The organism is Cytobacillus oceanisediminis (genome assembly GCF_003182355.1).
Taxonomy (GTDB): Bacteria; Bacillota; Bacilli; order Bacillales; family Cytobacillaceae; genus Cytobacillus; species Cytobacillus oceanisediminis_A.
This window is the reverse complement of sequence record NZ_QGTW01000017.1, coordinates 1-57,671: the sequence shown is the minus strand read 5'-3', so window position 1 is coordinate 57,671 and position 57,671 is coordinate 1. Positions and strand designations below refer to the sequence as shown.

Sequence of the window (57,671 nt, the reverse complement as noted above, 5' to 3'; positions counted from 1 at the left end):
TGCATACTCAAGGTTCTCGCCCTGCTGAGTGGCAGCAATCAAAATACTATCTGTAGATGTTCCGGTTGCAATCGTCCCTGTTACAGAGTCCTTCACCTGCTGGTCATGCAGAGCCCTTGTCTTTGCCTCGGTTGCAGTCATGATACATTGAATAAAAGCTTCCTCTGTCAGGTTTCCATTAACGAAAACCCATGTATTGATCGTTCCAGGTGTCAGATGATGAGAATGCACTTCACTTTTCGAGGCGTCAACCGCATTGCCGACACCAGCCGTCACAACGATATAGACAGAGAATGTTTCTTCTTCATAAAGCTTGCAGCTAAAATCCTCCACATATACCGCTGTCATCATCCCCACTGTTTCTCCAGGCTCAAAGCCGATCTTTCTCACATATTCAGCCATCTCTGCCCTATGGTCACTGCAATCATAATTCTTGCTGACATGCCTGTTAATAAATATACGATTCCATCCTGATCCAGAGCCTGTTACTCCAGATGACATTGTTCTTAGCGGAATGGGTGAGCGAAGGACAATCAATCCATCCCTTAACTCAAGCCTGTTTGCATCTATTCGTAATGGAGGCTCCTCTCTAACATGAGAGCGTTCTGGTACAAGAACCATCTGCGGGGCTGGAACTCTTGGGTGCGGAAGCTTTTCAATTCTGGTCCTATAAACCTCCCGGATCCGGTCTTCTTTTAATACCTCATTTGGGACATGGTTAATATTGACTTCCCCATTCTCCAATAACAATAGGCGGTCGCAGTACAACCCCGCCAGATTTAAGTCATGGAAAATAGAAATGACTGTCAGCCCACAGTCTTTTGACCATACTGCAAGAAGGTCAAGCAGCTCTTTTTGATAAGACAAGTCGAGATGGTTTGTGGGTTCATCGAGCAATAGTATTTCAGGTTCCTGCGCAAGGGCCTGGGCTAAAAAAACCCTCTGCCTTTCACCGCCGGATAATTGCTGAATGTCATGATCTTGAAACTTGGAGATGCCCGTTTGTTCCATGACACGATTGACCGTAGCTTCATCTTCGTTTGTCCAGTTCTGAAACCAGCCTTTTTGATAGGCATACCTCCCGAGCGAAACCGTTTCCTTTACGGTATAAGAAAAAGCCTGGGAAGAATGCTGTGGGAGAACTGCAATAATTCTTGCCAGTTCTTTCGGTGTGTATTCTGACAAGTTCTTACCTTTTATCAGGATTCCACCCGACTTAATGGGCAAAATTCCGCTGAGCATTTTCAGGATGGTGGTTTTCCCGCTACCATTCGGTCCCAATATCCCGAAAAGCTCCCCTCTTCCAACCTCAAAATTAATATTTTTCACAACCGGTGCAGTGGCATATCCGCCAGTCACTTGTTGAACGCTAAGCATGGTTATCCTCTTCTTTCTGTACGTCTTTTCATTAAAATAATGGCAAACGCGGGTGCACCAATGATGGCGGTAATCACACCTATTGGAAGCTCGGTAGGTGCAATGATTGTACGTGAAACCAAATCGGCAATGATTAGGAAACCAGCTCCCATCAGAATCGAAAGAGGCAATAAATGCCTATGATCGGGCCCCCATAATAGTCGGGTCAGATGAGGAATGACCAGTCCAACAAACCCTATCGTCCCTGAAACAGCGACGGCCGCACCCGTTAATATGGAGCCAGCTATGAGGATCATCATCTTTCTTTTCTGAACATCCACTCCGATATGCTGGGCCTTATCTTCTCCAAAAGACATGGCATTAAGCTCTTTGCTGTTCACCAAAAGAAGTATAGCGCCTATTAAAAAGAAGGGAATGATAATTTTAATATATGCCCAACCCCTCATGGATACACTGCCAAGAAGCCATCCGATAATTTGCCTAAGCTCCTCTCCCGTCAAGGCGATCATAAGGGATATGAACGCACCAAGAAAAGAGCTGAAAATAATTCCTGTCAAAATAATCGTTTCAACTTTCATGGATCTTTCAATATTTCTAGCAAATAACAAAACGGCAAAAATGGTTAAAAAAGAAAAAAGGATACTGAATAAGGGCAGGGTAAACATGCCGGCAAACGGAATAGATAAACCTAAAAACAAAGTTAAAACAGCACCGAGAGAAGCTCCGGAAGATACTCCTATTGTATATGGATCTGCCAGAGGATTTCTTAATAAACCTTGAAAGGCGGCTCCTGCAATTGCAAGAGACGCCCCTACTAAGCCGGCCAGCAATACTCGCGGCAGCCGAATATTCATGATGATATTTGAATGCATAGTGTCTGTATTTTCTAATGAAATAAATGGAAGAATCTCAGCAGCTATCACTTTGATAATCGTCATAGCGGGAACAGATACCGTACCAATTGAAATCCCCATCAGCATAGCAGAGAGTAAAAATGCTGCCGCTAATACATAAGCTAATATTTTATTATTTAAATACATCCGGATATACTGCTTTTGCAAGTTCCTCGACTCCTTCAATAATACGCGGGCCAGAGCGGGTAACCATATCGGAATCTACTTCGATAACTTGCTTATTTTTCACTGCGTTTATATCCTGCCAGCCATCCCTGCTCATTACATTGCCAACAGCATCTTCAGTGTAATAACCATGAGTTGTGATGATCACATCCGGATTTCTTTCAATAATCGCTTCCGGATCCATTTTTGGCCATCCTTCTTCAGTTATGATATTTTTTGCATTTATTGCACTTAACATCTCGTCCATAAATGTATTTGTACCTGCCGTATAGATTTCAGGAGCAGGTGAAACTTCAACGAATACAGATTTACGATTCGCTTCTTTTATGCCTTGAGCTTTTGTTTTAATTTCATCAAGCTTGCTCTTCATGTCCGAAACAAGCTGTTCCGCTTGTTCTTTTTCTCCGGCCGCAGTTCCAACCATTTCAATGGAATCAAAAACCTGATCAAAGCTCTTCGCATCATTTACAACAAGCACTGTCACGCCAGCATCCCTTAATTGCTGAAGACCTGCTTCGGAATTATGTGCACTGGAAGCGTGAGCCAGGACAAGGTCGGGGTTTAAAGAGATAATTTTCTCCACATTAAAATCCATGCCCCCAATCTTTTCTTTCTCTGTGGCTTCCGCCGGGTAGTTATCAAAATCGGAGACTCCTACAACTTCCTCTCCCAGCCCCAATCCAAAAGCAATTTCTGTGTTGCTTGGAATCATGGAAACGATTCTTTCAGGCTTAGATTCAATGACCACTTTATTATCAAGAGCATCCTTTATGGTTACAGGGAATTCAGATTCTTCCTCCCCAGCAGACTGTTCTTCCTTAGCTGAATCATTCTCCTTAGGCTGCTCAGCACTCTCCCCGCATCCAGCCAGCACTCCAGCAGCCAGTATCATAGCCAATAACAACGAATAAAATTTCTTCATCCTTCATTCCTCCAATACTTTTCGACAAAATTCGGTGGTACCAAGAAGAGCGTAAGCACCTTGTTGCAGAAACACAGACTAAAGATGCCACGTCCTGCGGCACGTCTGCATGACCTGCATCCTGCAGGCCTCAAGCTCGTGACAAGCCTCACGGGAAGGTGTTCTTTACCTTTCTGGGAGGCTTGGCTTGTGGCCTCGGGGGGGAGGCGCTGAAGCTGGACATCTGGTACCAACAATATAAAAAAACATCTCCTCGAACGGCAAGGAGATGTTTGTGTGGTCATAATTCAGTTAATTCATAAAGAATTGATGGCCGGACCAAACACCTCCCTATCCTCGTAGGTTTAAGGGTGCTTTAGAATCAGGCAGGTCTCCTGGCTTATGGTCATTGCCGTTCTGCTCCTTCCCATACATATAAGTATAGTGGATTTACAGACAGCTCCCATTTACAGTGGCGGGACCGCGCTGGATTTTCACCAGCTTCCCTATTAAGTCTTCAAAAGAGTATATAACCTATGGTCCTTTACTCCCTTAAAAAAGACACCTGTTCTTTCGTGCATATTGAATTTTTTCTATTTCCGATTATACACCATACAATTAAAAATGTAAGAGAAATTTGCTGAATGCTGTAAAAAAGCAGTATTCTACCGGGAGTAAATCTTCCATTCCCTTGTTTTTTTATCGAAGACAATCTTGGCTTCACAAGGCTCCTTCACGATGGATTCATATTCATCATACATGTCATCCATGTTGGCAAAATCGCCAATAATCCAAATCGGAATTTCAATTCGCACCCGATTCTGGTCAATGTCCTTTATCGACAGGACTGCACCTTCTTTCATTAATGCCTTCAGTGAAAGAAGGACATCTCTTGAAATGGGTGGATACGTCCTTTTCTTTTTAATGCCGAGCAGCGTTTTTTCGACTTTCATTTGCCCCATTTTACCCGGAATCACTTCCCCGAGCATCCGATAAAAGTCATTCAGATCCCGATAATAAGTACGGTTAAACCAGCCGTCATCAATGGCAAGGTACACATACCGATTGCTCAAATAATTGTAAAACGGCGGCTTTAAGTGCTCTTTAACATGGCCAAGGTAAAGAAGCTCAGCGATCGACTGGCCCGGAAGCTCATTTACAGCTTCCTCTTCCTCAAAATCGATCCAGCAAAAATCGCCATAGCTGTATACATCATCTTGCACTAGCCTTCCCAGTTTGTCTCTTGACACGTAATCAAACATCGTATGCATATTGTAATCGCCATGTTCAAAACGGTGCTTAAGCAATAGCAGATTATTAATTGAATCTGAAAGAGTGTGGACAAACTCCGCGAATTCAATTCCATATGTCATAACATACTGATCCTGTTCATTAAGATGGATATAGATGAGATCACGAATAGTATGATTTCTTTTTTTCAATGGCGATACCTCCGAACCGTTAACAAGAGTAGTATATTCAATAAAAAAACAGCTTCTGACTTTGAAACTGTCTGCCTAACATTACGAGTATTTTCTTCTCTTATTGTAGCAAAAATATAAAAAAATATCTTTCCAGATTAGAAAAATATTATTAAATATCCCATTTTATTTCCATATAACCCATTTGCATTATTTCAAAATATAATGAATAAATTAATTATCGGAAAGCAACCTTTTCTTTGCCCCTTTATATTTTATGGAAAAGAAGGAAACTATCACACTCTTTAATTCGTCTAATTAATACCGGGCAATAAAGAAATCACATCGAAACTGCCATTGTAAGGGGCATTTTTCTTTGTTAGGATAAAAATGTAAAAAGGTAAAGAAACCAGGTGTGTATGGATGGACCAGACTAATAGATTTTCAGATCGAATTGATTGGACGTTATGTTTTCTATTGCTGCTATTTTTTCTCATTAGCTGTACCGCTATATACAGCGGGCAATCCTCCGATCAATATGCTGGCAACTTTGTTATAAAACAAATCGTTAACTATGTAATCGGAATTATTATTGTTGCTGCAGTTATGTATTTTGATAGTGAACAAATCAGGAAGCTTACCTGGTTCTTATACGGTTTAGGGATCATTTTATTGCTGGGATTATTTGTTGCACCGGAAAGCATAGCACCTGAGCGCAAAGGGGCAACTCTTTGGTATGTGATTCCCGGGCTAGGCTCCGTTCAGCCCTCCGAGTTTGTAAAAGTTTTTTTGATTATTGCTTTAAGCAAAATCATAACTGACCATAATCAAAAATATTTAAGTAAGACACTTGGTTTAGATTTTCTCCTTCTTATTAAGCTTGGGGCAGCGACATCGCTCCCCTTAGGGTTAATTATTATTGAAGACCTTGGAACAGCCCTGGTTATTGTCGCTATTCTAACAGGAATTATTCTTGTGTCAGGAATATCATGGAAGATACTTGTGCCTATCTATGGTTTTCTGGGAGCTATCGCCGGCACCATTCTCTATCTTGTTATACAGGCACCGGAGATTCTGGAGAAATACCTGGGGGTAGACCCCTACCAGTTTAGCAGGATTTATTCCTGGCTTGATCCTGTAAACCATAAGCAAGGAGCGGGAATGCAACTCTATAACTCTATGATGGCAATCGGGTCAGGCCTGATTTCCGGAAAAGGCTTTACTGACAGGCAGGTGTATGTCCCAGATGCCCACACTGATTTTATTTTCAGTGTCATTGGAGAAGAGTACGGCTTTTTCGGAGCGAGCGTTGTCATCAGCCTATTTTTTCTTCTAATCTATCATTTGACAAAAATAGCCTTGGAAACAACTGACCCATTCAATACCTATATATGTGTCGGTATCATCAGCATGATTACCTTCCACGTTTTCCAGAACATCGGGATGACAATCCAGGTTCTGCCGATCACTGGAATTCCACTTCCATTTATAAGCTATGGGGGCAGTTCGCTAATGGGAAATATGCTGGCAATGGGTCTGATTTTCAGCATGCGATATCACCATAAAACCTATATGTTTTCGACAGATTCAAATTTTCTTGCAAAATAATTACAGCAGAGTATAATAGCATTAATATATGTAGAGTCCATGATGAAGAGAGTAGCAAAAGACCCATTCCTTAAGCGAGACAGGGACGGTGTAAGCCTGTTGGAAATTCTTTTGCGAAGCGCACTTTGGAGATGCAGAGCTGAAAATCGAGTAGGCTTTGCCGGGGGTTAAAGGTCCCGTTAACAATTTTCTTAAAAGAGGTCCACTCAATTAGAATGGACAATCAGAGTGGTACCGCGGGTAATTCAAGCTCGTCTCTATTTTTAGAGACGGGCTTTTTTATTTTAGGGAGGTGTTATTATGTTGAACTTTAAAGAAATATTCACTGCTCAATTGGCATCTGTTGTGGATGGACAGATGTCTGAAGAAGTGATTGCTGCTTTAATCGAAATTCCCAAAAACCCTGAGCATGGCGATCTGGCTTTTCCTTGTTTTACGCTTGCCAAGGCATGCAGGAAATCGCCGGCAGCTATTGCAGTTGACATCGCTAGCCAGATTCGGGCCCCGCTCATTGAAAAAGCGGAAGCAGCTGGCCCTTATATTAATGTCTTTTTTTCAAAAGCAGCTGCCGGCAAAATTATCATGGAAAGAATTCTCAAAGAAGGAAAAGAGTATGGGAAACTTACAATTGGAGCCGGAAAAACAGTGGTGCTCGATTTTTCATCACCAAACATTGCAAAGCCTTTCTCCATGGGGCATTTGCGCTCAACAGTTATTGGAAATGCACTCGGCAATCTTGCTGATAGATGCGGTTATCAAACTGTCAGGATTAATCACTTGGGGGATTGGGGCACCCAGTTTGGCAAGTTAATTACAGCTTATAAAAAATGGGGAAACCAGGATAGAGTAAAAGAAAATCCAATCCGGGAGCTGCTTAGCTTATATATTCGGTTCCATGATGAAGTCGAAGAGAATCCTGGATTGGAAAATGAGGCTCGTTATTGGTTCAAAGAGCTCGAAAATGGCAATGAAGAAGCTGCCAGCCTCTGGGGATGGTTTAGAGAAGAATCATTGAAAGAATTCGAACGCATATATGACATGCTTGGGATCAAATTTGATTCTTATAACGGCGAGGCTTTTTATAATAATAAAATGGAAGCTATTATTGAGGAGCTAAGCGCCAAGAATCTGCTTGTTATGTCCGACGGAGCTGAAGTAGTTCAACTTCCTGATCAGGACCTTCCTCCTTGCCTGATCAAAAAATCGGACGGTGCAACCTTATATGCAACACGTGACCTCGCCGCAGCTTTTTACAGAAAAAAGAAATATCATTTTGATCAGTCCTTATACATCGTCGGACAGGAACAAAGCATCCATTTCCGCCAGGTTAAAAGTGTCATAAAAACGCTGGGCTATGAATGGGCAGACCACATGGTACATGTCCCATTCGGCCTTTATATGAAGGACGGCAAAAAGATGTCCACCCGAAAAGGCCGGGTTATTCTTCTGGAGGAGGTTCTGAATGAAGCGATCCTTCTCGCAAAGCAAAATATTGAGGACAAGAATCCACATTTGGAAAATAAAAAAGACATCGCAGAAGCTGTAGGAATTGGCGCCATTCTTTTCCATGATCTGAAAAATGACCGCATGAATAATATTGAATTTTCACTTGAAGATATGCTGACATTCGAAGGCGAAACCGGCCCTTATCTGCAATACACCAATGCTCGTGCCTATTCCCTGCTGCGCAAGGCTGAAGATGGCCCTTCACCTAGTGGCCTTTCTGATTCACATAGCTGGGAAATTATAAAACTGCTCCATCAATATCCTGACAAGCTTAAGCAAGCATATCAGCATCTTTCCCCATCTGTCCTGGCAAAATATTTAATAGATGTGGCTCAGGCCTTTAACAAATATTACGGACAAGTAAGAATATTAGAGAAAGATACGGACATTAAAGGCAGGCTAGCACTTGTAAAGGCAGTCACGATTGTGCTCTCGGAAGGCATGCAAACACTCGGAATGAGGGTGCCTGAACAAATGTAAAAGGAGAGGCCCGTTATGGTCTCTCCTTTTCTTCTTTAAATCGGGACTTTGCCAGCTTTACTTTAGCTATACTTCTTACTAAAAAACCGCCGACAAATATGGCCATTAAAACTAGACCTGTATAATTCAAGTTCACTAATTTAAGAATGACACTGGCGACCGTTGCCATATAGAGAGCGCCAAGCATATAGGTAATTTCTTCGTTTTCGAAGTAGGCAGTAAGCTTCGCCCCGAATTGAGATCCGACCAGGCCGCCACCAACTAAAGAAATGCCAATCCAATAATCGATGGAAATCGCGGAAGCATACGAGAAAAAACCTGCTGTCACGATTAATAAAATAGCAAATAAGCTGGTGCCAACTGCTTTTTTAGGCAATAATCCCAAAAAGGCAACCGATAAAGGCACCATTATAAAGCCTCCGCCAACCCCCAGTGTGGTTGAAACAAACCCAGCAAAAAAACCGATTAAAATCATCTTTATAATTGAAGGAGACCATCCAGTGTTGTTCTCCGTACCCGATTTAGATTTCTTTCCTTTTTTAAGCATGGTAAGAGCAAAGTAAGACAGCAGGACAATATAGAACATAGGAACTGCCCATTCACCCCATCCTTTTTCTTCCAGGAAGAACACAAAAGGCCGAGCTGCCTGTGTTGCAGCCATTCCGCTCATGCCGAGGATAAGGCCTTGCTTCAGCAAAATATTCTTCATCCTGATATGAGCGGAAATACCGGAGATGGAGGTTCCGATTGAAAAAAGCAAACTCGTTGTAATAGCTTCTATAGGAGAAAATCCAAATAGCATTAAAGTCGGGGTCAAAATAAATCCCCCTCCTACCCCAAAGAAGCCTGAGAGCACACTTATAAGTGCCCCTAGAATAATGAATAAAAGATATTCCATTTGAAATCCTCACTTATGAACGTTTTACTTATTCATTGATACCATATCACTTTACCATACTTATCAGGGTTTATAAGAATAGATCTCCACATTCGTAAACATTTCAGAAGGATAATATCCCACCCTAACAATCCCATTCCAGCATGACGGGCTGACACGAAAAGTGGTATACTTCACATGTGTAATTATGAAAGCTATAAAGGAGAATAAAATAAATGTCTGAAATGATTCATGCAATTGAAGAATGGCTCATGGAGTACGGAGTCTTTGGCTTGTTTTTCGTTTCCTTTGCCGATTCTTCTTTCTTTCCGATCCCACCTGATGTTCTGCTGATTCCAATGGGAATTTCCAACCCTGATAATGTGCTTTGGTACGCTTTTATTACCACAGCCGCTTCTGTATTGGGAGCCATTCTCGGCTGGTTTATCGGAAAAAAACTTGGCCGTCCTGTATTAAGGTACATTATCTCTGAAGAAAGAATCCAAAAGGTTGAAGACTATTTTACAAAGTATGGTGCGATGGCGATTTTAATTTCCGCATTTACCCCTATTCCTTATAAAGTCTTTACGATTTTTGCCGGAATATCAAATATCCGTCTAAGGGTTTTAGTCATTTGGTCCATCATCGGCCGAGGAGCCCGCTTCTTTTTGGAAGCTGCCATCATTATGGTTTTGGGTGCACAGGCAAAGACGTTTATCGAAGAAAACTTTACATTGCTAACGCTCATCGGCGGACTAGTTATCCTTGTTGTTTATGTTATTTACCTTGTTTTAAAAAAAAGAAATAAAACTGTGTAATTTTATCCCGGTTTACAACCGGGATTTTTCTTTTTAAACATTTCCCTATAAAAACATTATTTATAATTATTATAAATAGATATTGATTTTAATTTAATATCTGTTATAATTAGATTACAAGCTATTCAAAGGGGGATTTTTCAATGGAAAAATTATATTCAGCATTAAATGTTCAAATTGCAAACTGGAGTGTTCTTTATACAAAACTGCACCGTTACCATTGGTTTGTAAAAGGGCCATTCTTCTTTACCCTGCATGAAAAATTTGAGGAATTATATAATGAAGCAGCAGAAGTTGTCGATGAAGCAGCTGAACGCCTGCTTGCGATTGGAGGCACGCCGGCAGCTACTCTGAAGGAATACTTAAGTGTAGCTACCCTGGAAGAGTCCCATGGTGAAAAGAAAGCAGAAAACATGGTTGCAAGTTTGGCTGCAGATTATAAACATTTAAAAGAACAATTAATTTCATTAGCCCATGCCGCTGAAGAACACGAAGACCAAGTGACAGCAGATTTTGCAATCGGGCTCATTGAAAAACTTGATGCTCACATTTGGATGCTAAACGCCTACTTAGGAGAATAATTTAATACAGAAAAAGAGTCGGTGAGAAGAATCACTGGCTCTTTCTTTATGTTTGGAAGAGGATGCCTTTATGGTCTTCTCTATGCAATTATTTTTCCCAAACAGCTGCTCTGAGATGTTATGATTGACCTGATTAGTTCATACAACTTAGAAAGGAGTTTCCATAATGGCAAATTTAAAGTATTCTATATTCATTTTTTTAGGCGCATGCAGTTATGGCATCCTGGCATCAATTGTCAAGCTTGGTCTCCAGGCAGGCCATACCGTTCACGAGCTGACAGGCAGCCAATATTTATTTGGGCTCCTTTTGCTAATGCTTTCCTTCCCTTTTATCAATAGAACGAAAGTGTCACTTAAACAAGCAGCCGCTCTGCTAATTACCGGTGCCTCCCTTAGCTTAACGGGAATTCTTTATGGGATGAGCCTTGACCGGAACCCGGCATCCATCGCTGTTGTCCTGTTATTCCAATTCACCTGGATTGGCATTCTTATAGAAGCGCTTTATGAAAAAAAGAAACCAAGCAAAGCAAAAATCATCTCTTCTCTCTTCCTGATTATTGGTACAGTTTTTGCGAGCAACCTTATTGCCGGCGGCTCCCATACCATTAGGGCAGACGGACTAATTTACGGACTCCTATCCGCCGTTACCTTTGCACTGTTTATTTTCGCAAGCGGCAAGGCCGGAAAAGGAATCCCGGGAATTCAGCGCAGCATCTTTATTACGCTTGGAGGCCTTCTTCTAGTTGCAGCTGTTTCCGGGCCTCCTTTAATAAATTCCGACTTACAGCTGCAAGGTTTATGGAAATTCGGGCTGCTGATGGCCTTATTCGGAGCCATTTTCCCCATTATCTTCTTTGCAATTGGCTCTCCCCACATAGATTCGGGGCTGGCCACAATCGTTGGCTCTGCAGAACTTCCAGCCGCTGTTGCTGCTGCCATGCTTCTGCTCGGAGAAAGAATCACGGAAGCACAAACCTTTGGAATTGTCCTTATCCTGATTGGAATCAGCATTCCACAGTTTTCTTTTAAAAAAGTTTCAAAGAACCGTTATAGCACATAAGGAGGGAAAACCCTCTTTTTTCTTGAATACATAAGCCTATGAGGAGGGTTTATTTTGATAGATGCTGTTTATAAAAGAGTCGTTGATTCCGAGGGTGAGCTCCGTTCATTGCTGGGCACTCCCAGCAGAACAGCAGCCAATAAAATCATACATAAGCTGGATTATCATTGCCGGGAGTTTATTGGCAAGTCCCCTATGTTGTTTCTTTCAACTGCTGACAGTACGGGCAAATGTGACACTTCCCCGCGCGGCGATGCCCCTGGATTTGTGCATATTTTGAATGATCATTCTTTTGTAATTCCTGAACGGCCTGGAAATAAAAGGATTGATTCATTGCTTAATATCCTATCTAACCCATATGCCGGCCTGGTTTTTGTTATTCCCGGACTTGAGGAAACACTAAGAATCAATGGCCGTGCGAAAATAATTAGAGATTCGGAGATTTTAGAACAAATGGCAGCCCGAGGCAAGAATCCGATTCTGGGAATAGCTATTGAAGTGGAAGAATGCTATATACACTGCGCAAAAGCATTTAAGCGATCTAAACTTTGGGATCAAGGCGAATGGCTGGATAAAAAAGATTTGCCTATACCCTCACAAATCCTTGCCGACCATGTCAATCTGCCTGATTTGGATAGGGATAAAATAAAAGCTGCCCTTCAGGAAAGCTATGAGAAGAGGCTCTATTAAATTCAATATGGAGCCAGGAGCAGGTTTCGCGGTTATATTTAAATTTTCGTGGATAAAACTGAATTTTCGTGGTTATATTCAATTTTTCGCGGATATCGATTTTCCTGTCAATTAACAAGGGCTTTGGACTCGTCCAAAGCCTCTTTCGCGTGGAAAAACTGATATTGACCGTCTAAATATAACTGCAGCTTGCCACTTGCGGCAATTAGTTAAGTATGTTTTCTCGTTTACACCAAAAGGGATTGGGTATATGAAAGTATGTAAATAGACAATTCTTTAAGGAGTGAACGATATTGGACAATAATCGGTATTGGGGCGGATTTGATTACCTTTTGGCCAAACTGCCTGACTTATTATTAGCACTTTTAGTTTTATTAATTGGATGGGTTATCGCAAAAGCCATTGAAAAGGCAGTTTTAAAAGGACTTCGCAAAACCAGCCTCGATGACAAGGTATTCCCCGATAAAGCAAACAGAAAATATTCATCCGAAAAGATGATCAGTAAGATCATTTATTACCTTCTGCTAGTATTCGTGTTCATCTTATTCTTTAATATTCTTGATTTGGACATTATCGCTACTCCGCTAGTGGGCATGTTCTCCTCGATCATGGCTGCAGTTCCAAGCATTTTAAAAGCAGCCCTTATTCTTTTATTTGCATGGCTTATTGCTTCCGGCCTCAGCTTCTTAATTAGAAAAGGCGGAAAAACGCTAAAAGTTGATGAAAAGTTGGATAGATGGAATTTAACCGACAATCAACAGCAGCCTTCCAATGCAATCGAGAAGGTTGCAAAAGTTGTTTTCTATCTTGTCTTGCTTATTTTCCTGCCAGCTGTATTGGGTGCTTTAAACCTGAATGGCATCGCTGGTCCGTTCACCGGCATGCTGGAAAGTATCCTGGCATTCTTGCCTAAGCTTTTGGCAGCAGCCCTTATTCTATTAGTAGGATGGTTTGTTGCAAAAATTGTCCGCGATATCGTAACGAATTTCCTGCAGGCAATTGGAACTGAGAAATTAACGAAAAAACTTGGCTTAGCTCGTTTATTTGAAGGGACAAGCCTGTCTTCTGTGATTGGTACTGTTGTATTCGTACTGATTTTAATCCCCACAGTTATCGCTGCGTTAGAACGCTTGGATATTGAAGGTATTTCCGGACCAGCCATTGCAATGCTGAATGACGTTCTGACCATGCTGCCGAATATCGCAGTAGCCATTTTCTTTGTGCTGATTGGTGTATGGATCGGAAAATGGGTTCGAAAATTCGTTTCCAATCTTTTAGAGCGAATTGGATTGGATTCTTATTTCTCAGGAATGGGATTGAGCAAATCTGCTGTAACAGGTAGTGGTTTAAGTTTCTCCCAGGTTATCGGCTATATTGCTGAGGTCATTATTGTCCTCTTGTTTGTTGTGCAGGCCCTTAATATTCTTGGTCTTGACTTCTTAGTGACACTTGCAACCGGCGTTATTGCTTACCTGCCTCATGTCATTGCAGCTCTGGTCATTCTTGGAGTCGGCTTATGGCTCGGCAGTCTTGTAAAAAAATTGCTGAGTACAGTGCTGCAAGGACCGCATTATAAGTTCCTGGCAAACGTTGCGAAAGCAGCCATTATCGCCATTTCGATCTTTATGGCGCTTGACCAGCTTGGCCTTGCCGCATCCATTGTCAATGCTGCCTTTATTCTAACGCTTGGAGCACTGGCACTTGCATTCGGCTTATCATTCGGCCTTGGCGGAAAAGATTTTGCTGCCAAGTACCTGCAAAAACTCGATCGGAAAATTGAAGAAACGACCATTAACAAAGATGCAGATACAAAAAGGGTGCTGAAAGAAGCAATGCCTGAAAAGAAAACAGGAACCACTTCATCTGCCCCTACTAATGTAGATAAACCGATAAATCCATCAAGCCCGGATCCGACTAGAAATCCGGCCAACGACCCATTAAATCCGCGTAATAACCGCATGGATGAAAACAATGGGCCAAAGATGCCATAAATAATACCAAATGAAGCACGTCCTTTTGGGCGTGCTTTTTTAATTTTCCTGTTTAAAATAGGCTTGATTCTACTGCCACATTCAATTTTAAAATCCTGTTGATTGGAGTGGAAGGTGCGAAGACTCCTGCGGGAGCAAGGGTCAGGAGAGACTCCGCAGGAGCGAAGCGACGAGGAGGCTCCCCGGGCCGCCCGCGTTCGCTGAGCGCCTGGAACGGAAATCAACAGACCCATTTCAAAGACAACCTAAAAGACTGTAGGCAGCCGTTGTGGCTGCCTACAGTCTGTCCCTTTTTGCCCGGTTTGTTCCAAAGGACTTTTTTACGGGTACAACAGATGGTCCAAGCCTTAAAAATTCAACCAGAAAGAAGTTACTAATATAATTTAAAAGCTGCAAATATATGGGTGGAAGTTGCAAATAAAATGAAAAACTTGCTAATATATTGGCCAAAGTTGCAAATAAACTTCTCTCCAATAAAAAAAGAGCATGAAATCGATGAATTCATGCTCTTTTTTATATAATAACCCTTAAAAGTTGGACTTTCTAGTCTATTTCTTTTAGTTATTCCAACCCTTTTTCAATTTCCTTCACCATTTCGGCTACAGAAACTAATCCGCCGCCTGAAAGGTACCAATAATCAGGATTTAAGTAGACAATATGATCATTTTTATACGCTTTTGTCTTTTTCACCAGTTCATTTTCAATGATTTGTTTGGCAGAGGATTCTCCTTCCACTGCTGCCCCTCTATCGATGACAAATAGATAGTCCGGATCTTTTTCTACAATATATTCTGAAGAAACGCTTTGCCCATGAGTGGAAACTTCAATTTTATCATCGGCAGGCTTAATGCCAAACACATCATGGATAATTCCAAAGCGGGAGGCAGATCCATATGCACTAAGGCTACCTTCATTCGCTAAGATGATTAAACCATTGCTTCCATCTGCAGTTGCTTTCTCTTTTAATGCTGCGATGGACTCTTCAATGCTGGCAAGCTCTTTCTCTGCTTCTTCTTCCTTGCCGAAAACCTCTCCTAATGTCTTGGTGTTTTCTTTAAAAGATTGCATGTATTTAGATGTATCTACACCCATAAAAATAGTAGGTGCAATTTCGCTCAATTCTTCATAAGCTTCCTGCTGTCGTCCTGAAATGATAATCAGTTCAGGTTCAATTTCGCTGATTTTTTCAAAATCAGGTTCTTTCAGGCTTCCAACATTCTCATACTTGCTGTCTTCAAACTTAGAAAGATATTGGGGAATATTCACCTGAGGAACGCCTGTCACTTCAACGCCAAGCTTATCTAATGTATCCAGCACACCAAAATCAAAGACTATTACTTTTTCCGGGTTTACTTTCACCGGTGTTTCTCCCAATTGATGCTCAATTGTGATTTCGTTTGATTCTGTTTTACTGTCCTTATCTGAGCCATTTGCTTCTTGTGATGTTTCTGTACCGCAAGCTGCAGTCACAATAGCCAACACAGCCATTATTAAAAACAATGATAACTTTCTTGCCATGTTTGTTCACCTCATAGAATAATATATTATTTCAAAAATTGCCCGCTCATCTAAGACCTATTTTTGAGGAGGGCCCTTCCTCTAATTGCCCTTTGAAAAGCGACCAATTTTGAGAAACCATTAGTTGAATACCATACAAAACTTTTGGCAGTTAAACTCTTGAATTTGGATATTCATATCATAGACTTCCTTTAACACGGGAGAGGAAATGATTTCATCAGTCGTGCCAGCCTTGACTACCTTGCCATTCTTTAAAGCAACAATATAATCAGAATAAGTGGAAGCAAAATTGATATCATGAATAACAATGATGACGGTTTTTCCCATTTCCTGGGTCAGCCTCCGAAGTACCTTCATAATCTGCACCGAATGCTTCATATCCAGATTATTAAGAGGCTCATCCAGAAGGATATAATCGGTATTTTGGGCAATGACCATGGCGATATAAGCACGCTGCTTTTGGCCGCCGCTCAATTGGTCAAGATATTTGTTTTCAATATCCTTTAACTCCATATAGTCAATGGCTTCATCAACAAATTTCCAATCCTCTTTTGTTAAACGCCCCTGTGAATAAGGAAAGCGCCCAAATGAAACGAGCTCCCTGATTGTCAGCCTGATGCTGATATTATTGGATTGTTTAAGGATTGAAATTTGTTTGGCAAGATCCTTGCTTTTACATTGATCCAGCCTTTTGCCTTCGATTAATATTTCCCCCTCATCAGCAGTGATAAGGCGGCTGATCATCGAAAGAAGAGTACTTTTACCCGCTCCGTTCGGCCCGATAAAAGAGGTGATCTTCCCTTTTGGGATACTAACTGAAACATTTTCAACTACATATTTGCTTCCATATTGTTTTGAGACATTCACAACATCTACCATGTTTTATTCTCCTTTAATAGAAGATAGATAAAATACACGCCGCCCGCAAAGTTAATGATGACACTCAACGTCGTAGAGAAAGTAAACACTCTTTCCACAATCAGCTGGCCGCCGACAAGAGCGATAATGCTAATTAGAATTGAACCCAGAATTAAGTATTTGTGCTGAAACGTTTTCATGAATTCATGTGCGACATTTGCGACAAGGAGGCCAAGGAAAGTGATCGGCCCGACTAAAGCTGTTGCAATCGAAACCAGGATGGCAACGATAATCAATAGCCTTTTTACGACATAATCGTAATCAACGCCCAGATTTACCGCCTGCTCCCTCCCCAGCGAAAGTACGTCGAGATATTTTGAAAAACGGTAAAAATAGGCTCCAGTTAAGGCGATAAGGACCATCGCAATGATTAGAAGGTCTGTATTGACATTGTTGAAGCTGGCAAACATTCGATCCTGCACAATCATGAACTCATTCGGATCAATCAGAACTTCCATGAATGAAGAAATACTTTGAAAAAAGGTTCCAAATATAATCCCTACTAGTAAAAGAAAATAGATATTCTGGCCGCCCTCTTTTTTAAAAAGGATGCGGTACAGCAGGCCTGCGAATAATACCATCAATCCGATCGAGATTAGAAAGTTAATATTTTTATTCATAACCGTTTCATTCATCGAGCCTAGTACGAAGATGAGGAAGGTCTGAATTAGCATGTATAGGGAATCCAGGCCAATTATGCTTGGCGTTAAGATTCGATTATTCGTGATCGTTTGGAAAATCATCGTTGAAAAGGCAATGACTCCGCCCGTTAAAATGATGGCGAGCACCTTTTTCCCTCTTTTAGGAAGTGCATAGTCCCAATTGCTTCCTAAATCTATAAATAAGAAACTCAAAATCAAAATAATTGATACACCTGAAAGGATGCCGATTTTTGCTTGTTTACTCATATGCCTTTCTCCTCATGATCAGATAAAGAAAAATTCCGCTTCCAATCACACCTACTGTTACACCAATCGGAATTTCATACGGATAAATAATTACACGTCCGAAGATGTCACAGATGAGCACGAATATTGCGCCCATCAGCGCTGTATGGGAAAGGCTTTTCTTTAGGTGGTCCCCTTGATAGATGGTCACGATATTAGGAATAATTAAGCCGAGGAACGGGATCATCCCCACCGTTAAAACGACCACCGTAGTGACAAGTGCGACGATAACCAAGCCTATATTTACAACCTGCCTATGGTTAAGCCCCAGGTTCACAGAAAATTCTTCTCCCATTCCCGCAATGGTGAACTTATTGGCATAGAGGTAAGCAACGAGCACAATTGGAATGCTAATATACAGGAGCTCATACCTTCCTTGGATCATCATAGAAAAGTTCCCTTGCAGCCATGAAGACATATTCTGAACCAAATCTTCCTTCAAGGCGAAGAAGGTTGTAATGCTGCCTATGATATTTCCAAACATCAGCCCGACAAGCGGGATGAAGATGGCATCCTTAAACTTGATCCTATCCAGTATTTTCATAAAAATGAAAGTTCCCAGAAGCGCAAAGGCAAAGGCAACCAGCATTTTTACGAATGGGCTTGCTGAAGTAAACAGCATAAGAGAAACCAGAATACCAAGCCGGGCCGAATCCAGTGTACCCGCCGTGGTCGGCGATACAAATTTGTTTCTGGACAGCTGCTGCATAATCAATCCGGCAATACTCATGCTCATCCCCGCAATAATGATACTTATGAGCCGCGGGAATCGGCTGGCTGTTAAAATATGCACCTGGTCTTCATCCATATTAAATAAATCGAGAGGATTTAAATTCTTAACCCCAATAAATAAAGAGGTAAAAGATAAAAGAATAAGGATAATGATTAAATACCTTTTTTTCATGGCAGTTCCTAACACTTTCCTAGATTGAAGTTTATAAAATATGAAACTAATAATCATTCTCACTATTAACCAAAAAAATAATTGATAATGGTTATCATTATCAAATGCACTTTTATAGTGTATAGGAAATTTTTAGCAGTGTCAACGAATCAAGTGAGAAAGATTATCATTGATAAATAAAAAAATAATAGTATTGCTTGTTTAGACAAGTTTTCTGGAGGAAATCTCATTTGAGATTTTCCCTTACCTGGTCCAGAACTCGGAGACATATCTCAAGCTCCTTACTATCGATTGAATCTGATGCATCATCAATCGTCTTTAAAGCAAGTGCTGTTAGAACATTTTCCATATCCCTGCCCTTGTCTGTCAGATAAATAAGATTAATTCTCTTATCAGCCTTATCACTAATCCGGGCAACCAAACCTCTTTTAATCATATTATCAACCAGCCGTGATACACTTGGCTGGTCTCGCTCATTTTTATTAGCAAGCTGATTCTGAGTTTGTCCGTCTTTTTCATAAAGGCGGCTTAAGATTTGCCATTGCTCATACGTCACATCAAAACCGGCATCCCTGAAATTCTTGTTCAGCCGATTGGACATTAAACGTGAGGCGTGGAATAGCTTATAGCCAAGAGAATTATCCAGAAGATACTTTTCCTTTGCCATTATGTTCTCCTCTTCTCTTCAGGAGCTTACACAATTAAGTGTAAATGAAAATACTTGTTGATGCAAGTATATTTCAAATTGTTCATAAATATGACTGATCGCAAGTAACTTCTCCCCTAAACCATTAAAGAACCGTTCCCATCAGAACGATTCTTTAGTCTTTTATCATATAACGGTATATCCGGCTGCCAATAAAGGATAGAACTTCTCTTCCAGCTGCCTGGTTCTTAAGCTGGTCAACAAGCACGGCAGCGTAAACGGTTCTTCCATTGCCGGTAAATATCCCGCAGTCATGTTCAATCCCCGGCAGTTCTCCTGTTTTATTGGCTACCTGTACTTTCTCCTGATCCACAGTGTTTGCCAGTTTGTTTTTATACTGCTGGCCGTCCAATATCCGCCTCGCCAAAGCCTTATTTTCCTCCGATAAAATTGAACGTTCTGCTAAACTCTCTAAGCAAAACGCCATATCTCTGGCAGTAGTAGTATTATCAATGCCCTTTTTCAGAGACTCAAAATCCATCATCTTCCGATTGAGTTCTGTGTTTTTTAATCCGATATTTTTCATATAGCCATTGATTTTCTCTTTCCCTAACAAGTCAATGATGAGATTGGTAGCTGTATTGTCTGACACGATGATCATAAGCGTCATTAAGTCTATTACTTTCATCTTCAGCTCTTTGGACATGGACTGCAATACCCCAGATCCGCCAACCCGGACTGCATTATTAATCTGAACTTCCTTTTCCAGCTGAAGCAGGCCATTCTCAGTTTGAGAAAGCCCCGCAAATAAAATGGGTACCTTAATTAAGCTAGCAGAAGAAAATACCTTACTGCAATTCTCTTCAATAATGCCTTCCTCTGTTTGGATATACGCCCCAACACGGCCTTCACAGCGGTTGGCCAGTTCAAGAATTTCTGCCTTTAATTTTAAAAAATCCATCTTATTTAGTCACCGCTACTTGCGGGCGGTTATTGTCTCCTGTGACTTTTTCATTGTATAAATGGCATGCCACATAATGTTCCTTTTCAATCTCCTGCCATTCGGGCTTCATAGTCGCACATGCTTCCATTGCATATGGGCAGCGCGTTCTGAATACGCATCCGCTTGGAGGATTCATTGGACTTGGAAGCTCTCCTTCCAAAATAATTCTTTCCCTATGGTCCTCGACATCTGGGTCAGGAATGGGAATCGCAGACAGCAATGCCTGGGTATATGGATGAAGAGGGTTTTTATATAAACGATCACTTGTCGTTAATTCAACCAAGTGACCCAAATACATAACGCCAATACGGTCACTAATATGTTTAACCATTGATAAATCATGGGCGATAAACAGATAGGTCAGGCCTTTCTTTTTCTGCAGCCCCTTCAGCAGGTTCACAACCTGGGCTTGGACGGATACATCAAGCGCGGAAATGGGTTCATCGGCGATAATGAATTCCGGATCGAGCGCCAATGCACGTGCAATCCCAATCCTTTGTCTCTGCCCGCCGCTGAATTCATGAGGGTAGCGATTGGCATGGTCCCTATTCAGCCCAACGTCTTCCAACAGCTGGTACACCCGTCCAAGACGTTCCTTTTTATTCGGATATAAGCCATGGACCTCCATAGGCTCTGAGATGATTTCTTGGACTGTAGACCTTGGATTTAAGGACGCATACGGATCCTGGAAAATCATTTGCATCTTCCGGTGAAAGGCGAACCTTTCTTTTTCAGTCATTGTATGGACGTTTCTACCGCCATAAATAACCTCCCCTTCGGTACGATCATATAAACCGATAATCGTACGCCCTGCGGTTGATTTACCGCATCCTGACTCACCTACGATTCCAAATGTTTCGCCTTTCCGGATATGAAAAGAAACATCATCCACCGCTTTTAAGGTTTGTCCCTTACCCATTGAAAAATGCTTTTTTAGATTATTGACCTTTAATAGTGCTTCGTTTGGCATCTTTATTCCCCCATCTCTTGCCAGTAGCGTCTAGCTGCACATAATTCCTTTTCGTATATGGTACCTTTCAGATCGATAATTTCGATCGTTTTGCCGGTATTAGGAGAATGAAGCAATTTTCCTTTACCATAATAGATACCTACGTGATGAAGCTTGCCTTTTCCTTCTTCATATGCAAAAAACAATAAATCACCCGGTTTAAGGGCACCGAGTTCTACCGGCTTCCCTGCTTCAGCCTGGTCATGCGCATCGCGAGGAATGATATACCCATTAGCTTTGCACATGGAATAACTGAATCCGGAACAGTCATAGCCAAAACTGCTCATGCCGCCCCATAAATACGGCAGATTTAAAAATTGTTCTCCTGCTGCAACGATGTCTTTTCCATTCCCTTTCGGAACGCTGTCCATAGATTCATATACACTAACATCTTCAGCCTTTAGAAGGCTTTCTCCCGATGGGGTCTGCACGGTTATCCATTCAGAATCCACTTTTATAACCGGAAGAACGGTTTGGTAGCTTAAAATAAGTTCCCGTTTCTGACCTTCTGAATAAAGCTCTGCTTTTTTCTTTTGCACAACAGCAACCTTGCTGTCATCATGGCCCCAATCTTTTTTTTGTACAAGCTGGGCTTTTGGGATCCACCCTGGATATCCTCTCTCGTCCTTTGAAGAAGATTGGTCTGGTACAATCACGCGGGCCCAATCCCCTTTCTCTTCCAGTACGATTACTTCTTGCCCGTATAAAACCTGTGATTGTACAAGGTTTCCGTCGCAAAGCTCCAATCGGGGCTCATATGTTAGTTTCTCAAGCCATGAATCAAGGTCGACTGGATTGCTGACTGCCTCCCGGTCTATATCCCTTGAGGAATCAAATGCCGTCCACAATGTTGCTACCGGAACAGAAACCAGCCATCTTTGCTGTATTGCCAAAACGAACTCCTCCTTTATATAAGGCGCATGTGCCAATGATAAATAATTACCCTCTGAAAAGGGGCAGTGGTCTGATTACACTACCAGCTTTCTTAATCAAGAAGTCAATTCCTGTTTTCCCTCAATTAAAGAAACGTTCCGGATTCCAAGGCCAGGATCGGATGGCAGCGTAATTTTGCGGCCCGTATACCGAATGCCTCCATCCACTACTTCCTTGGCCATCATCAATGGGGCGTCAAAATCAAAGCGGGTTATATTCTTTTTGCTGGCTGCAAAATGTGCAGCTGCTGTTATACCGATTCGGGTTTCGATCATGCTGCCGACCATGCACTCCATCCCGCAGACCTCTGCAAGCTGATTAATAATCTGCGCCTGGTAGATGCCGCCTGATTTCATCAGCTTAATATTGATTAAGTCCGCGCTTCTCGTTTTAATTACTTCAAAAGCCTGCTTGGGCGTAAAGACACTTTCATCAGCCATTATCGGTGTATCAACCGCATCTGTTACCTGCTTAAGCCCTTCGATATCCCATGCTTTAACAGGCTGCTCGACAAGTTCGATATTTAAATCGAGAGACTCCATTTTGCGGATCGCATAGACTGCTTCTTTTGCCTTCCAGCCCTGGTTGGCGTCAAGCCTGATTTTAATTTTGGAGCCAACCCGATTGCGGATTTCCCGGATTCGCTCGATATCTGTTAAAATATCATCCTTGCCGACCTTTACCTTTAGGACATCAAACCCCTGCTGCACATAAGAAACGGCATCTTCTCCCATTTCCTCCGGTCCATTGACACTCACCGTAAAATCAGTTTCCACTTCATTTTTATGGCCGCCCAGGAACTGGTAAAGCGGCAATTTGCATTGCTGGGACAGACAATCATAGAGCGCCATATCAACTGCAGCCTTGGCACTTGAATTTCCTATTAAGGCTGAATGGATTCCTTGGAAAATATCTTCATAGTTTAGAAGGCTTTTATTTATTAATAATGGCTTTAATACGTGGTGGATCGCTGATTCAATACTTGAAAGGCTGTCACCTGTAATCACAACAGTCGGAGGTGCTTCTCCCCAGCCGATGATTCCATTATCACACGTTACTTTTACAACTATTGTTTCTGCTGTCTCGACGGTTCTTAATGCTGTTTTAAATGGTTTTTTCAGTGGTACCGCAACTCTGTGTGTTTCAATTTTGTATATTTTCATCTATACCACCCTTTTACTCAATGCCGCTTTCAATCGTCAGCTTTTTATTGGTTGCATCCAATTCTGCCTTTACGCCAAGGGGAACGGAAATATGCGGAGAACAATGGCCGATATTAAAGCCTTTTAAAGCCGGCTTATTTACCTTTTTAATATAAGTATCCAGCACTTCATCCAGTTCCAGGGAAAGGTCTCTTTGCGGAACACAATTATTAAAATCGCCGATGATAAGGCCTGCCGCATCCTCAAGCTTCCCTGCCATATGAAGCTGGTTTAGCATGCGGTCCACCGCACGGGGCTCTTCGTTAATATCTTCAATTAACAAAAGTTTATTTTTTGTATCTATTTCATATGGCGTTCCAATTGTGCTGGCAAGCAAGGATAGATTTCCTCCGGTTAGAATCCCTGACGCATTTCCATCCACCAACGTTTCCAGATTGGAGACTCCTTCCGGATAGTCAAGAACGAAAGGTTCGAATAATTGGCTAAAATATTGCTTTGATAGGGGATCCGCATCTTCTTTTCCAATATCTGAAGCAAGCATTGGCCCATGAAAGGTTACCAGCCCGGTCTGCTGGCGAATTGCGGTATGCAAAAAGGTTATATCACTGTAACCCCAGAATATTTTCGGATTGTTTATTATCAAGCTATAATCGATTTGGGAAGCAATCCTGCCTGTGCCATATCCCCCGCCGGCACATATGATTGCTTTTATTTCCTTATCAAGAAACATCTTATGTAAATCTGCCAGCCGGTCTTCATCTTTTCCGGCCAGGTAGCCATATTGATCGTAAACATGGTCCCCCATCTTTACCTTTAAACCCAGCTCTTCCAAAAAGGATAAGGAACGTTTCAGGTTATCCTTGTTAGGGGGACTTGCCGGTGCAATAACCCCAATGGTATCTCCCTTATTAAGGCGGAGTGGTTTGATTGCCATGCTGTCACATCCTTTTTAGTTGGTATTTAGCATTATATGCTCCATCGGCAAAAACTTTGTTTGGGAAATGAATTCTTTTTCGAGGATATATGCTAAATTTCGGGAAAATCTATTATTTTTCGGGAAATAAATTCGAAAAGCGGAGGCGACTGCTTAGGGACGAAAAGCATAAGACGATTCCTGCAAGAAGGCGTTTTTTCCTTCAGGAAGGAATCGGCTCATGACCTCGAGTCCCTAGGAGCCGCAGCTGCACACTCATCAAAGTTCAGAAAAAATGATTTGTCTTTTCTTCTTAAAAAAAGGGATGTTCATACGAACACCCCTTTTTCCCTGTTACCTTCCAATCAAGCTGAAGAAGAATTACTTCTTATCTGCCCACTTAAGTTCCATGTATCCTACCGGATGGCGGACGATACCTGAAACAGCATCATTCGTAAGATATACTTGATTGTAGAAATGGATAGGGATAATCGGCATTTCTTCAAATAGGATTTTTTCAGCTTCGTACATTAGTTCAAAGCGTTTCGCTTCATCTGCTTCATTTTTTGCATCCTTAATTAACTGATCGTATTTAGCATTGCTCCAGCCAGTACGGTTCATTGAATGACCTGTCTGGAAGTTTTCAAGGAAGTTGATTGGATCAGCATAGTCAGCAAGGAAAGAGCTTCGGGATAATTGGAATTTAAGCGCTTTTTGTTCTTCTGAGAATACATTCCATTCCATGTTGGCAAGTTTTACTTCAACGCCAAGGTTTTCTTTGAACATTTGCTGAAGCGCTTCAGCAATCTTTTTATGAGAGTCGCTTGTGCTGTAAGTTAAAGTTACTTCAGGAAGTGTGTCATAGCCTTCTTCTTCCATCCCTTTTTGCAGAAGTGCTTTTGCTTCCTCTACATTTGTTTTAACAAGATCGCCTGCGGTTTCACGGAAGTCGTTTCCTGAAGGATCTGTAAAGCCATATGAAACAAAACCATAAGCCGGCTTTTCACCATTCTTTGTTACGTAATCAACAATTTGCTTCTGGTCTACAGCCATCGCAAAGGCTTTACGGATGTTTACGTTTTGGAATGGTTCCATTTCTACATTAAAACGGTAGAAATAATCGCCAGCCTGATCTTCAACATTTGCTTCTCCTAAAAGCTGCTCGCTTAGCTCTGCAGGCACATCAGATACATCTAGCTCGCCTGTTTGGTACATTTGGTACTCTGTATTGGTGTCATCAATGATTGCCCAATGAACTTTATCCAGTTTTACATTTTCAGCATCCCAGTACTGGTCGTTTTTTTCCATTACAAAATGGCTGTCATGCTCCCATTCGGTTAAGTTGAAAGGACCGTTTCCGACAAAAGATTCTGCTTCAGCAAACCACTTTGGGTTTTCTGTTGCTACCTTTTCGTTAATCGGGAAGAATGCAGGGTTTGTGATTACACTTAAAAAGTAGCCCTGAGGACTTGTTAAAGTCACTTCAAATGTCTTGTCATCAACCGCTTTTACTTTTACATCGTCGGCTGAACCTTCTCCATTGTTATAAGCTTCTCCGCCTTCAATGAAATAGCCAAGGAATGCTGCTGAAGATCCAGTGTCAGGATTTAAAAGGCGCTTCCACGCAAATTCAAAATCGCCTGCTGTTACATCATCGCCATTTGACCACTTTGCATCTTCTCGGATATGGAATGTATAGGTCTTTCCATCTTCTGAAACATCCCACTTTTCAGCGATTGCTGCTTCTGGTTCATGGTCTTTTCCTAGACGGGTTAATCCTTCCATTAAGTTGTTTAACGCGCTCCAGGAAACAGAGTCAAAGCCGATTGGAGGGTCAAACGATGTAGGCTCCTGTCCATTGTTCAAATAAAGAACCTTCTCAGCACTTTCTTCCTCTTTCTTGCCGTCATCCTTGTTATCAGTCTCATTTCCGGCATTTTCGTTTGCCGTACAAGCTGCCATTACAAATAGCAATACAGCCGCTAACAGCAGAGATAAAAACTTTTTCATTCCTTTTCCCCCTCTATTAATATTAATTTCTTTCTATATTCAACTGTTCAATGACAGCTGAAAGAATAATCCTTTCACTGCACCTAGTAGGGACCGTGAAAGGATTAACCTACTTTATACCGGCAAGCATTTTCTGTGCCCTCTCATCCTGGAGCCAGCAATCAACATGGTGTTCCCGGCTCAAATGGGTTTTATATGGATAGACCCGGTCACATACTTCCATCGCAAAGTCGCAGCGTGCCGCAAATGGGCATCCCGCAGGAGGAGAAAATAAGTCAGGCGGCGATCCGCCGATTGGCACAAGGTCAGCTCCATCCAGGTCAAGCCGCGGAACTGAATTTAACAGGCCTTTTGTATATGGATGCTGGGGATTGTAGAAGATTTCCCTTCTTTCCCCGGCTTCAACTATTTTTCCGGCGTACATGACGGCGATGCGGTCAGCTACTTGAGCGACAACCCCCAGGTCATGGGTAATGATAATAATTGAAACACCCTTTTTCCTCTGGATATCTTTAAATAAATCCAAAATCTGCGCTTGGATGGTTACATCCAATGCAGTCGTCGGTTCATCCGCAATCAGCACTTCAGGCTCACAGACGAGAGCCATGGCAATGACAATACGCTGCCTCATGCCTCCGCTGAATTGGTGCGGATAATGCTTCAATCGTTCAACCGGATTAGGGATTCCTACTAAATCAAGCATTTCCAGTGTCTTTTTACGGGCATCCTGCCTTGAAATCGTTTCATGCTGCATAATACCCTCTATAATTTGCTCCCCAATTGTAATCGTGGGATTTAAAGCTGTCATGGGATCCTGAAAGATCATGGATATATCAGCACCGCGAACGTTCCTCATGTCCGATTCTTTCAATTTAGTCAGATCCTGTCCCTTAAATAAGACAGCGCCACCGGCTATTCTGCCGGGAGGAGAGGGAATAAGGCGCATAATGCTTTGTGATGTGACACTCTTTCCGCAGCCCGATTCGCCGACAATCGCCAGGGTCTCTCCCTTGAGGAGGTCAAAAGATACTCCCCTTACTGCCTTGACCTCGCCCCCGTAAGTTGTAAATGTGACATGCAAGTCTTTTACTTCCAGTACTTTCTCCATGCTGCTACCTCCTTAACTTCGGATCGAGGGCATCCTGCAATCCGTCTCCAAGCACGTTAAATGAAAACATCGTCAGGGAGATGAAAAAGGCCGGGAAGAACAGGCGCCACCAATGTCCCGATAGAATAGTCGATAACCCATCATTCGCCATTGAACCCCAGCTTGCAAATGGCGGCTGAATGCCCAATCCGAGGAAGCTCAGAAACGCCTCTGCAAAGATGGCTGAAGGTACTGTTAGGGTCATTTGTACAATAATGGGCCCCATTGTGTTTGGCAGGAGGTTTTTCTTAATAATCCGGGAAGTTTTAGTTCCGAATGTTTTTGATGCAAGTACAAATTCATAATTTTTAATTTGCAAAACCTGTCCGCGTACAATCCGGGCCATGCCGACCCAGCCCGTCACAGAGAGGGCAAATATGATTGTGAATAAACCGGGTCCCATTACAACGCTGATTAATATAACAACAAGCAAGTACGGAAGCCCATAAAGAATTTCAACGATTCTCATCATGGCATTATCTGTTCTGCCGCCTTTATAGCCGGCAATTCCGCCATATATGACACCAATTGCAAAGTCAATCATCGCCGCTACAATTCCGACGAATAAGGAAATTCTTGCCCCATACCAGGTTCTTGCGAATACATCACGGCCCAGCTCATCGGTGCCAAACCAATATTTTGAAGACGGAGGAAGATTTTGATTGGCCAGGGACTGCTCGGAAACACTATGCGGTGATATGACTGGACCGAATATGGCCATAAAAGCTAAAGCGATGAGAAAGAATAATCCTGCCATTGCGAGCTTATTCTTCAATAGCCTGCGCCAGGCATCCTGCCAGTAGGAGAGACTTGGCCTTACAACTGCTTCCGCTTCACCCTGGTCCTTGGCCTTGGGCACAAACCAATCATCCGGAATATCAGGTGCAAGATTATGGTTATCATGCTGTTTGCGCAGTTCCATTAGCTTCCCTCCTTTTTATGCAGCTTAATTCTCGGGTCTAAAACTCCGTATGCGATATCGACGAGGAAGAGCATCATAATTAAGATGGTGCTATAAAAAACGGTCGTTCCCATTATGACCGGATAATCACGCGTATTGATGCTTTCAACGAAATACTTTCCCATTCCAGGAATGGCAAAGATTTTTTCAATAACAAATGTACCCGTTAAAATGCTTGCCGCCAGTGATCCCAAAACGGTTACAACCGGAAGCAGGGCATTTCTTAATGCGTGTTTAAAAACAATTTTCACAGGGGATAAGCCCTTTGCTTTCGCTGTCTTAATGTAGTCCTGCGTCAGTACCTCCAACATGCTTGAACGTGTTAATCGGGCAATAATGGCCATTGGCCCGGTTGCGAGCGCCAAGGTTGGCAAGATCATATGTTTTGGGCTTGACCAGGTGGCCACCGGAAGAATAGCCATGTTAACCGCAAGCTGCTGAATTAACAATGTGGCCAGCACAAAGTTTGGTACTGATATCCCCAGAACTGCAATGGTCATCGCCAAATAATCAATAATGCCATTGTGGCGGAGTGCTGCTATGATTCCCAAGGCAATTCCGGAGAAAACGGCCACAACAAGAGTAACTATACCCAGTTCAAATGAAACCGGAAAGCCCCGTCCCAGCATTTCATTAACCGTCTGGGAAGACTTTTTTATAGATGGACCGAAATCAAACGTAACAACAGACTTTAAATACATCCCATATTGAACATAGAGCGGTTCATCCAAATGGTAGAACTTCTCCAGGTTTCGCTGGACCGCTTCACTCGTATTCCTTTCTTCATTAAAAGGCGAGCCAGGAATGGAATGCATTAAGAAAAATGTCAGTGTGATAATGAACCACAGTGTTACAATCATGGCGAAAAGGCGTTTAATTATGTATCCAGTCATTCATTAACACTTCCTAACAGAATGTAGTTCTCATGGCCAGTTCAGTCATCACCAGCATTGCCCGGTATGCTTCAAGAATGTCTTTTGCCTGATAGCGGACGGTGGTTGTATTCTCTTCAATCTCTGTGCCTGGCATCAACGCTGCCCATTCTGCCTGGCCGTAATTGGCAAATTCAATTCTTAATACAGGGTTATCTGGCGGAACAAGGGGCTTGACGAGGTCTTTCTTTTTCAGCGCCTCTGCTGCTTTTTCTTTTAAAAGCTGCCCTGCTTTTGCCGGAGTCAGCGATTTTACCGCTGAACGGGAAATCGTTTCTTTTACAACAGCTGTCGTGACATTTGGGATTAGCTTCTCTGCTTCCAATGCCGCCTGATCATCTCCTGCAACCATTAACACTGGTACGCCATGATAGCCAGCCACATAGGCGTTGAAGCCCATTTCACCTATCGCTGTTTCATTGATAAACATATGCCGCACGCCAAATATCATGGAGTGGGACATTACCCCTTTCATGGAAGCCCTCGCATGGTATCCGACAAACATTGCACCGGCAAAGCTGGAATCCAGCCCCTGGACCATTGAATATGGTTTAACATCACCGGTAATCAGCTGTGTTTCAGGATGCATCCTTTCAATTAGCAGATTATTCATCTTTGAGTGGCTGTCATTCACAATAACCTCACTGCAGCCTTCTTCAAAGGCAGATGTGACAACATGATTTGCTTCATCGGTCATGAGCACTCTGCCGCGCTCATAATTATGCTTTGAAGAATCTACATGGGTGTGGTCAGCCAGCCCTGTAATCCCTTCCATATCAACAGATAGATAAAGCTTCATTCAGAATCCCCCAAATATTATATTATTATAGTATTTTTCTATATTATAGATTATTTTGTATTTTCTGTAAACTATTCCAGCAGCTTTCCAGATTAAGATATTTGCAGTTCCATTTTTAAATGCAAAAAATCCAGCTATCGGAGAATACAGTTCTTCTCTGATAGCTGGATTTCATCTGCGGAAAACAGAAAAAGCAGCTCTACTTATTCATAATTTGTGTGTATTTTATATGGGCATTTTTAAAGGCAACCATTAAGGCCTTTTGAGAGGAACCGAAGTAGCGGCTTTCAATTTCTTCCATCACCTTGTCTACTTCCAATATGGATTTGCCTACAAATATAGATTTAATAAATAATGAAGTTAAATTAATCGTAGATGAACATTCAGCATCTACAATTTCATCTGTTTTCCTATCGATTACAAGTGCCACAAAGAAACCATTATATTTTTGCATGATAGGATTGTTCAATGATGTCTTGCTGTCTCCGATAATATATACGGTATTTTGCTGGTACATGAAATTGCCTCCTGCAGAACCGGATATTATATGAGGTATTTATGCGGTTAACATAAACATTCATTATAATGCATGGCCTACACTAAAATTGTAATACAACAACAGCTGTATTACAATTGTTTTTCAATACTTTTCTAAATATTTTATCAATTAACTCTGTTAAACTTGCCTGTTGGTATCCGCGGGTCCGGCGCGCCTGCGGTAACTCCACTTGACACGCTTCTCCCTCAGGACTTTAGAAGAGCTACCTCGAATAAATACCGCACGATGAAAATGCGAATGCATTTTCGAGACTTCCGCTCCAATCAACGTGGTGCAAAATCATCATGGGGCTTCAATACAGCCTGTCAAAAACCCCTAATTAACCTTTTGTCCTGCAAGTTCCACTGCTTGCTCGAGCAGCATTTCTCCGCTCATGAGCTTCTCCCCGCCGCCTTGTGCAAATTGAGGACTTCCGCCGCCTTTACCATTAATCTTGTTTAAGAGAGCGGCAGCTAATTTCTTCATATTGATTTCAGAAAGCTGTCCCCTCGCACATACAAATTGCAGTTTATCCTCCGTCTCATTTACTAGAATAACGGCTCCATTTTCTGATTGTCCTGCAATAAGGCGTGCAAGCTTTTGCAATTCCTGAATGGAACGTTCCTGGTAGATTCCATTAATCAGGTTTGCGGATTCCCCTGCAGCTGCCCCGCTAGCCATCTCCTTTGCTTCATAGACTAAAAGGGCCTCTTTTGCTGCTTCCAACGTTTTTTCCAGGTTCTTTCCAGTTTCGATTAATCTTTTCCCAGCCAAAGGCAGCTCCTGTTCGGGAGCATTTAGCAGCTGGCTTAGCTCCTTCGTAATCCTGTGTTTTTGATGAAGCTGTTTGAGCACCCTTCTGCCGCAGACAAATTGAACACGTATTTTCTTTTTTTGCCGCTCCCACTCCAATATTTTAATGCTGCCCACTTGTCCAGTAGAAGATGGATGCGTTCCGCCACAGCCGTTATAATCGTATTCAGGAATGATGACCAGCCGAATATCTTCGTTGACAGCAAGCTGCTTGCGAAGAGGAAAATACGCAGCTTCTTCAGCTGTTACCCACTTTGTTTCAATAGGCCGATTCTCAAGGATGATGGTATTGGCCAATCTTTCTGCTTCCTCTGCATACTGTTCCGGCATATCGGCAGTATCCAAATCAATCGTTAAAATTTCTTTGCCCAAATGAAAGCTGATCGTTTTATAGCCATAAAGCTCTTCAAAAGCAGCGGATAAAATATGCTGGCCAGCATGCTGCTGCATATGGTCAAACCGCCTGTTCCAATCTACGTCACCTGATATATTAGAATCAGAAATATCCAGTTCTCTTTCTAAATAGTGGCGGATCTCGCCATCAACCTCTTCTACATCGAGCACATTTACTCCATTAAGGGTACCCAGATCATGGGGCTGGCCGCCGCCAGTCGGATAAAAAGCAGTTTCCTTGAGTACTGCAAAAACCTTTCCCTGCCCATCCGTTCCCTGATGCTGCAATTCCGTTTTAAATGATCGTATGTATGGATCCTTGTAATAGATTTTATTCAATTTAATCAACCTTTCTAGTCTATTCTATTATAAAACTAACCATTTAGCTTTTTGTGGTCAAGGAAACTCATTAGTCAAGGGTAAAGTATTAGTAATTTTACCCACCCGGTTTATAGCTGTTCTTAAACAGGTATGTACACCAATAGATAAGCAACAAAAAACAAGGAGGATGATAACAATGGCAACAAGCAAACATATTGTAGGCGCATATGATACAGAGCAGGAAGCTATTCAAGCCGTAGAAAAATTAAGAGCTGAAGGATATCGTCCTGAGGATATTTCGGTAATCAGTAAAAATCAAGAAGATGTAGACGCAGTTACAGAAGAAACAGGCACTAAAACAGAAGAGGGCTTAGCCACTGGAGCCGCTACGGGCGGAGTTCTCGGAGGGTTAACAGGTCTTCTTGCAGGAGTTGGTGCATTGGCGATTCCTGGTATCGGGCCAATCGTTGCTGCAGGACCAATTGCCGCCACTTTAACTGGTGCAGCAGTTGGCGCAGGGGCAGGTGGAATAGCCGGAGCTTTAATTGGGATGGGCATTCCAGAAGAAGAAGCACACCGTTATGAAGCGGATGTTAAATCCGGGAAAATCCTTGTGTTAGTGGATCCTGAAACGAAATCTGCTAATTTTAATAACGGATATACAGACACTGATCGTACAGCACTTGAAGGTGATCGGACAACCTATAATAGTATTGATCCTCTAAATCCAGGCGAGCTTGATCGTGGAACGAATGCTTTCAAGGATAACACAAGAAATACCAGCAGTGTTTGGACAGATGATAATCTTGATTCCAACCGCCCGCTAAGCGAGAACCTTGGGGATACAACAGCTGACGACTTTACTGACCGGACTGTATCTGGCTATGACGATGAAGTGGATGTTCGCCGCAGAGACGCTTACAACTTTGAAAATGTAAGGGAAAATCGGAATAACCCTTATAAAGGATAAGAACTATAAAAGTAGAATATTTAATATGAATGGGAGCTGCTTTCGACTTAGAAAGCAGCTCCTTTTTGCATTCATTCATTAATCCTAAATGGCAATACCCCTATTAAATTCCAAATTTTGCAGGCTTGTCCTCACTATTTTCAAAGTTATACTTAAATGTAATGGAATGGTAATTTAATTTTAAAAATTATAATGATGTTAAAAAGATATACGGAGGGATAGTATGAGAAGGGTGTTGCCTGCACAGATTGTTTCTCATAGTCAATTTGGGTATAAGAAAATACCTGCAAGTGTTCAATGCGAGTGTCCAAAATGCAGTAAAACGAGCCTTTTTGCAATAAAGGCTAATTATAATCATACAAGCAAGTCAAGCATTCTTTCCCACGGGGTATGTTCGGCCTGCAAGAAAGAATCAGTCTTTATTATGATTCTTAACCAAACCGATCAATTCAGCGAAAAAACTGCTCTTTATATATATGACCCCAACTCTGCCAAAGAACTCCTGACCCATCTTGAGAAAATTAAAGATATACCTGCTGATTTAACCAGAGCTTACCGATCAGCGTTAAACGTCAGCCAATCCAAAGATACGGTTGCTACCGCAGTCATGTCAAAACGGGTCCTTGAAAGTATCCTTAAAAACTTTCTAGGTGAAGAAATTAAAGGGCAAAATCTTTCAAAGCAATTTGAACAATTGCCAAAGCATGTTGATTTAACAAGGCCATTGCAATCCCTAAGCCAACTAGTTCAGCCGGGAAGCGCGTTTTACCAGATGCTTGATCTTGAGAAGGATATAGATCAGGAAATGGCCGCTTTATTAATGGAGCTATTAGAGAGTTTAATAGAATATTTATTTGTTCTGCCAAATAGAATCGAATTTTTGCAGGCAAAGCTGGATCAAAAGCTCCGTTAGCACACTTATAAAACCTCTATTAAGCATACAAAACCCCCTTATTGGCCAACTAAAGGTGCTAATAAAGGGGTTTTAAAGTATACTTCTGCGGATTCAGCCTGCCCATTGTTTTTTGACCTGGTCTTCTGCCTGTTTCATAATTTCCTCATCGCGGGCTTCTTTATTTGTGATGATATTGGTCTGATATTTCATTCCATCATAATCAATAGTTATAGTAATTTCTTTCATATCTCATGATCCTTTCTGGTTGTTCTATTATATAACTACCAACAAAGGAGAGTTTTAAAACTTCTTCTTACCTTCTCCTTATAAACTATCCAGAATAAAATCACTTAAAGTCCACTATTCAGTAAGAATTTTCAAAAGGCTAGCTTTTCGATTCACCATATTCCGCTGAAATATGATTCAGCTTTCCTTTTATTTCCGGGAGCGTAATGACAAGACTATGGCGGGCTGCTCCCGTTTCAATAATAAGTTCATAGCCTCCACTCACTTTGTTGAACACCCATTTCATTATCTGCCCCTCCTTTATTTTAAATGCGAGAATATAAAAGGATAAGGTTTCATTTTTACAAAAAATGTGAAATTTAGGGATTGTGAAAATTAGACAATTTGAATATAATCTAATTAGATATATATCTAATGTATTACCCCCCCGTATAAAAACATGGGTTATTTTTTTACTAACAAATTAGATATTCATCAAACTAGAGGGAGAGAGGCTGCCAAAATGACAAACTGGATTGTATGGAAAAAAGAAAAAAATTATCAAATGCTTTTTTGGGCCGGTGTCATTAATGGTGCAGGAAACCGGTTTACACAGGTAGCGCTTCTTGCACTGCTTTACCAGGTTACAGGTTCAGGAGTAGCTATAGGGCTGCTGTTTTCCATCCGTATGGCTCCTTTCCTCTTCTTGGCCCCAATAGGGGGTATGCTGGCTGACCATTTTTCCAAAAAAGCGATCCTACTAACGATCGACCTTCTGAGAGTGCCAGCTGTTCTTGCATTGCTTTTTGTCCGGGAACCGGAGCACTTATGGATCGTCTATTCGAGTTCATTCATCATAGCCATGGGAGAAGCAATCTACTCTCCGGCAAGAATGTCTTTCATTCCTGCTCTCGTAAAACCAGATAGGCTTTTATACGTAAATTCGATTGAACAAATCATGACAGGGTCTGTCCTCATTATTGGATCAAGTACCGGAGGCATTCTATCTTTTGTATTCGGAAACCAGGCGGCTTTTATGATAAATGGGGTAACATTTTTATTATCAGCCTTACTTATTTCAAAGCTATGCATTCCGGCCTCCGACCAAAAAGAAACGAAGCCAAAAACAGTATCTTCACCTATTTTTTCACCTTTAAGGCTTGTATTCGGTTCATCTGCACTCATAGCTTTCTTCATCATTATGCTTACAATGCCGCTTGCCAATGGAGTAGACAATATCCTTGTGAGCATTTACGCCCTTGAAGTATTTGATATGGGAGAATTGGGTGTAGGCTTTATGTATGGGGCATTGGGGCTCGGCCTTATTCTTAGCTCGTTCTTCTCACATATGATCAAACGCGGCCTCATTACACTGGTGATTATCTTTATTGCCCTGGAAGGAACAGGACATATTTTGCTAAGTCTTGCTCCGAGCTTTAATATTGCTCTTTTAACCGTTGTGTTCATTACCTTCGCTGGAGGCATCGGCAATATCTGTCTGGACACAGTCATGATGAAGTTTATACCCAAGTCAAAGCAGGGAACATTTTTTGGGCTCATGCAGATGCTCTCAAATCTTTCCCTGGCAATTTCAATGGGCTCCGCCGGGTTTCTATTGGAAATCTTCGCTCCGTGGACTCTGAGCTTAATCGTTGGCCTTGCTTATATCCTGTTTACCTTCATGTACGCCCTTCTGTTTGCTAGGGTGGATCTTGTAAAAGAAAAAAGGGAGTTCATAAAAACAGCTCTATAAACTGAAGAATGGTATTAATATATTCAAGCCCTATTAATAATTGAAAATTTACTAGTTTAATTACATCATTGTAAATTCTTTAAGAAGATTTATTATTTTTTAAAACAAGGCTTTATTAAAGCTCCGTGTTGATTGTAACACCCTGTTGATTGGAGCGGAGGTGTAAGAACCTCGAAAATGCATTCACATTTCCTTCGTGGGATGTAAATTCGCGGAAGCTTATTCAAAGTCCTGCGGGAGTGCTGGCCAAAGGGAGATCCAGCAGGCGCAAGTAGCCGAGGAGCGTCGGACCGCCCGCTGGCTGAGTGCCTTAAGCGGAAAAACAAAGGGCAAGTTTAATAGAGCCAACAATAAAGAAAAGAGTGGTAATAAAACAAGGAGTCAGTAAATGAATATAGAAATAAATCAAAACTGGATGAGGCAGTAAACGCTTTAATATAGAGAAGGAGCTGACTTAAATGAAGGTTGCTTTAGTACATGCTATGATCGAATCGGTTCAGCCTATTGAAGAGGCTTTTAACAAGGTTACCCCCAATGCGGAAATTATACATTTACTGGATACCGGTTTATTAAATAGGTTAGAAGAACATGGTGAACTAACACCGGCTATTATAAGAAGATTCATCCGTTTGCTCGATTCAGCAATTGATTCCAATGTAGATATGATCCAATTAACTTGTTCTGCATTTAATAATTTGTCTAGTGTCCTGCAGCCTTTATACGATGCTAAGATATTTCGGTCGGATGAAGCCATGCTGGATGAGGCCCTAGCTTATAATCGAATTGGCTTAATTTCTACCGTACAAGCCACCCCTCTCGCATTGCAAGACTATTTATATAAAAAAAGCCCCAACATTCATGTTGAGTCTTTAGTTAATAAAAAAGCACTTCTTTTATTGAAAAGAGGCAATAAGGAAGAGCATGATCGCTTAATATCAGATTTAATACGGGAAATAGAAAATAGTGTGGATGTAATTGTTTTATCCCAATACAGTATGTCTCATGTTGCCAGCCAAATCGATACCTCTGTTCCCATTTTAACGGGACCGATACTAACTGCTAAAAGATGTTTGGATTACTTCAAAGATAAGCATCAATTTTCCAAATAATTATTTTTTACAATGATGATTCCATACTTTAGTTTATTAGTTACGTGGATGCCACTTTGTAAGTGATCTGATCAGCAGCACTAAAAATAAAGGCCCTGCAGGCAGCTATTCAACCTGGCAGGGCTATCTTTTTAGTTTTCTTCAATTTCTTTACGGTTTTTCTTGAATATCTTGGATAATACTTCGTAAACGATCGGTACAATAATTAGTGTTAATAACGTTGAACTTGTTAAACCGCCGATTACCGTAATAGCAAGGCCTTTGGAGATTAAACCGCCACCCCCTGAACCAATTGCAAGTGGGATTAAAGCACCGATTGTCGCAATGGCTGTCATAAGGATTGGGCGGAGTCGAGTAGCGCCGGCTTCGAGAACCGCTTCCCGCATTCCCATACCGTCTCTTTCCATATGAATAATACGGTCAACAAGTACGATGGCGTTCGTTACCACAATACCGATTAACATTAATAATCCCATCATGACAGATACGGAGATGGTTTCATCAGCGATTAATAAACCAACAAATGAACCAATGACTGCAAATGGCAGCGAGAATAGGATGGCAAATGGCGCAACCCCTTCACGGAATGTTACAACAAGAATGAAATAAACGATAGCGATGGCTGCAAGCATGGCAGCTCCAAGCTGTGTAAATGTTTCGGTCATATCCGCCTGTACCCCAGCTACTCCAACTGTAACTCCTTTAGGCAGATCCAATTTATCAATGGCTTCATTGGTTTCAGCTGTTGCTTTGGAAATATCATTGCCAATGACCTTGCCTGAAACTGTTGCGTAGTATTCTCCTTTGCTTCGGGCAAGCGTATTAAGCGTTGTACCCTCTTCAACTGTGACAAGCTCTGATAGCTGCATTGTCGTCCCCAGCGCGGTCGGAACCGGAGTTTTCAGGATATCTTCGATAGATCTAGGCTGTTCTGTTTGTTCCTGCTGGACAATAACCTCTAATGTGTCACCGTCTTTTTCAATAGTTGTTAGCACATCCTGTGTTTTTGCAGGATTTAGCATCATGACAATTTGTCCGGCTGTTAACCCATACTGCAGCAGCTCATCCTGCTCTACATTAAATGTATATTCAACATAAGCATCCTCCGCACTTGAAGAAATATCTTCCAATCCTTCATTTTCCTTCATTACGTCTTCTACCGTTTTTACGGCTTCATTCAGCTTATCTAAATCTTCACTGTAGAAAGTATAGCTGACTTCATTTGTTGAACCGGACATGGCGGAGAAATTCTGGCTTTTCCATTCACCTGATTGGCCAATATCGAACACATAATCTTCTATTTCTTCACGGGCTTTCGGGAAATTATCCATTTCCGGGTCAAAGATCAGGTACATTAAAGCTCCGCCTGCTCCGCCGCCCATCATAGCTGTCATTTGATCCGCTTCCTCTGTGACAGATATTTGGACAATATCAATATCATCACGTTTGAGCATTTCCTCTTCTACTTCTTTAACGTTTTCTAATGTTTCTTCCTTAAGTTCGCCTGCTTCCGGCGTATATGTTAAGTACATGACTTTTTCTTCTTCACTGCCCATAAAGCTAAACCCGATTAATGGGGTCAGAGCTAAACTCCCGGCTAGTAAAGCAATAGCAATTATAGAGGTGATAATTTTATGATTAAGTGACTTTTCAAGAACCCCTCTATACCAATTTGATAGCTTGCCAGCTTCTTTATGGCTTCCTTCTGTCTTCTCACTATATAACTTCTTTTTAAATAAGAAGTGGGATAAAGCAGGAACGATGGTAATCGCAACAATGAGTGAAGCCCCAAGCGCAAACGTCATAGTCAAAGCGAACGGCATGAATAGCTCGCCGACCATACCTCCCACAAAAATTAGCGGTACAAATACCGCAACCGTTACTAATGTTGAGGATAGGATTGGCTTAAACATTTCAATTGTCGCTTCACGAATAAGTGCCCGGCCAGTTAATTTTTCTTCTTTTAAATGAAGGCGGCGATAAATATTTTCGACGACAACAATGGAGTCATCGATTACTCGGCCAATCGCAACTGTAATTGCTCCAAGCGTCATAATATTCAAGGTTATATTCATCCAGTGAAGCAGCAGTAAAGCCATGAAAATCGATACTGGAATAGAAATGATTGAAATAATAGTTGATTTAAAATCGCGAAGGAATAACAGGATAATTAATACAGCAATTAATCCGCCAAACACTGCTTTTTCAATCATAGTCGAAACAGATTCTTCTATTGGCGCTCCCTGGTCAAGTGAGACATCAATTATGAGACCGTCGATCTTCGCCTTTTCTTCCTTGACTAAATCCTTTACACTGTTAACGACTTCAACAGTGTTAGCTTGCTGTTCTTTTACAATTTGAATGGCAATGGCATTATCACCGTTTGTACGTGAAACAGATTGTACCTTGCCCACAATGTTAATCTCAGCAATATCACTTAACTTTACTAAAGGGGATGGATTTTGTGCTGATGGTGGTAGAGGAATAAGCATATTCTTTAATTCATCAGCTGTCATGAACTTGCCGTCTACCGCTACCGCCTGCTCACCTTCTTCAAACTCGTAAAGCCCTAATGAAACAGCAAGGTTGCTTGCTTGGATCATTTCCTTTACTTTATCTTCCGTTAATTCAAGCTCAGCCATTTTTTCCTCGTTATACTCGAGCTGTACTTCTTCTATATGCTGGCCAGTGATCGTAGCGGATGCAACGCCATCGATTTTCTCGATTTTTGGAAGGATAATATCCTCTACTGTTGAAGTTAATTCAACAATATCTTCTGTTTCACTGCTCACACTTAATGCAGCAACCGGCATCATGTTCATGCTAATGGCTGTAATAGTCGGTTCCTGTGCTCCTTCTGGCAGCGTAACTGTATCCAATGCAGATTGCAGCGCACGTTTTGCTTCGTCCATATCTATGCCGTATTCATATTCCACTTGGATATTTGACATGTTAGAATATGAATTGGAATACACGGATTTCACGTCTTCAAGGCCTTCAACGGCTTTTTCTATAGGGATGGACACATCTTCCATCACTTTCTCTGGAGTTGCACCAGGATATACGTCCATGACCATTAAGTATGGAATCGAGACATCCGGAATGGTCTCCATATTCATTCGAGTACCTGAATAAACCCCAGATACTGTAATAATGATTGTAAGCAGCCAGACTGCAAGTTTATTCTGGAGGACAAAATTAACTAACCCTTTCACTTGTACACCTACCTCTAATTGACTTATTAAACTCAATTACTTATACTAATGACCAATCGGTCATTTGTCAATAAAAAAGGAGCGACAGATTAAATGGGCAAAAAAGAATTAATTATGGAAAGTGCTTTAGAACTCTTTGCTGAACAAGGTTTTGAAGCTACCTCCGTTCAACAGATCACTGAGCGTTCCGGTATATCCAAGGGTGCTTTTTACTTATCTTTCAAGTCAAAGGATGAATTGATTATTGCCTTGATTGATTATTTCATGATGCAATTCGTTTCGGATATTGACCATGTAGTCAACCGTTCGAATAATAAAAAAGAACTTTTAAATAAGTTTTTTTACACTGCATTTAACTCCTTTCAAAAGCATTCCGACTTTGCAAAGATCTTTATCAAAGAACAAGTACACACATTTAATGAAGAACTAATATTAAAAGTGCGGCACTATGACAAATTAATCGATGAAATTACCCTATCGATGATAGAGCAGTTATATGGAGAGACTGCCGAACAAACAAAATACGATTTGATTTATTGCATTAAAGGCTTCATGCATGTATACTCCCATTTATTTTTATTTTTCAATACGCCTCTTGATTTAAATATACTAAGCCAATCTCTTGCGGAAAAAACAGATCTGCTGGCAAAGCAATCTACAGTCCCGTTTATCACGGAAGAGCTTTACGAGATGTTTAAAGAGCCTATGGACAAAGAGCTAACTGCCGAGCAAATTATCGGAATCATGGATCAAAAAATAGAGGAATTAGATGAGTCTATTGAAAAAGAATCCCTCATCATTCTCAAACAAGATCTTCTGGAATCAAGCTTGAGCCCTGCGATCGTAAAAGGATTGATCGGGAACATCCAAAACCATCCACATTGTAAATGGATAGCCTATTTGCTTCGAAATTATAATAATTTCTAGCTCTGTTAAACTTGCCTGCAATTCTCAAGAAGCTCGCTTACCGCGAGGGGGTCCGGGAGTCTCCTTCGGCGTTATACGCTTGGGGGGCCACTTTGACTTGCTTTCCCGCAGGACGTTGAACAAGCACCCTCGAATTAATATCGCATGAAGAAAATGCGGGTGCATTTTCGGGGATAATGAAGTTTATCATAGCCTAACCTTTAATACTATAAGGGCAGAATGTTTTCTATGCATCCTGCCCTTTAAAGCACCTATTACCCACGTTTCCAAGTTAGTCCTTTTATATTTATCTCGGTGCCGCCTGACCCCATAAGGATTTGCATAATAATTTTCATATTTCACCAATTAAAGCAAAAATAAAATAAAAATGGCTGCCGAGAATCTCACGACAGCCTGAGGTTAGGAAAACTTAATTCCGCTAATATTTTCTAAAAGAAAGGTTACTTCTTTAAAGATTCATAATGGCTAATAATTTCTTTTGCCAGGTCACTCGAGTTTGTAAGACCACATACTTCTTGAAGTACATACGGGACTCCATTCTCTTTAATCATGACCTGCAGTTTTACTGCATCTTCATCTTCCTCATAATCGAACAGTAAAGCTGCTGCTATTGCTTTTGCAAGATTGGTGTAAGAGAGGCCTGCTTTTTGCGCTTGAACTGCCGGACGTACCAGACGGTCATCCGGGCCAAGCTTTCTCAATGGTGAACGGCCGACTCTCGTTACACCATCATTTAAGTGGGCATTTTGGAAACGGCTGATGATTTTATCAATATATTTCTGATGTTCTTCAGGATCCAAATCATAACGATTAATTAAGTAGGCCCCGGTCTCACTCAAAGTCGCCCGAACTTGCTTGTAAATTTCCTCATCTGCAAGCGTTTGGTCAATCGTTTCTTTATTATCTAAATAGCCAAGATAAGCGATAACTGCATGTCCTGAATTCACGGTAAACAGTTTTCTTTCAATAAAGGGAGCAAGTTCAGGAACAATTTTCATTCCTTCAATAGGTGGAATCTCTTCCGATGTTTCCACAACCCATTCGTGGTACGGCTCAACGAGAACATCGAGTGATCCTTGATTGTTTTGAATCGGAACGATCCGGTCAACAGCTGAATTTAGGAATGCAACCTGATGGTGGACCTTTTCTTTTATTTTATCGTCAAGATGTTCCATGATGTATCCTTTTAGCAAATCTGTTGCTGATATTTGATTTTCACAGGCAATGACGTAAAGCTTTTCACTTTTTCCCTCTTCTACTCTTGCAGTCAAACCTTTGGCAATTAACGGCGCGATTCTAGGCAGTATATTAGGACCGATGGCTGTTGTCAAAAAAGCTGCATTCTTGATCACATCAACTACTTCTTTTTCTTGTTTCAGATTATTTAACCCTGAAACGTTTTCAATTGTCATGGTTTCCTGCTCATCTGTAGCAAGTTTAACCTTATACTGCTTTTCCTCATTTAATTGATTAATAATCTGATCGGCAATATCTACAAAAACAACATTGTAGCCTGATTGGGAAAAAAGGGCACCGATAAATCCTCTGCCAATATTGCCTGCTCCAAAATGCACTGCTTGTCTCATCCAATCATTCCTTTATTGATTTATTTTAAAATTAGATTGAAGATACTCTACAAATATAGTTTCTAGTTTTTTGCAGATCATTTCCTCATTTGCGGAAGAAAAGACCATAATAGCCTCATCAGTTTCAATTATACTTGTGCTGATTAAGCTTAATATCTCCTGTTCTCTTCTGCTTAATTCTGCCGGGGCCAGCATGAGCAGAAGGTTCTTCATTACTACATCGTTCCCATCCATCCCTTTTACAGGACATGGGTCCGGCAGATGGGCAATCTGAAAAATAAGTTGCCGGACATACTTATTCCTGGCATGGAAAAGGGCGATATTAGTTTCAGGAATCCCGAGACCGCCCTTCTTTTCACGCTCTCTCAATGTTTCCAAGACAGCTGCTGGATTTATCAGCAGATTTTCCTCTGCAGCCTTCATTACCATGTTCTTAAGAATCTGTTCCTGACTGGTTCGCTTATCCATTTGATAAAAACGAAAGTTATGGATAATAGCCCCGATACTCTGCTGAATATCTTTAACCTCCTGAAGCATATCGGTTAAGGCCATATTTTTCTTATTGTCAGGAGTAGTCACATAATCGTGTTCCATCTTTTGGTATTGCTTATCTTTTGTAAGGTTTTCTATGTTGTTCTGTAAAAAGTTTTTTATAGTAAGGATGTTTTCTTCACTTAAGAGCGGGTTCACCAAAATATACTCAGCATTTATAATAGGAAGACGGACAGTAGAAAGAATAATGTCATATGCTTCCAGGTTCGCATCCTCTGTTATTTCCTTTATCGATTTGATGTCAATTTCATCGATCTCTGTTATTTCTTTTTTTATTCTGCTCATCAGCATCTTGGATGTTCCAATTCCAGTTGGGCATATCACAAGAGCTTTAATCAGCAAATTCTCTTCTTGCATCACCAAAGCTGATCCGAAATGCAGAACCATAAAAGCTATTTCATCATCGGGAAAATGATCAATTTCTTTGAATTGCTCTTCAACACTATTTTTTACAGCCATGAAGAGGATGGGATACTTCCGCATGATTTCCTCTTTAAGCGGATTAAATGAATCCAATTTCTGTTTCATACGGAATAAGGCTGGTTCCATGTGGGCAAGCAGCCCCTGGAATAAGGAAAAATCCCTTGTAAAATCCACATGGAGCTGATCAGAAACTGATTTGATCACGTTTTTTATCATCTGGGCGAGCACAATGCTGTCATAAGGAACTGCCTCGGCTCCCCGGAGCTTTGTACCTTTGAGATTCAGCGCCAAATAACGAATGTCTTTTTCTGAAAAGGCTATTCCAAATTTTTGTTCCAGTTCATTTGTTATTTGCCTCATTACGTCATACTCAACGGCTATTTCTTTTTCCGGAAGGCTTACATCCCTACTGATAAAATATTGAGACTCTATCCTCTGCAAAGTGATATAAATATGTAGAATGATTTCCAGATGTCCGCTATCCGCAAAATGGGCATGTGCACGATTAAATGCTGCATTGGCTAAGGAGCTGACTTCCAGAAGATACTTCGGAACAAAATAATGAAGCATTCTTTCCTCAGGAAGATCCCCTTTTTCGAGTAAAAACAACTTCTCAATTAATTCCTCATTAAAATATTGAAGGAAATAATGCACCAGCGCTCTGCGTTTGTTTGCTTCTGTGCCCTCAAGCGCAACTCCGACCCCTCTTTTTCTTGTAAGCTGCAATTGAAAATTTCCCAGCCATACAGCCAGTTCATCTAAGTAAGCTGCAAGCGTTGCCGTACTGATCCCCAGATGACCTGCTAAGACCTGAGTTTTATATAATTCCTCCTCCAGAATTGCTAAGAGAAGGCGTAATTTCCGTTCCTGTGGAGGCTGATCAATGGGATCTATGCTTATCAAATGCTGGATTAGCCGGTATACTTGTTCATTCTTTCCCTCAATAACCAGCCCCTGATCTGTATTGCGCATAAGCTTCAGGTCAAACTCCCTAATAATTTTTTCCACTGTCTTTAAATCTCTTTGAATTGTCCTTGCACTAACATTTAGAGTGGAGGCAATTGATAAAGCTGTGTGTTTTCCTGATGTTTTAATAATTAGTTCGATAATTGCTTTTTCCCTCGATGTGATATACATGGGATCATCTCATTCCTGAGTGAAGTGAAGAGAAAACAATGAATAGAAAAGCGAAGAAATACGCTTTTCTATTCACTATTGAAACTAATTTATTTCTTGCCAATGATATCGATAATAGTCTGTGCTGTATCAGCCTCTACCATCTTTTCGATATTTTCCATATCCGAGCATGTTACAGCAATTCCGGATAATATTTCAAGATGCGTACCATCTTTCCCCGCAATACCGAAAATCAAGCGTACCTTCTGGCCATCAAAATCAACGCCATCAGGCACCTGAACCACTGTAAAACCTGATTTGATGACAGCTTTTTTTGCTTCTTCCGTCCCATGCGGGATTGCAACATCATTTCCCATATAAGTTGACGTAATATTATCACGTTCAATCATCGCTTCGATATAGCTCTCATCAACATAACCTGCGTTTACCAGAGCTCTTCCGGTAAATCGAATGGCATCTTCCTTATTAGCAAACTGCTTATTCAAAAATACATTTTCCGGACGAAGCAAATCATCTTCATGCGCCATTTCCTGGTCCTGATTATCAGGAACATTGTCTTCAGCATCTTCAACGATTTCATGAAGCTCGGAATTCGCCGGGAACTGCAATTCACTGATTAACTTATCGTACTCCGGACTTGAAAGGAAGTTATCGACAGAAATATGATAAGCGTTTGGCACTTTATTACGCGCTCTCGGAGTCAATTCTTCCTGTGTAATGACAATCTGGGCATCCGCTGGAAGATTGCTTATTGCTGTATTCGTGACAGCAATATCCATTCCAGCTTCCTTCACCTTTTTACGAAGAAGGGATGCTCCCATGGCACTTGAGCCCATTCCGGCATCACAGGCAAAATAGATTTTTTGAACATTGTCAGGCATAGCTCCCTGATCTCCCGCAAATACATTTGACACGGAGCTTTTCTTGCCTTTCATTTCCTGCATTTTTTGTGCAGCTGCTTCAATATCCTCTTCACCCTGCTTCCCTGTTTTTAAAATAAAGGAAGAAACGATGAAGGATACAGCACCAGCCACAAGCACACCAGCAAAGTTAGCTAAATACGCACTTGCATGGTGTGGCGTTACTGCAGTAATCGCAATAATGCTTCCAGGTGATGATGGAGCAAATAATCCTCCGCCTAACAGAACCAACGTGAAAACACCGCTCATTCCGCCAAGGATAACCGCCAAAATCAGCATCGGGCGCATAAGAATATACGGGAAGTAAATCTCGTGAATACCGCCGAAAAAGTGGATGATTCCAGCACCCGGGGCAGATTTCTTTGCATTTCCCTTGCCGAAAAACATATAGGCAAGCAGGACACCGATACCAGGACCAGGGTTTGCTTCAAGAAGAAACAGAATGGACTGTCCGGTTTCTTTTACCTGTTCAACACCAATAGGTGAAAGAACACCATGGTTGATAGCATTATTTAAGAACAGCACTTTTGCAGGTTCAATCAGTATGCTCGTCAATGGCAGCAGGCCTGTTCCAACCAGCCAGTCAACACCAGCAACAAGCCATCCAGTAAAGGTATCAATGACAGGGCCAACGCCCAAGAATGCAAGGATGGCGATTATTGCACCAAGAATTCCCGCTGAGAAATTGTTAACCAGCATTTCAAATCCTGCCCGTACTTTCCCTTCAACCATCTGGTCAAATTTCTTGATTACCCATCCGCCAAGCGGACCAATAATCATGGCGCCAAGGAACATAGGGATATCTGCGCCGGCAATGACCCCCATCGTCGCGATGGCACCGACAACAGCTCCACGCTGCTCATGCACCAGCTTACCTCCTGTATACCCGATTAATAATGGAAGCAAGTAGGTCACCATCGGATCTACCATTTTGGCAAGGCTTTCATTTGGAAAGAAGCCAGTTGGTATAAATAAAGCTGTAATTAACCCCCAAGCAATGAAAGCAGAAATATTCGGCATGACCATAGAGCTAAGAAAATTACCGAACTTCTGAACAGCTACTTTTATATTAGATTGAGCCATTTACACTCATCCCCTTCAGATGTATAGTACTTAATTATCCTAAGGTACAATACCATCAAACTCAACAAAGTTGATAACTAATTTTGTCGCAGCATCAATGACAAATTTATTGTTTCTCAATAGAATGGTGTTTATTCTGTTAGGTTCTTGAACCCTATTTATGCTCTTAACTCTTTTAAAAACAGACGGTTTACAAAGGGTTATATTTTCGCCTCTATTTTTCTTGCCCGGCAATGTCCGTTCTTTTTTTCTTGGATAATTATTAAACTAAGCCAACAATATTAAAGTTCTATTTTGGTATTAAAAAACGCTAAAAAAGAAAACTGCTCCCTAAGGAACAGTTTTCTTTTTTAAAGTCAAGTTAATGTAGTTTATTATTGTATTTCGGCTTACTCCACTGTAACCGACTTAGCCAGGTTACGTGGCTTATCTACGTCACATTCGCGATGCAGCGCCGCAAAGTAAGAAATTAATTGTAATGGTATAACAGAGATAAGAGGTGTTAATAATTCATTCACTTCCGGGATGATGAAGCTGTCTTCTTCCGTTTCCAGCCCCTTCATGGAAATGATGCAAGGATTTGCTCCGCGGGCAACTACTTCTTTTACGTTTCCGCGAATGCTTAAGTTAACACTTTCTTGAGTTGCCAAGGCGATGATTGGCGTACCGTTCTCGATTAAAGCGATTGTTCCATGCTTCAATTCTCCGCCGGCAAAGCCTTCAGCTTGAATATAAGAGATTTCTTTCAGCTTAAGCGCACCTTCTAGGCCAACATAGAAATCGATTCCGCGGCCAATAAAGAAAGCGTTGCGCGTCGTTGAAAGGAATTTGCGTGAGATTTCCTCAAATTCTTCCTTCGCATCGCAAAGAACTTCCATTGCATTTGCTACAATTCCCAGCTCCTGAATAAGGTTAAAGTCTAATTCAAGACCGCGGCTCTTTGCAGTAACTTCTGCAAGAATAGATAGAACAGCAATCTGGGCTGTATAAGCTTTTGTAGAAGCAACAGCAATTTCAGGGCCTGCATGCAGTAATAAAGTGTAATCTGCTTCACGGGATAAAGTTGAACCTGGAACGTTCGTAATCGTTAATGCCTTATGGCCCATTTCCTTCACATTAACAAGCACGGCACGGCTGTCTGCTGTTTCACCGCTCTGGGAAATAAAGATGAATAGCGGCTTTTCTGAAAGCAATGGCATATTATAGCCAAATTCACTAGAAATGTGGACCTCAACTGGAATCTTCGCTATTTTTTCAATAAACTGCTTTCCAACAAGACCTGCATGATAAGAAGTACCAGCCGCAATGATATAAATGCGGTCAGCATCATTCATCGCATCTACAATTTCCTGGTCGATTGTTAGATCGCCCCGGTCATTTTGGTACTTCTGAATGATTTTGCGCATCACTAAAGGCTGCTCATCGATTTCTTTTAGCATATAGTGAGGATACGTTCCTTTTTCAATATCACTGGCATCCAGCTCAGCAGTGTATGGGTCACGGCTGATGTCATCACCATTCAGATTCTGAATCTTGACTTCATTCTTTGTGACAATAACGATTTCTTTATCCATTAGTTCAACGTATTGATCTGTAACTTGAAGCATTGCCATTGCGTCAGACGCTACAACATTAAATGTTTCGCCTAACCCGACTAAAAGCGGGCTTTTGTTTTTCGCAACAAAGATCGTTTCATTGTTTTGTTCATCTAAAAGGGCAAGAGCGTAAGAGCCTTTTAAAAGTGTAAGCGTTTTGCGGAACGCCTCTTCAGTAGTTGATCCTTCGTTTACGAACAAATCAATAAGCTGAACGATGATTTCCGTATCTGTATCACTTTTAAGAGTAACTCCCTGCAAGTATTCGCGCTTTAAGATGTCATAGTTTTCAATTACGCCATTATGAACAAGCGTAAAACGGCCGGAAGTACTTTGATGGGGGTGGGCATTTACCGTGCTTGGCACTCCGTGAGTAGCCCAGCGAGTATGTCCAATCCCTGTGTTTGCCATTACACCTTCGTCAACAATGTTGCGCAAATCGGCAATACGGCCTTTTTCTTTGAAAACCTGAACGCCATTGTCGTTCATAACAGCGATTCCTGCTGAGTCATAACCTCTATATTCAAGCTTTTCCAAGCCTTTTAATAAAATTTCTTTCGTATCCTGATTTCCAATATATCCAACGATACCACACATACTTCTCTTCCTCCTAAAATGAAGGGGCAAGAAGCCTTTTCGGGGCAGTCTTGCCCCTTATCTCTGTAATTGATTTATTATAGCTCCAGCACCAAGCGCTAAGGAATTCTCCTTAGTTTACCTCTCAGGAACAAGCTGCCCTTGTTCAAAAGGCGCTTTTGCTTTTCTATTTAGCATTCCCTTCTCTTTGTCCATTCAGTTGCCCAAATGTTTTAAAGAAGAAATTGTCGGTTGTGCTTTCAACCGGGAGGCATCCGCCGAACATTCGATAAACCTCCTCCTCGTCAACTAATCCTTTACGTCCAGGATCAGTTCAGGCGCTTTTAAAAATATTTATTTTCACTATCCACCTTTCTCTTCTTGAATGAGGACATTTTGTATTCTTAAATACAAAAACAGGATTATCATACATCAAAGTCAGACTTCCGTCAACAGATAACTTCATAGAGGCAGCAATATGGGGATTCCCTAAATGGAAAAGGTGTAAACTCCCATATATAAAAATATGCATAAGGGAGTTCAGGAGTTCCCTTATGCATATTAATTGTGCTCCTATTCTTTTAATCCCATTTCACTCTCTACAACAGCAGAAATGCGCTCTACATAAGATGAACATAGTTCACCTGTTGGAGCTTCTGCCATCACTCGTACAAGCGGCTCTGTACCGGAAGGACGGACAAGAATTCGGCCATTTCCATTCATTTCTTCCTCAACCTGTGAGATCACTTCTTTAACTTTCTCATTATCCGTTACGTGATGCTTATCTGTCACGCGGATGTTTACAAGCTTTTGCGGGAATTTTTTCATTTCCTTTGCAAGCTCGGATAATGGCTTCTTTGTTACTTTCATAATATTTACAAGCTGAAGACCTGTCAGAAGGCCGTCGCCCGTCGTAATATAGTCTAGGAAAATAATATGTCCTGACTGTTCACCACCAAGGTTATAGCCATTCTTCTTCATTTCTTCTACAACATAGCGGTCACCTACAGCAGTCTGAACGCTTTGGATGCCATTTGATTCAAGTCCTTTATAGAAACCAAGATTGCTCATAACAGTCGAAACAACTGTATTATGCTTTAGCCTGCCTTGTTCTTTCATGTATTTTCCACAGATATACATAATTTGATCGCCATCCACAATATCTCCATTCTCATCAATGGCAATCAGACGGTCGCCGTCTCCATCAAAAGCCAAGCCTACATCTGCTTCTTTTTCCTTCACAAATGCAGCAAGCGCTTCAGGATGAGTCGAGCCTACACCTGCATTGATATTTAATCCGTTAGGAGAAGCCCCCATCATGGATAAGTCCGCATCAAGATCAGCAAACAAGTGTGTGGCAAGCGGTGAAGTTGCACCATGTGCACAATCCAGTGCAATATGTATGCCTGAGAAATCCTCGTCTACCGTCTGCTTAAGATATTGAAGGTATTTCTGTCCGCCTTCAAAATAATCATTAACTTGGCCGAGATTTTCTCCAACCGGTCTTGGCAGCTGGTCCTCCGCCATATCCATTAATTCCTCAATCTCTGCTTCCTGATCATCGGAAAGCTTGAATCCGTCCGGACCAAAGAATTTAATCCCGTTATCCTCAACCGGATTATGGGAAGCAGAAATCATAACCCCGGCTTCAGCACCAAGAGCTTTGGTTAAATACGCAACTCCCGGAGTGGAAATAACTCCGAGACGCATCACTTCTGCGCCAATTGACAACAGTCCCGCTACAAGTGCGCCTTCCAGCATATGGCCGGATATGCGGGTGTCACGCCCAATTAATACCTTTGGACGATCATGGTCTTTCGTCAATACGTACCCTCCGAAACGGCCCAGTTTAAAGGCCAGTTCCGGTGTTAATTCGCTATTTGCAACTCCGCGTACTCCATCTGTACCGAAATATTTACCCATTTTTCTAATCGCTCCTTCTTACTATTAAAGTGAAACTTTCATTAGCAGGGGACTTTTTCCCCACTAGTGGTTAGTTGAACCAATCGGGCTTTTACGGACAATTGAATTGTCCGCAGGGACCTCCTTAATCCTTGAATCCATTCATTTGGAGGTTGAGATCACTGCCCGTTAATTAAGCCTCTTCTTTTTTCGTGATAGATATTAACGCTTTTCCTGCTGCAGGCTTTGAATCTACCTCCGCGGGCCCGTCGACATTTATATTTACTTCATGGTCCCCCTCGCCAAGGTCGGCCAAATCCAGATAAACACTAAAATCCTCGGCACTAAGCTCCTGAACCACGCTGCTCTTTCCGGAAACCGTTATACTTGTCCTTCCGGAAGCCGGATTTTTAAGGACAGCATCAAACTCTTCGGATAACCCTGCTAAATTGATCGGGAGGTTTGAAAATGTTTTTGTTTCCTCCGTTGCTTGTCCTTGCGTTTGTTCTGCCGGTTCTTGTTCTTCCGCAGTTTCCTCTTCTTCTGCATCTTCCGCTATGCTTACATCTATATTAGCCTTGACCGTTTTCGGGTCGGCCCCTGAAATGCCATCCGGAATGATAACCGGGACAGTAAGCACAGTATCTTCTTGTATCCGGCTTACATCCACTTCCACTCTTACACTTTCTGTCTCATTTAGAACATCTTCACGTCCGGTAATGACAGCCTCTTTTACATCAAGCTCAATAGAATTAATAGTTACTCCATCTTGCGGACTCCCTTGCCGGACGATTGTAATGGGAACCGTTTTGCTTAACTGCTGAACTGGTACGGTTACCCGAATCACTTGCGGTTCCACGATAACATCAAGTTTATTCATCTCACGGTCCAGCACCCTCACCGTTGCTTCCTCTGTTATTGTCTCTGTAATAGGCCCTTTTAAATCAAGGGTTGCTTTGACAAAGCTAATTCGATCAATAACCTCTTTTGCTCCGGTAATTTTGACTGTATTGGGTTCTGCAACCGCTGCTTCGGATGTATAGCCTTCTCCAAGCAAGTTTTTATTAAATTCTGCATCCACTCTAAACTCTTGTGTCACTTTCTCATGTATGGTGACATCTGCATATTGCGGATCAATTGAAACGTTAAGCTTGTCGGAGATATCCCTTATTTTTATTTCAACTCTTTGATTTCCTACTTCTGCATCCGATAAATCCACATAAACTTCAAAGTTTCTTTGTGTTTTAGCCGGCTGCAGATGGCTTTTTGGACCAGTGACGGTCAAATCGACTGTATCCGGTATCCCTGTAACCACCAGATTTTCGGTATCATAATAACTTTTTACCGGCACATCCGCAATAATTTCGGAATCCTTTTGACCAGGAACATTTACATTCTTTAACTCTTTATCAGCATCATATACAGAATCAAATAGAAAGAGCGCCAATATCAAGGCGACAATCTTCATAAACCAGCGCGTATCGACAAGTTTATCAATGAACTTATCCATTCTTTTTTCCCCTCCAGTTCCAACGACCTGAAGAAGTCTGCTTTATTTTATATTGAGCCAGCAATTCATTCGAAAGCATATCTTTAAAAGTATCCGATTTTAAATCACGATGCAGTTCACCGTTCTTTGTTAGAGAAACACTTCCCGTTTCCTCAGAAACAACAATTGTAATACTATCGGTTACTTCACTAATACCTAAAGCTGCCCTATGTCTGGTGCCTAGCTCTTTTGAGATAAATGGGCTCTCCGAAAGCGGCAAGTAACAGGCTGCAGCTGCGACACAATTTTTTTGGATGATGACAGCTCCATCATGCAGCGGGGTGTTTGGAATAAATATATTAATGAGAAGCTCGGATGAAATTTTCGAATCAAGCTGTATGCCCGTTTCAATATAATCCCCCATCCCTGTTTCCCGTTCAACCGAAATAAGTGCGCCAATGCGGCGTTTAGCCATGTAATCTACAGCCTTGGCAATAGACTCTACCAGTTTCTCCTGATCCTCCTCCTCCTGATTTCCGCTCCTTGAGAAGAATCTCCCTCTTCCCAATTGTTCCAGCGCTCTTCTTAACTCCGGCTGGAAAATAATTATGATGGCTAGAAATCCCCAGAGAAGCACTTGTTCCATCATCCATCCTAACGTTTGCAGGTGGAACTTGTCGCTCGCCACTTTAACAAGGATAATGACAAATATCCCCTTTAGCAATTGGACAGCCTTCGTTCCTTTGACAATCATTATAAGTTTATAGATGACGTACCAAACAAGGAGAATGTCTATTGTATTAGCCAACAATTTCAAAATAGAGAAATCTGCAAACGACATTGTCCTTCCTCCAAATATATATTTCAAAAGCAATAAGCTTTTTGTTTAAGCTATGGTTTATATATGTAACTTTCATATTATATCATATTTAAACCTAATTCCAATTTTGAGACAACGCATAATAGCTGGAAAATTTGATTGCGCTGATATATTAATAATCCCTGCTCTAGAGCAGGGATTCATTTCTTTTATTTACTATTTTTCTTTCTCGGCTTCATCATTGTCAAAGACACTCACAATATCCTTTGATGCCTTTTTAATGTGGTACCATATCCATTCAAAAATGGCATTAACCTCTTCTATTTCTCCCGTTACCTTTCCTGCAGAAGCCATATACTGCTCCCCATTAATGACAGTAACATTTCCTTCTACCTGACCTTGAATTTCCAAAGTTCCATTTTTCACAACGACATCACCTTTTACAACTTCTCCTTCCGGAACGATAACCTTATCATTTTCCACCACCAGATTTGGCTGTTTAGAAACTGATAACTGGTGGTCCTGATCCCAAGAAGAAATGAGGCTGCCCATCATTAAAACAAGAAATAAGGATGCTGCGGTTAAAAGCGGATGCTGCCTAAACCATCGCTGAACACCAACCTTGCGCTTTTCCTTAGGAAGTTTCGCCATAACATTTGCTGTAAAATTATCTGGTGCCTGTATATGTGAAGTGCTTTGGACTAAAGCTATCGTCTTTTTCAATTCATGGAAATGATTTTGGCACTCTTCGCAGCTTTGCAGATGTGCCCTTAATTCCTTTTCATGTTTGGCTGAGATCTCTTCATCTAAATACTCATGCATATAAAGAATAATTTCTGCTGGACATTTCAAAGTTCTCACCCTCTTTACTAAACATATCGTAATTGATTTCTAAGTGCTTCCCGGCCCCGGTGTATTCGGGTTTTTACCGTCCCCAAAGGTAGATCCAGCGTTTCACTGATCTCATTTAACGATAACTCTTCAATATACTTCAGTACAATAACCGACCGGTATTTTTCAGGCAGCTTGGATATCTCCCTTTGAATGGTCTCCTGCAGCTCCAAGCTTTCCACATCGTCTTCTGGCAGCCTTGTATCCGAAGCAATTTGAGAATACATATTAAGCCCATCTGTTCCTGCGACCTCTGCATCCAGATAATAATCCGGCTTCTTTTTCCTAATTCTGTCTATACAGAGATTAGTGGCAATCCGATATAGCCAAGTAGAAAACTTCAATTCAATATTAAAGCTGCTGATATTGACATAGGCCCTTAAAAAGGCTTCTTGTGCTATATCTTCCGCTTCATGCCTGTTCCCCAGCATTCTGTAACAAATTTGAAAAACCTTATCTTTATATATTTCAACTACATCAGCATAAGCATCCTGGTCGCCTTTTAATACTTGCTTAATCCTTTTCTTTACGACTGTCTCCATTTTTTTACCTCCGCTCCACTGCGGCTAATCGATATTACGAATCGATAGCGGAAAAGGTTTCATTTTTTTATAAAAAACATTCATTTTCTATATTAACAAATATTTACTTCTTCTGGTTTAAAAAAATTTTTTCAGGGGTATAAAAGTACTAAAATTTTGGAAAAGGGTTGGTTACGGTGTGTGTCAATGACTTATTAAGAGATATTGAGGATTGCCGGTCGGAAATGGTAAAGTTAGCAGCAGTTACTTCATTTACTAACCACCGGGTTGTAGAAACTAGCATTAAACTCGATCGACTTCTTAATAAATACTATATACTCACATCAAAAAAATGAGCAGAACTCATATCGGTTCTGCTCATTTTTTATGATGCTCTTAAAGAAGCTTCTCTCCAAACAATGAACCCATAAGCGCTACTGCTACAGTAGCCGTTTTATTTTTATCATCCAGAATTGGGTTGACTTCCACAAATTCTGCCGATGTGATAATTTGAGCCTCTGCAAGCATTTCCATTGCCAGGTGGCTTTCACGGTAGCTGATTCCGCCAATTACCGGTGTTCCAACCCCTGGTGCATCATGCGGATCAAGCCCATCAAGATCTAATGACAGGTGGACGCCATCCGTATTGCGCTCTTTTAAATATGTAATAGACTCTTCCATGACCTTTGTCATACCGAGACGATCAATTTCATGCATTGTATAAACTTTAATGCCGTTTTCTTTAATTAGCTCTCTTTCCCCTTCATCTAAAGACCTCGCACCAATAATGACAATGTTCTCCGGCTTAACCTTTGGCCCATAACCGCCGACATTGGTTAATAACGAATGACCGATTCCAAGGCTGACTGCAAGAGGCATCCCATGAATGTTTCCGGATGGCGAGGTTTCAGCTGTATTTAAATCTCCATGGGCATCATACCAGATAACCCCCAGATTCTTGTAATGCTTGGATACACCTGCCAATGTTCCAATGGCAATGCTGTGGTCACCGCCAAGCACTAATGGGAAAGATCCTGCCTCTATAGCCTTATCTACTTCTTCAGCCAGCTTTTCTGTCTTTTCAGCAATTAAATCCAAGTTTCTAAGATTGGATTCCGGATCAACCTGTACTTCCGGTCTTCCAATTGCTATATCACCCTGGTCATGGATTTCTTCAAATAAACCCTTTAACCTTTCATTCACGCCAGCGTAGCGGATGGCGCTTGGCCCCATATCTACACCGCGTCTCATCTGCCCTAAATCCATCGGCATTCCAATTATCGATAATTTCTGTCTTTTCATAATCTGTGTCCTCCCTTTCCCTTTATACTATTATTTTAACCGCTTTCAAACATATGACTCAACTCGACAAAATCGTGTATATATATGCGGTTAGTAAGGGAGAAAAACAGTATATGGGAGAGCATTTATATTGCTCTTCACTTTGTTTGTGAGGTTCAATTGTGAAATTTGAAAACAAATAAGAGAAAATGGCTAATAAACCATGAAATTTAGCGAACATTCCCAGCAATTACCTAACAAATTGCTGAAAATAACAAATAAACTACCGAAAAGAGATAATAAACTATGGCTGTAGCCTCGAGTCTTTCCGAAAACTGGGTAAATTCTATTTCAATTTTCCTGCTAATCTTTCTTAGATTTTCTTTTATGCATCACTTTTCTAATTTATGAACTACTTTTCTGCTGTTTATGCTTCACTTTTTACATATGAACCACGTTGTCCGATTTTACGTGCCACATTTGAGTTTTAGGCGTTAGTTCCCGAGCTAATGGGTTTTAGCTCTTGATCTAGAAAGCCTATCGTCAGTTATATATCTAAGTTGTAAAAACAAAAAATCCTTAAACCATGATGGCTTAAGGATTAGTTATATGTATGATGGTGGAGCCTAGCGGGATCGAACCGCTGACCTCCTGCGTGCAAAGCAGGCGCTCTCCCAGCTGAGCTAAGGCCCCATTTTGGAGCGGAAGACGGGATTCGAACCCGCGACCCCCACCTTGGCAAGGTGATGTTCTACCACTGAACTACTTCCGCAAACCTTTTTATTCGAAAATATGACCTTCAGGAATCGATTCCCAAGGTCTGTGTTATTACTAAAAATGAGCCATGAAGGACTCGAACCTTCGACCCTCTGATTAAAAGTCAGATGCTCTACCGACTGAGCTAATGGCTCGAAATAATAATATTTCCTAAATCTTAATACTGCTAAGTCAGATGTTCCAAAGCCCTGCGTGCTTTGTCACAGATTGCTATTCGACGAAGAATGACTGAGATGCTGCAATCTGCTCTACCGACTGAGCTAATGGCTCATAAAAATGGCTGGGCTAGCAGGATTCGAACCTGCGAGTGACGGAGTCAAAGTCCGGTGCCTTACCGCTTGGCTATAGCCCAATAATTAACAAAATAAAAAGGACATTTATAGCTTGTCCAGTTTTGTTGTTTTTATTAAAAATAAATGGTGGAGGGGGGCAGATTCGAACTGCCGAACCCGAAGGAGCGGATTTACAGTCCGCCGCGTTTAGCCACTTCGCTACCCCTCCGAATATTGAGTAGTGCTTTAAACTTCTATTGCATGCTCCAAATCCCTTCGGGATTTTCCGCTGGTGTTTAAACAACGAAGCAATAAAACTGGTGCCGGCGAGAGGACTTGAACCCCCAACCTACTGATTACAAGTCAGTTGCTCTACCAATTGAGCTACACCGGCAAGTTGTATGGTGGAGGATGACGGGATCGAACCGCCGACCCTCTGCTTGTAAGGCAGATGCTCTCCCAGCTGAGCTAATCCTCCAAAATGGTGACCCCTAC

Annotated in this window: 48 protein-coding genes, 7 tRNA genes, 1 riboswitch and 1 other annotated feature (1 of these 57 running past the window's edge); of the genes, 13 read left to right on the top strand and 42 right to left on the bottom strand. The window is 41.5% G+C overall.

From position 1 onward, the window contains the following. From DFO73_RS24115 to DFO73_RS24100, 4 genes are all read right to left on the bottom strand, one after another. Window positions 1-1,377, bottom strand: the 5' portion of a protein-coding gene (locus DFO73_RS24115) for an adenosylcobinamide amidohydrolase (protein WP_110067247.1). It extends 96 nt beyond the left edge of the window; only the first 1,377 of its 1,473 coding nucleotides appear in the window; it begins with the start codon at window positions 1,375-1,377; the stop codon falls past the left edge of the window. Between the two features lie 2 nt (window positions 1,378-1,379). Next, window positions 1,380-2,438, bottom strand: a complete 1,059-nt coding sequence (locus tag DFO73_RS24110; RefSeq protein WP_110067246.1) for a FecCD family ABC transporter permease — start codon at window positions 2,436-2,438, stop codon at window positions 1,380-1,382. Next, window positions 2,404-3,378 (bottom strand): ABC transporter substrate-binding protein, encoded by a 975-nt coding sequence (locus DFO73_RS24105; RefSeq protein ID WP_110067245.1) that lies wholly within the window; start codon window positions 3,376-3,378, stop codon window positions 2,404-2,406. The genes DFO73_RS24110 and DFO73_RS24105 overlap by 35 nt, the downstream gene beginning before the upstream one ends. A gap of 347 nt (window positions 3,379-3,725) precedes the next feature. After that, a riboswitch (cobalamin riboswitch) is annotated at window positions 3,726-3,912 on the bottom strand. 110 nt (window positions 3,913-4,022) lie between these two features. Continuing rightward, window positions 4,023-4,799: a hypothetical protein gene (locus DFO73_RS24100; protein WP_110067244.1), complete on the bottom strand. Its 777-nt coding sequence runs from the start codon at window positions 4,797-4,799 to the stop codon at window positions 4,023-4,025. A 402-nt stretch (window positions 4,800-5,201) separates the two neighbouring features. On the opposite strand from DFO73_RS24100, the gene DFO73_RS24095 reads away from it, so the two are divergent. Both DFO73_RS24095 and argS read left to right on the top strand, forming a co-directional pair. Then, the gene (locus DFO73_RS24095) at window positions 5,202-6,386 is read left to right on the top strand and encodes an FtsW/RodA/SpoVE family cell cycle protein (protein WP_110067243.1); all 1,185 of its coding nucleotides are present in this window, start codon (window positions 5,202-5,204) and stop codon (window positions 6,384-6,386) included. Between the two features lie 30 nt (window positions 6,387-6,416). Further along, window positions 6,417-6,648, top strand: a binding site (T-box leader). A gap of 38 nt (window positions 6,649-6,686) precedes the next feature. Continuing rightward, entirely contained in the window at window positions 6,687-8,372 is a 1,686-nt protein-coding gene (gene argS, locus DFO73_RS24090; RefSeq protein WP_110067242.1) for an arginine--tRNA ligase, read from the top strand. Window positions 8,373-8,385: 13 nt separating this feature from the next. Here the strand turns inward: argS and DFO73_RS24085 are convergent, their stop codons facing one another. After that, a complete protein-coding gene (locus DFO73_RS24085) occupies window positions 8,386-9,270 on the bottom strand; it encodes a sulfite exporter TauE/SafE family protein (RefSeq protein ID WP_110067241.1) in 885 nt (294 codons plus the stop codon). Between the two features lie 215 nt (window positions 9,271-9,485). Between DFO73_RS24085 and DFO73_RS24080 the strand changes: the two genes are divergently transcribed. The 5 genes from DFO73_RS24080 to DFO73_RS24060 all read left to right on the top strand — a co-directional run bounded on the left by DFO73_RS24080 (window position 9,486) and on the right by DFO73_RS24060 (window position 14,389). Beyond that, window positions 9,486-10,067, top strand: coding sequence for a YqaA family protein (locus DFO73_RS24080; protein ID WP_110067240.1), 582 nt, complete (start codon window positions 9,486-9,488; stop codon window positions 10,065-10,067). Window positions 10,068-10,210: 143 nt separating this feature from the next. Next, on the top strand, window positions 10,211-10,648 hold the full coding sequence (locus tag DFO73_RS24075; RefSeq protein ID WP_110067239.1) for a Dps family protein: 438 nt from the start codon (window positions 10,211-10,213) through the stop codon (window positions 10,646-10,648). A gap of 166 nt (window positions 10,649-10,814) precedes the next feature. Further along, a complete protein-coding gene (locus DFO73_RS24070; RefSeq protein WP_110067238.1) occupies window positions 10,815-11,708 on the top strand; it encodes an EamA family transporter in 894 nt (297 codons plus the stop codon). A gap of 54 nt (window positions 11,709-11,762) precedes the next feature. After that, complete coding sequence (locus DFO73_RS24065; RefSeq protein ID WP_110067237.1) at window positions 11,763-12,398, top strand: pyridoxamine 5'-phosphate oxidase family protein; 636 nt, start codon at window positions 11,763-11,765, stop codon at window positions 12,396-12,398. Between the two features lie 293 nt (window positions 12,399-12,691). Beyond that, on the top strand, window positions 12,692-14,389 hold the full coding sequence (locus DFO73_RS24060; RefSeq protein WP_110067236.1) for a mechanosensitive ion channel: 1,698 nt from the start codon (window positions 12,692-12,694) through the stop codon (window positions 14,387-14,389). 561 nt (window positions 14,390-14,950) lie between these two features. On the opposite strand, the gene DFO73_RS24055 is transcribed toward DFO73_RS24060, so the two are convergent. From DFO73_RS24055 to DFO73_RS23975, 17 genes are all read right to left on the bottom strand, one after another. Beyond that, on the bottom strand, window positions 14,951-15,907 hold the full coding sequence (locus DFO73_RS24055) for a siderophore ABC transporter substrate-binding protein (RefSeq protein ID WP_110067235.1): 957 nt from the start codon (window positions 15,905-15,907) through the stop codon (window positions 14,951-14,953). A gap of 120 nt (window positions 15,908-16,027) precedes the next feature. Beyond that, window positions 16,028-16,786, bottom strand: coding sequence for an iron ABC transporter ATP-binding protein (locus DFO73_RS24050; protein ID WP_110067234.1), 759 nt, complete (start codon window positions 16,784-16,786; stop codon window positions 16,028-16,030). Then, the gene (locus tag DFO73_RS24045) at window positions 16,780-17,733 is read right to left on the bottom strand and encodes an iron chelate uptake ABC transporter family permease subunit (RefSeq protein WP_110067233.1); all 954 of its coding nucleotides are present in this window, start codon (window positions 17,731-17,733) and stop codon (window positions 16,780-16,782) included. The genes DFO73_RS24050 and DFO73_RS24045 overlap by 7 nt, the downstream gene beginning before the upstream one ends. Next, window positions 17,726-18,676 (bottom strand): ABC transporter permease, encoded by a 951-nt coding sequence (locus tag DFO73_RS24040; protein ID WP_110067232.1) that lies wholly within the window; start codon window positions 18,674-18,676, stop codon window positions 17,726-17,728. Before DFO73_RS24040 ends, DFO73_RS24045 begins: the two co-directional genes overlap by 8 nt. A 226-nt stretch (window positions 18,677-18,902) precedes the next feature. Continuing rightward, window positions 18,903-19,343 (bottom strand): MarR family winged helix-turn-helix transcriptional regulator, encoded by a 441-nt coding sequence (locus DFO73_RS24035; protein WP_110067231.1) that lies wholly within the window; start codon window positions 19,341-19,343, stop codon window positions 18,903-18,905. A gap of 154 nt (window positions 19,344-19,497) precedes the next feature. Continuing rightward, window positions 19,498-20,283: a serine hydrolase gene (locus tag DFO73_RS24030; RefSeq protein WP_110067230.1), complete on the bottom strand. Its 786-nt coding sequence runs from the start codon at window positions 20,281-20,283 to the stop codon at window positions 19,498-19,500. Window position 20,284: 1 nt separating this feature from the next. Then, a complete protein-coding gene (locus tag DFO73_RS24025; protein WP_110067229.1) occupies window positions 20,285-21,295 on the bottom strand; it encodes an ABC transporter ATP-binding protein in 1,011 nt (336 codons plus the stop codon). A gap of 2 nt (window positions 21,296-21,297) precedes the next feature. After that, complete coding sequence (locus DFO73_RS24020) at window positions 21,298-22,227, bottom strand: C40 family peptidase (protein WP_110067228.1); 930 nt, start codon at window positions 22,225-22,227, stop codon at window positions 21,298-21,300. Between the two features lie 96 nt (window positions 22,228-22,323). Next, a complete protein-coding gene (locus tag DFO73_RS24015; RefSeq protein ID WP_110067227.1) occupies window positions 22,324-23,430 on the bottom strand; it encodes a dipeptide epimerase in 1,107 nt (368 codons plus the stop codon). A 13-nt stretch (window positions 23,431-23,443) separates the two neighbouring features. Then, window positions 23,444-24,364 (bottom strand): S66 peptidase family protein, encoded by a 921-nt coding sequence (locus tag DFO73_RS24010; RefSeq protein ID WP_110067226.1) that lies wholly within the window; start codon window positions 24,362-24,364, stop codon window positions 23,444-23,446. Window positions 24,365-24,724: 360 nt separating this feature from the next. Further along, window positions 24,725-26,353 carry a peptide ABC transporter substrate-binding protein gene (locus tag DFO73_RS24005; RefSeq protein ID WP_110067225.1) on the bottom strand — a complete coding sequence of 543 codons (1,629 nt, stop codon included), beginning with the start codon at window positions 26,351-26,353 and terminating at the stop codon, window positions 24,725-24,727. Between the two features lie 109 nt (window positions 26,354-26,462). After that, entirely contained in the window at window positions 26,463-27,461 is a 999-nt protein-coding gene (locus DFO73_RS24000; protein WP_110067224.1) for an ABC transporter ATP-binding protein, read from the bottom strand. A gap of 4 nt (window positions 27,462-27,465) precedes the next feature. Then, window positions 27,466-28,422: an ABC transporter permease gene (locus DFO73_RS23995; protein ID WP_110067223.1), complete on the bottom strand. Its 957-nt coding sequence runs from the start codon at window positions 28,420-28,422 to the stop codon at window positions 27,466-27,468. Continuing rightward, the gene (locus DFO73_RS23990; protein WP_110067222.1) at window positions 28,422-29,354 is read right to left on the bottom strand and encodes an ABC transporter permease; all 933 of its coding nucleotides are present in this window, start codon (window positions 29,352-29,354) and stop codon (window positions 28,422-28,424) included. Before DFO73_RS23990 ends, DFO73_RS23995 begins: the two co-directional genes overlap by 1 nt. A gap of 13 nt (window positions 29,355-29,367) precedes the next feature. Beyond that, complete coding sequence (locus DFO73_RS23985) at window positions 29,368-30,192, bottom strand: M55 family metallopeptidase (protein WP_110067221.1); 825 nt, start codon at window positions 30,190-30,192, stop codon at window positions 29,368-29,370. 199 nt (window positions 30,193-30,391) lie between these two features. Continuing rightward, on the bottom strand, window positions 30,392-30,709 hold the full coding sequence (locus DFO73_RS23980) for a DUF3870 domain-containing protein (protein WP_110067220.1): 318 nt from the start codon (window positions 30,707-30,709) through the stop codon (window positions 30,392-30,394). Between the two features lie 357 nt (window positions 30,710-31,066). Then, complete coding sequence (locus tag DFO73_RS23975) at window positions 31,067-32,275, bottom strand: alanyl-tRNA editing protein (RefSeq protein WP_110067219.1); 1,209 nt, start codon at window positions 32,273-32,275, stop codon at window positions 31,067-31,069. Between the two features lie 178 nt (window positions 32,276-32,453). Here DFO73_RS23975 and DFO73_RS23970 point away from each other — a divergent pair, with 178 nt between their 5' ends. After that, window positions 32,454-33,227 carry a general stress protein gene (locus DFO73_RS23970; RefSeq protein ID WP_110067218.1) on the top strand — a complete coding sequence of 258 codons (774 nt, stop codon included), beginning with the start codon at window positions 32,454-32,456 and terminating at the stop codon, window positions 33,225-33,227. Window positions 33,228-33,450: 223 nt separating this feature from the next. Next, the gene (locus tag DFO73_RS23965) at window positions 33,451-34,140 is read left to right on the top strand and encodes a hypothetical protein (RefSeq protein WP_110067217.1); all 690 of its coding nucleotides are present in this window, start codon (window positions 33,451-33,453) and stop codon (window positions 34,138-34,140) included. A 93-nt stretch (window positions 34,141-34,233) separates the two neighbouring features. Here the strand turns inward: DFO73_RS23965 and DFO73_RS23960 are convergent, their stop codons facing one another. Both DFO73_RS23960 and DFO73_RS28890 read right to left on the bottom strand, forming a co-directional pair. Beyond that, window positions 34,234-34,368, bottom strand: coding sequence for a BA3454 family stress response protein (locus tag DFO73_RS23960; RefSeq protein ID WP_110067216.1), 135 nt, complete (start codon window positions 34,366-34,368; stop codon window positions 34,234-34,236). Between the two features lie 139 nt (window positions 34,369-34,507). After that, window positions 34,508-34,654, bottom strand: a complete 147-nt coding sequence (locus DFO73_RS28890) for a hypothetical protein (RefSeq protein WP_181396117.1) — start codon at window positions 34,652-34,654, stop codon at window positions 34,508-34,510. A gap of 216 nt (window positions 34,655-34,870) precedes the next feature. Between DFO73_RS28890 and DFO73_RS23955 the strand changes: the two genes are divergently transcribed. Both DFO73_RS23955 and DFO73_RS23950 read left to right on the top strand, forming a co-directional pair. Next, window positions 34,871-36,100, top strand: coding sequence for an MFS transporter (locus DFO73_RS23955; protein WP_110067215.1), 1,230 nt, complete (start codon window positions 34,871-34,873; stop codon window positions 36,098-36,100). A gap of 458 nt (window positions 36,101-36,558) precedes the next feature. Further along, window positions 36,559-37,209: a hypothetical protein gene (locus tag DFO73_RS23950; protein WP_110067214.1), complete on the top strand. Its 651-nt coding sequence runs from the start codon at window positions 36,559-36,561 to the stop codon at window positions 37,207-37,209. A 131-nt stretch (window positions 37,210-37,340) separates the two neighbouring features. On the opposite strand, the gene DFO73_RS23945 is transcribed toward DFO73_RS23950, so the two are convergent. Continuing rightward, window positions 37,341-40,424 (bottom strand): efflux RND transporter permease subunit, encoded by a 3,084-nt coding sequence (locus DFO73_RS23945; RefSeq protein ID WP_110067213.1) that lies wholly within the window; start codon window positions 40,422-40,424, stop codon window positions 37,341-37,343. A gap of 93 nt (window positions 40,425-40,517) precedes the next feature. On the opposite strand from DFO73_RS23945, the gene DFO73_RS23940 reads away from it, so the two are divergent. Continuing rightward, window positions 40,518-41,351, top strand: coding sequence for a TetR/AcrR family transcriptional regulator (locus DFO73_RS23940; protein ID WP_110067212.1), 834 nt, complete (start codon window positions 40,518-40,520; stop codon window positions 41,349-41,351). Window positions 41,352-41,791: 440 nt separating this feature from the next. Here the strand turns inward: DFO73_RS23940 and DFO73_RS23935 are convergent, their stop codons facing one another. From DFO73_RS23935 to sigW, 9 genes are all read right to left on the bottom strand, one after another. Continuing rightward, on the bottom strand, window positions 41,792-42,937 hold the full coding sequence (locus tag DFO73_RS23935) for a mannitol-1-phosphate 5-dehydrogenase (protein ID WP_110067211.1): 1,146 nt from the start codon (window positions 42,935-42,937) through the stop codon (window positions 41,792-41,794). A 12-nt stretch (window positions 42,938-42,949) separates the two neighbouring features. Then, window positions 42,950-45,049: a BglG family transcription antiterminator gene (locus DFO73_RS23930; RefSeq protein WP_110067210.1), complete on the bottom strand. Its 2,100-nt coding sequence runs from the start codon at window positions 45,047-45,049 to the stop codon at window positions 42,950-42,952. 89 nt (window positions 45,050-45,138) lie between these two features. Continuing rightward, window positions 45,139-47,052, bottom strand: a complete 1,914-nt coding sequence (locus DFO73_RS23925; RefSeq protein ID WP_110067209.1) for a PTS mannitol transporter subunit IICBA — start codon at window positions 47,050-47,052, stop codon at window positions 45,139-45,141. Window positions 47,053-47,441: 389 nt separating this feature from the next. Next, window positions 47,442-49,244: a glutamine--fructose-6-phosphate transaminase (isomerizing) gene (gene glmS, locus DFO73_RS23920; protein WP_110067208.1), complete on the bottom strand. Its 1,803-nt coding sequence runs from the start codon at window positions 49,242-49,244 to the stop codon at window positions 47,442-47,444. Window positions 49,245-49,796: 552 nt separating this feature from the next. Further along, entirely contained in the window at window positions 49,797-51,146 is a 1,350-nt protein-coding gene (glmM, locus tag DFO73_RS23915; protein WP_110067207.1) for a phosphoglucosamine mutase, read from the bottom strand. Window positions 51,147-51,318: 172 nt separating this feature from the next. Beyond that, window positions 51,319-52,635 (bottom strand): CdaR family protein, encoded by a 1,317-nt coding sequence (locus DFO73_RS23910; RefSeq protein WP_110067206.1) that lies wholly within the window; start codon window positions 52,633-52,635, stop codon window positions 51,319-51,321. Then, the gene (gene cdaA / locus DFO73_RS23905) at window positions 52,628-53,455 is read right to left on the bottom strand and encodes a diadenylate cyclase CdaA (protein ID WP_110067205.1); all 828 of its coding nucleotides are present in this window, start codon (window positions 53,453-53,455) and stop codon (window positions 52,628-52,630) included. Before cdaA ends, DFO73_RS23910 begins: the two co-directional genes overlap by 8 nt. Window positions 53,456-53,650: 195 nt before the next feature. After that, entirely contained in the window at window positions 53,651-54,286 is a 636-nt protein-coding gene (locus DFO73_RS23900) for an anti-sigma factor family protein (protein ID WP_110067204.1), read from the bottom strand. 17 nt (window positions 54,287-54,303) lie between these two features. After that, on the bottom strand, window positions 54,304-54,867 hold the full coding sequence (sigW, locus tag DFO73_RS23895) for an RNA polymerase sigma factor SigW (RefSeq protein ID WP_110067203.1): 564 nt from the start codon (window positions 54,865-54,867) through the stop codon (window positions 54,304-54,306). Window positions 54,868-55,043: 176 nt separating this feature from the next. On the opposite strand from sigW, the gene DFO73_RS23890 reads away from it, so the two are divergent. Then, window positions 55,044-55,202: an aspartyl-phosphate phosphatase Spo0E family protein gene (locus DFO73_RS23890; RefSeq protein ID WP_110067202.1), complete on the top strand. Its 159-nt coding sequence runs from the start codon at window positions 55,044-55,046 to the stop codon at window positions 55,200-55,202. A gap of 40 nt (window positions 55,203-55,242) precedes the next feature. Here DFO73_RS23890 and rocF read toward each other — a convergent pair whose 3' ends face one another. From rocF to DFO73_RS23850, 8 genes are all read right to left on the bottom strand, one after another. After that, window positions 55,243-56,148 carry an arginase gene (gene rocF / locus DFO73_RS23885; RefSeq protein WP_110067201.1) on the bottom strand — a complete coding sequence of 302 codons (906 nt, stop codon included), beginning with the start codon at window positions 56,146-56,148 and terminating at the stop codon, window positions 55,243-55,245. 596 nt (window positions 56,149-56,744) lie between these two features. Then, window positions 56,745-56,820 (bottom strand) — tRNA-Ala (locus DFO73_RS23880). Between the two features lie 4 nt (window positions 56,821-56,824). Then, window positions 56,825-56,899, bottom strand: a tRNA-Gly gene (locus DFO73_RS23875). Between the two features lie 66 nt (window positions 56,900-56,965). After that, window positions 56,966-57,038 (bottom strand) — tRNA-Lys (locus tag DFO73_RS23870). Between the two features lie 143 nt (window positions 57,039-57,181). After that, window positions 57,182-57,256: transfer RNA gene (locus DFO73_RS23865), tRNA-Gln, on the bottom strand. Between the two features lie 65 nt (window positions 57,257-57,321). Beyond that, window positions 57,322-57,405, bottom strand: a tRNA-Tyr gene (locus DFO73_RS23860). 89 nt (window positions 57,406-57,494) lie between these two features. Beyond that, a tRNA-Thr gene (locus DFO73_RS23855) sits at window positions 57,495-57,570 on the bottom strand. Window positions 57,571-57,578: 8 nt separating this feature from the next. Then, window positions 57,579-57,654: transfer RNA gene (locus DFO73_RS23850), tRNA-Val, on the bottom strand. Window positions 57,655-57,671: the final 17 nt, after the last annotated feature.

Bases quoted from the DNA above. Each gene is read 5' to 3' on its own strand.
- DFO73_RS24105 (WP_110067245.1), bottom strand. From the start codon at position 3,378: ATGAAGAAATTTTATTCGTTGTTATTGGCTATGATACTGGCTGCTGGA.
- DFO73_RS24095 (WP_110067243.1), top strand. From the start codon at position 5,202: ATGGACCAGACTAATAGATTTTCAGATCGAATTGATTGGACGTTATGT.
- argS (WP_110067242.1), top strand. From the start codon at position 6,687: ATGTTGAACTTTAAAGAAATATTCACTGCTCAATTGGCATCTGTTGTG.
- DFO73_RS24085 (WP_110067241.1), bottom strand. From the start codon at position 9,270: ATGGAATATCTTTTATTCATTATTCTAGGGGCACTTATAAGTGTGCTC.
- DFO73_RS24080 (WP_110067240.1), top strand. From the start codon at position 9,486: ATGTCTGAAATGATTCATGCAATTGAAGAATGGCTCATGGAGTACGGA.
- DFO73_RS24075 (WP_110067239.1), top strand. From the start codon at position 10,211: ATGGAAAAATTATATTCAGCATTAAATGTTCAAATTGCAAACTGGAGT.
- DFO73_RS24070 (WP_110067238.1), top strand. From the start codon at position 10,815: ATGGCAAATTTAAAGTATTCTATATTCATTTTTTTAGGCGCATGCAGT.
- DFO73_RS24055 (WP_110067235.1), bottom strand. From the start codon at position 15,907: ATGGCAAGAAAGTTATCATTGTTTTTAATAATGGCTGTGTTGGCTATT.
- DFO73_RS24050 (WP_110067234.1), bottom strand. From the start codon at position 16,786: ATGGTAGATGTTGTGAATGTCTCAAAACAATATGGAAGCAAATATGTA.
- DFO73_RS24045 (WP_110067233.1), bottom strand. From the start codon at position 17,733: ATGAGTAAACAAGCAAAAATCGGCATCCTTTCAGGTGTATCAATTATT.
- DFO73_RS24040 (WP_110067232.1), bottom strand. From the start codon at position 18,676: ATGAAAAAAAGGTATTTAATCATTATCCTTATTCTTTTATCTTTTACC.
- DFO73_RS24035 (WP_110067231.1), bottom strand. From the start codon at position 19,343: ATGGCAAAGGAAAAGTATCTTCTGGATAATTCTCTTGGCTATAAGCTA.
- DFO73_RS24030 (WP_110067230.1), bottom strand. From the start codon at position 20,283: ATGGATTTTTTAAAATTAAAGGCAGAAATTCTTGAACTGGCCAACCGC.
- DFO73_RS24025 (WP_110067229.1), bottom strand. From the start codon at position 21,295: ATGCCAAACGAAGCACTATTAAAGGTCAATAATCTAAAAAAGCATTTT.
- DFO73_RS24015 (WP_110067227.1), bottom strand. From the start codon at position 23,430: ATGAAAATATACAAAATTGAAACACACAGAGTTGCGGTACCACTGAAA.
- DFO73_RS24010 (WP_110067226.1), bottom strand. From the start codon at position 24,364: ATGGCAATCAAACCACTCCGCCTTAATAAGGGAGATACCATTGGGGTT.
- DFO73_RS24005 (WP_110067225.1), bottom strand. From the start codon at position 26,353: ATGAAAAAGTTTTTATCTCTGCTGTTAGCGGCTGTATTGCTATTTGTA.
- DFO73_RS24000 (WP_110067224.1), bottom strand. From the start codon at position 27,461: ATGGAGAAAGTACTGGAAGTAAAAGACTTGCATGTCACATTTACAACT.
- DFO73_RS23995 (WP_110067223.1), bottom strand. From the start codon at position 28,422: ATGGAACTGCGCAAACAGCATGATAACCATAATCTTGCACCTGATATT.
- DFO73_RS23990 (WP_110067222.1), bottom strand. From the start codon at position 29,354: ATGACTGGATACATAATTAAACGCCTTTTCGCCATGATTGTAACACTG.
- DFO73_RS23985 (WP_110067221.1), bottom strand. From the start codon at position 30,192: ATGAAGCTTTATCTATCTGTTGATATGGAAGGGATTACAGGGCTGGCT.
- DFO73_RS23980 (WP_110067220.1), bottom strand. From the start codon at position 30,709: ATGTACCAGCAAAATACCGTATATATTATCGGAGACAGCAAGACATCA.
- DFO73_RS23970 (WP_110067218.1), top strand. From the start codon at position 32,454: ATGGCAACAAGCAAACATATTGTAGGCGCATATGATACAGAGCAGGAA.
- DFO73_RS23965 (WP_110067217.1), top strand. From the start codon at position 33,451: ATGAGAAGGGTGTTGCCTGCACAGATTGTTTCTCATAGTCAATTTGGG.
- DFO73_RS23960 (WP_110067216.1), bottom strand. From the start codon at position 34,368: ATGAAAGAAATTACTATAACTATTGATTATGATGGAATGAAATATCAG.
- DFO73_RS28890 (WP_181396117.1), bottom strand. From the start codon at position 34,654: ATGAAATGGGTGTTCAACAAAGTGAGTGGAGGCTATGAACTTATTATT.
- DFO73_RS23955 (WP_110067215.1), top strand. From the start codon at position 34,871: ATGACAAACTGGATTGTATGGAAAAAAGAAAAAAATTATCAAATGCTT.
- DFO73_RS23950 (WP_110067214.1), top strand. From the start codon at position 36,559: ATGAAGGTTGCTTTAGTACATGCTATGATCGAATCGGTTCAGCCTATT.
- DFO73_RS23940 (WP_110067212.1), top strand. From the start codon at position 40,518: ATGGGCAAAAAAGAATTAATTATGGAAAGTGCTTTAGAACTCTTTGCT.
- DFO73_RS23935 (WP_110067211.1), bottom strand. From the start codon at position 42,937: ATGAGACAAGCAGTGCATTTTGGAGCAGGCAATATTGGCAGAGGATTT.
- DFO73_RS23930 (WP_110067210.1), bottom strand. From the start codon at position 45,049: ATGTATATCACATCGAGGGAAAAAGCAATTATCGAACTAATTATTAAA.
- DFO73_RS23925 (WP_110067209.1), bottom strand. From the start codon at position 47,052: ATGGCTCAATCTAATATAAAAGTAGCTGTTCAGAAGTTCGGTAATTTT.
- glmS (WP_110067208.1), bottom strand. From the start codon at position 49,244: ATGTGTGGTATCGTTGGATATATTGGAAATCAGGATACGAAAGAAATT.
- glmM (WP_110067207.1), bottom strand. From the start codon at position 51,146: ATGGGTAAATATTTCGGTACAGATGGAGTACGCGGAGTTGCAAATAGC.
- DFO73_RS23910 (WP_110067206.1), bottom strand. From the start codon at position 52,635: ATGGATAAGTTCATTGATAAACTTGTCGATACGCGCTGGTTTATGAAG.
- cdaA (WP_110067205.1), bottom strand. From the start codon at position 53,455: ATGTCGTTTGCAGATTTCTCTATTTTGAAATTGTTGGCTAATACAATA.
- sigW (WP_110067203.1), bottom strand. From the start codon at position 54,867: ATGGAGACAGTCGTAAAGAAAAGGATTAAGCAAGTATTAAAAGGCGAC.
- rocF (WP_110067201.1), bottom strand. From the start codon at position 56,148: ATGAAAAGACAGAAATTATCGATAATTGGAATGCCGATGGATTTAGGG.